Origin of the sequence: Pseudomonas sp. CNPSo 3701, from assembly GCF_028674975.1 — a bacterium.
Taxonomy (GTDB): Bacteria; Pseudomonadota; Gammaproteobacteria; order Pseudomonadales; family Pseudomonadaceae; genus Aquipseudomonas; species Aquipseudomonas straminea.
Genome location: NZ_JAQZSI010000001.1, coordinates 1,422,557 through 1,478,371, shown reverse-complemented (window position 1 = coordinate 1,478,371; position 55,815 = coordinate 1,422,557). Strand labels below are relative to the sequence as shown.

Genomic DNA, 55,815 nt, shown 5'->3' with positions numbered 1-55,815 from the left:
CAGTGCCAAGCGCGCCGCCCGCGAGCAAGCTGCCGAGCTGTTGAAAAAAGTCGGTCTCGGCCATGCCCTGGACAAATACCCCAGCCAGCTCTCCGGCGGCATGCAGCAGCGCCTGGCGATTGCCCAGGCACTGATCATGAAGCCGCGCGTGCTGTTGCTCGACGAGCCCTTCGGCGCGCTGGACCCCGGCATCCGCAAGGACATGCATGCCCTACTGCTCGAACTGTGGCGCGAGACCGGCCTGACCGTGTTCATGGTCACCCATGACCTGTCCGAAGGCTTCAGCCTCGGCACCCGTCTGATGGTGTTCGACAAGACCCGCGTCGACCCGCACGCGCCGAATGCCTTTGGGGCCCGCATCACCTACGACATTCCGCTCAACGAGGCCCGCAAGGCAGAGTCACCGCGACCCGGCGAGCTGACCGCGCGCATCGCCGCAGGCTGACCACAAGGTCAAAGCATCGAGGCTAAAGCCCCTCCCACGCATCGCGTAGGGCCACACGACTGTGGGAGGCGCTTCAGCGGCGAGCCTTTAAGCGGACGCGGCTAGCGGCCTAACTCAGCACCTGCAGATACCGCGACAGGGTTTCGCGCTCGGCGGCGAACCACCGCTGCGCATCCACGGTGGATGGTGTGGTGAGGTCAGCGCGCCAATCCGGCTCCAGGGTATCGATGACGAAGGTGCGCACCACCGCGCGGCCGTCCGCCCGCAGCAGATGCTGGCAGACACGCCCCGCCACCGGAATATCAAAGCCGTCCAGCGCAACGCTCTGCCCCACCCGCGCCGGCTGGGTGGACAGCGCCACCTTATAACGCCCCTGTTCGTCGGCATACGCTAGCGAGGTTTCGCAGCCCAATAGCAGCGCCAACGCCTCCCCATCACCTTGCGCTTGCTCAACCCGTTCGCGCAGTTGCAGCCCCGGTTCTAACGGCTCTACCGCCCGCCCCTGCACCCAGCCAAGCTGCTCGCCGCAGAGAATCAAGCCGCCACCGTGCTGCAGCACTTCGCCGGTTTCGGCGTCGCACTCCTCCAGCAAACGCAGGCCGATGAGTGGCCCGCTGCTGGCTTGCAGGCGCCAGTCCTCGACATAGGCGCCGCTGATACCGAACTCGATCATGCAGTTGCCGATGCGTTGCAACTGCGCCGGCTCCGGCCAGCGGTTGTGCAGTTGCAGGCTCACGCCGCCGTGCCAGCTCAGGTAGCCGTTCTCCCAGAGACTGTCGGCCACCCAGCCCTCGTGGTTGGCAAGTTGGCGCAGCTCGGCGACGGTGTAGTCCTGCCAGGCACGCATGGGCAGCGCGGGCGCGTCCGGCAGGCGCAGATCGATGGTGAAGGTGCGGCTTTGCAGCCAATGCACCTGGGTACGCTCATCGCTGCGGCCGTCGGCGAAACTGATGGTACGCCGGCGAAAGTGCCCGAGCATCCAGTCTGGCACGCCGCCCTCGGCACGCTGCGGGTAACGTGCAGTCAGTTCCAGCAGGTTCATGCCGTCACTTCCTGGCGGCCTTGGCCGAAGCTGGACAACCCCGCCGCACCATCCGGCAGTTGCAACGAACCGTCCTCCAGACGCTCACGCAGATAGCGGAAGGTCTGCGCCGTCTGCGCGAACAGGTGATCACCACAGCTCACAGGCGTGTACACACGCTCGCCGCGCGGCGGCAGGCCGGCAATCGGCGCGATGCGGGTCGGATAGTCGCAGGCACAGAACAACGGGAAGGCGAAGCGCTCCTCGCTGACCTTGCGCACGCGGTGCGAGGTGGCGACGAAATGGCCGTTGCTGAGTACCTCGAGCATGTCGCCGATGTTGATCACGAAGGCGTCCTCCACCAGTGGCACGTCGATCCACTGGCCGTCGCCATTGAGTACCTGCAGGCCCTCGGCGGTGGGCAGCAGAATGGTGAAACACTCGTAGTCGGTGTGCGCACCGATACCGGGGCGGTCGGCCACCGGATCCGGGTCGAGCGGGTAATGAATCATCCGTAACTGGCTGGTGGGCTGCCGGGTGATGCCGGCGAAGGTGTCTTCGGCAAGCCCCAACGCCAGGGCGAAGCCGCGAAACAGCGTGTCACCCAGGGCCAGCGCCGCCCGATAGTAGGCGCCGACCTCGCGTTTGAAGTCCGCCGAGTCCGGCCACTGCGTTGGTCCCAGCAGCGGATAGACCTGAGGCGCCTCGGTGTAATCGTAATTGACGTCGTAGGCTTCCTTGAGATCCTTGCTGCCGCCGGCGAACTGCTCCTCGCCCTCCGGCACGTAGCCGCTGTGGTTGCTCGACTGGCCGATATAAAAACGCATCTTCTGGTTCAGCGGGCGGGCGAAGAAGCGGCGGGCCTGGCGGATCAGCCCGTCGCGCAGCTCAGCGGAAATACCGTGCCCGGTGATCTGCAAAAAACCGACGTCACGCGCCGCTCGCCCCAGCTCGTCAGCGACACGCTGGCGTTCGGCCAGATCCTCGGCGTAAAGCCTGGAAACGTCGATCACCGGAATGGAGGTGAAATGGGTATGCGCCATGGCAAGCTCCCTTGAACAAGTGAGTTACCTGGTCGTCCAGACGAGCAGCGGGTCGGGTCGTCCCGAGGGCAGCCGCAAGGCCACCCCTGCAAGCGGATCGGTAGCGATTTCCATGCCAGCGCCACGCCGCCAATCATCCAGCCGCGCCCCGTGATTCGCCCTCTTACGGTGCGACACCCACCCACCAAGCCCCATGAAGCAGCACAGCAACGGACAAAAACGGCGCCAATACCCGAGCACTGGGGCGCCAGCGGGCTGGCACGCAATTCGCTTTGCTACGGGTGTGCAGGTTCCAAGCGGGATGTCCCGCCGTTGCGGCACCACAATTTGCGAAATGGATGACTAGGGTTCCGATCCGCGTAAGCGGATGACTGGTCCGAGAGTTATCGACCTCCAGCGAGGTTACACGGCGGGATAAAAGCCCGGGAGAACGCGCCTTTCGAAGTGATTCGGAATGTGCTGCGACTCCTGCCCGCACCCAACCACGACTGGAGGTTCCAATGCGCAAGAACCGTCTGCTGATTCTCGCGACCGCAGGTCTCGCCGCCCTACTGAGCTTCTCCGCACACGCCGAGAAAAAAGACAGCTTCAGCGTCTGCTGGACGCTTTATGCCGGCTGGATGCCCTGGGGCTATGCCAGCACCTCCGGCATCATCGACAAGTGGGCCAAGAAGTACGGCATCAATATCGATGTGGTGCAGCTCAACGACTACGTCGAGTCGATCAACCAGTACAGCGCCGGCCAGTTCGACGGCTGCACCATGACCAACATGGACGCCCTGACCATTCCTGCCGCTGGCGGCGTGGATTCCACCGCGCTGATCGTCGGCGACTACTCCAACGGCAACGACGGCCTGCTGATCAAGGGCGAAGGCAAGACCCTGGCGGACATCAAAGGCATGCCAGTCAACCTGGTCGAGCTGTCGGTCTCCCACTACTTCCTCGCCCGCGCCCTGGAAACCGCCGGCATGAGCGAGCGCGACGTGACGGTGGTGAACACCTCCGACGCCGACATCATCAGCGCCTACGCCACGCCCAGTGTAGAAGCCGCGGCCACCTGGAACCCGATGCTCGCCGAGATCAAGGCCCAGCCGGGCAGCACCGAAGTATTCGACTCCTCGAAGATCCCCGGTGAGATCCTCGACATGATGGTCGTCAACACCCAGACCCTCAAAGACAACCCAGCCCTTGGCAAGGCCCTGGTCGGCGCCTGGTTCGAAATTCTCGAGCTGATGCAATCCGGCACGCCGGCAGCCACTGATGCCCTGACCGAGATGGCCAAGGCTTCCGGCACCAATCTGGCCGGCTACAAGTCGCAACTGGCGACCACCAAGCTGTTCTACACGCCGAAAGAGACCCTGGACTTCGTGACCAGCCCGGCCCTCCCGGAAACCATGGGCAAGGTCGCCAGCTTCAGCTTCGAGCACGGCATTCTCGGTGAAGGCGCCAGCAGCCCCGATGCCATCGGCATGACCTTCGCCCATGACGTGACCACCGGCGACAAGGCCAACATCAAGCTGCGCTTCGACCCCACCTACGTGCAGATGGCCGTCGACGGCAAGCTCTGAGCCCACGAGAAATCTCCATCGGGCTCCACGCAGAGCCCGACGCACACCTGTTTATCCGAGGTACCCATGACAACTGCCCTCACCCTGCGCCCCACCCTCTATGAGGAAACCGTCCCCGGCGGTGGCCACACCTCCTTCGTGCTCAAGCGCGGCCAGCTGCTGCGCCTCACCGATATCGAGGGCGGCGGCAACGTCAGCCTGCTGCTGTTCAACGCGGCCGAGAAAAGCGAGCGCCTGAACCTGCCCGATACTCTCAAGGGCCAGCACACCGCCAAGCTCACCGCCGGCCACTGCCTGTATTCGGACATGGGCAAGGTGCTGGCGGCGATCACTAGCGACACCTGCGGCTGGCACGACAGTTTCGGCGGCGTGCTGAACGCCGAGGAAGTCGCTGAGAAGTACGGCCAGGGCCGCTACCAGGAACTGCGCAACGGCTTCTTCCGCAACGGCACCGACAACCTGCTGGTGGAAATGGGCAAGTGGAATCTCAACCTGCAAGACCTGTTGATGAACCTCAATCTATTCAGCCGCGTGGACGTCGATGCCAATGGTGCCTTCCAGTTCCAGCTCGGCAACAGCCAGGCCGGTGACTACGTCGAGCTGTACGCACCGATGGACATCCTAGTGGTGCTCACCGCCCTGCAGCACCCGATGGACCCCAACCCGCAGTACGCGCCCAAGCCGGTGCAGCTCGCCTGGAGCAAGGTTGAGAGCGACGGCATCAGTGTGCTGTGCCGCACCTCGCGCCCGGAAAACGGCCGCGCCTTTCACAACACCGAACGCCAGTACATCTGAGGGTGCCGACATGAGCCTGACCGCAAGCAACCTGCATCCCGAAACCGCTGCCTTGCGCCACACCATCCCGGCGGGCGAGCCTTACCTGTTCGAGGTCAAGGCCGGACAAACCCTGCGCCTGCACGACCTGGAAGGCAACCAAGCCATCGACACGCTGTTCTTCGCCGCCAGAAACCCGCGCGAGCGCTTCGACCCGCAGCGCACCCTGCGCAAGCAGAACAACGTCTACCTGACCACCGGCACGGTGCTCTACTCCAACCTCGGCAAACCCCTGCTGACCATCGTCGCCGACACCTGCGGCCGCCACGACACCTTGGGCGGCGCCTGCGCCCAGGAAAGCAACACCGTCAGATATGCACTCGATAAGCGCTATATGCACAGCTGCCGCGACAACTTCCTGCGCGCCAGCCTGCACGACGGCCGCCTGGAAAAACGCGACATCGGCGCCAACATCAACTTCTTCATGAACGTGCCGGTCACACCGGAAGGCGGCCTGACCTTCGAGGACGGCATCTCCGCGCCAGGCAAGTACGTCGAACTGCGCGCCGAAACCGATGTGATCGTGCTGATCTCCAACTGCCCGCAACTCAACAACCCCTGCAACGGCTGGAACCCGACCCCTGCCGAGGTACTGGTATGGAACTGAGCCAGCGCCTGCGCCGCTTCCTGCTGCTGATCTGCCAGAGCCGCTCGGGGCAATGCCTGAGCACCGATCCCCGGCAAAACCGCGACACGTAGGGTGGGTCGGGCCGCGTAGGTGAAACCCATCAATGCACTCGCGGATTTCACCTACGCAACCCAACGAAAGACACCTCGTTACTCGAACAAAGCAACCACGGACGGCCGTGGTGCAGACCGAATACCGGCGGGACGGCCCGCCTCCTTCGAGGGTTCCTCGAATGTTTGAAAAACTGCTGATCGCCAACCGTGGCGCTATCGCCTGTCGCATCTTGCGTACCCTACGTGAGCTCGACGTCATGGGGGTTGCCGTTTACTCCGAAGCCGACGTGGCCAGCCTGCACATCCAACAGGCCGACGAGGCCTTCTCCCTCGGCGAAGGCCCGGCCGCGCAGACCTATCTGGTGGTCGACAAGATTCTCGCTGTCGCCCGGCAGACTGGCGCCAAAGCCATTCACCCCGGCTACGGCTTTCTTTCCGAAAACGCCGCCTTCGCCGAAGCCTGCGAAGCCGCTGGTATCGCCTTCGTCGGCCCGACACCCGAGCAACTGCGCGTGTTCGGCCTCAAGCACACCGCCCGCGCCCTGGCCAAACAGTACGGCGTGCCGATGCTCGAAGGCACCGAGTTGCTGGAAAACCTCGACGCCGCCCTGGTCGCCGGTGAGCAGGTCGGCTATCCGGTGATGCTCAAGAGCACCGCCGGCGGCGGCGGAATCGGCATGCGCGTCTGCCGTTCGGCGGCCGAGCTCTGCGACGCCTTCGAGGCGGTCAAGCGCCTGGGCCAGAACAACTTCAGCGACAGCGGCGTGTTCATCGAAAAGTACATCCAGCGCGCCCGCCACCTGGAAGTGCAGGTGTTCGGTGATGGCCAGGGCGAGGTGATCGCCCTCGGCGTGCGCGACTGCTCGGTGCAGCGCCGCAACCAGAAGGTGCTGGAAGAAACCCCGGCCCCCAACCTGCCCGTGGGCATGGCCAATGAGCTGTGCGCCGCGGCGATCAAGCTGGCCAAGGCGGTCAGCTACCGCAGTGCCGGCACCGTCGAATTCGTTTACGACAGCGAGGCGGAGCGCTTCTACTTCCTGGAAGTTAACACCCGCCTACAGGTCGAGCACGGTGTCACCGAACAGGTATGGGGCGTCGACCTGGTGCGCTGGATGATCGAGCTGGCGGCCGGCGATCTACCGCCGCTCGGCGAACTGGCCAAAGCACTCAAGCCATCCGGCCATGCCATCCAGGCACGCCTGTACGCTGAAGACCCGGGCCGCGATTTCCAGCCCAGCCCCGGCCTGCTCACCGCCGTGCAGTTTCCCGAAGCCGACGGCAAAGCCCTGCGCATCGATACCTGGGTCGAAGCCGGCTGCGAGATTCCACCCTACTTCGACCCGATGATCGCCAAGCTGATCACCTGGCAGCCAAGCCGTGAGCAGGCCAGCGCTGCCCTCGATAAAGCCCTGGCCGACTCGGTGCTCTATGGCGTGGAATGCAACCGCGACTACCTGCGCCAGATCCTCAGTGACGAGCCCTTCGCCAGCGGCTCGCCCTGGACACGCAGCCTGGAAAACCTGGTCTACCAGGCCACCACATTCGAGGTACTCAGCTCCGGCACCCAGACCACCGTGCAGGACTTCCCCGGCCGCATTGGCTACTGGGCCGTGGGCGTGCCACCGTCCGGGCCGATGGACAGCCGCGCACTGCGCCTGGGCAATCGTGTGCTCGGCAACGAAGAAGGCGCCGCCGCGCTGGAAATCACCATGAGCGGCCCACTACTGCGCTTCAACACCGACGCGGTGATCGCCGTGACCGGTGCCGAGATTCCCCTGAGCATCGATGGCATCGCCCAGCCGATGAACACCGCGCTGCTGATCGCAGCGGGCAGCACCCTCTCCCTCGGCACCATCGCCGGTAGCGGCGCGCGCAGCTATCTGAGCATTCGCGGCGGCATCCAGGTACCGGATTATCTGGGCAGCAAGAGCACCTTCACCCTCGGCCAGTTCGGTGGCCACGGCGGCCGCGCCCTGCGTGCCGGCGACGTGCTGCACATCCCGGCCTTGGTGGATCGTCAGGCAGGCACGCAACTGCCGGCCGAGCTGTGCCCCGCGCTGCCCGCCGTGCGCGAGATCCGCGTGATCTACGGGCCCCATGGCGCGCCGGAGTACTTCACGCCCGCCTATATCGACACCTTCTTCGCCACCGCCTGGGAGGTGCACTTCAACTCCAGCCGCACCGGCGTGCGCCTGATCGGGCCGAAACCCGAGTGGGTGCGCGAGAGCGGCGGCGAGGCCGGCCTGCATCCGTCCAATATTCACGACAACCCTTATGCCATCGGCGCGGTGGATTTCACCGGCGACATGCCGGTGATCCTCGGCCCGGACGGCCCGAGCCTGGGCGGCTTCGTGTGCCCGGTGACCATCATCGAGGCCGACCTGTGGCAGCTCGGCCAGCTCAAGGCTGGCGACAAGGTACGCTTCGTGGCGGTGGATATCGCCACGGCGCGGGAGTTGGCACAAGATAATGGTGGGAGCGGCCGGGCGGCGCTCCGCTTTAGCCGCGATGCAGGCGACACCCATATCGCGGATAAATCCGCTCCCACAAAGGCATCCGAACTACAAAGCCCCATCGTGCTGGATATCGGCCAGGACGACACCCGCCTGGTCGCGCGTCTCTCTGGCGACACCCACCTGCTGCTGGAAATCGGCCAGCCAGAGCTCGACCTGGTGCTGCGTTTCCGCGGCCATGCACTGATGCAGGCACTCGAAGCCAAGCGACTCGACGGCGTGATCGACCTGACGCCCGGCATCCGCTCGCTGCAAGTGCATTACCAACCGGAGACCCTGGCACTGGAAACGCTGCTGGCTATCGTCGCCGGCGAATGGGACGCGGTGTGCGCCGCACGCGACTTGAAAGTGCCGTCACGCATCGTCCACCTGCCGCTGTCCTGGGATGACCCGGCCTGCCAATTGGCGATCGACAAGTACATGACCACCGTGCGCAAGGACGCACCCTGGTGCCCGAGCAACCTGGAGTTCATCCGCCGCATCAACGATCTGGAAAACCTCGACGAGGTCTACCGCACCGTGTTTGACGCCAGCTACCTGGTGATGGGCCTGGGCGACGTCTACCTCGGCGCACCGGTGGCCACCCCGCTGGACCCGCGCCACCGCCTGGTCACCACCAAATACAACCCGGCGCGCACTTGGACCGCTGAAAACTCGGTGGGCATCGGGGGCGCCTACATGTGCGTGTACGGCATGGAAGGCCCCGGCGGTTACCAGTTCGTCGGCCGCACCCTGCAGATGTGGAACCGCTATCGCGCGGTCGAGGCTTTCGGCGGCAAGCCCTGGCTGCTGCGCTTCTTCGACCAGATTCGTTTCTACCCGGTCAGTGCCGACGAGCTGCTGCGCATCCGCCGCGACTTCCCCCTGGGCCGCTTCGAGCTGCGCATCGAGGAGAGCGAGCTGGCCCTGGCCGACTACCAGCAGTTCCTCGCCGACGAAGCCGACGGCATCGCCGCCTTCCGCGATCAGCAGCGCACCGCCTTCGCCGCCGAACGCCAACGCTGGATCGACTCCGGCCAGGCGCATTTCGAGAGCGACGAAGGCGTGGTCGAAGTCACCGAGGATGCACCGCTCGAAGCCGGTCAGTGCAGCGTCGACAGCCACATCGCCGGCAACCTCTGGCAGGTGCAGGTCGAGGCAGGCGCAGCGGTGGAAGCCGGCGACGTGCTGGTGATTCTGGAATCCATGAAGATGGAAATCCCGATCACCGCCCCGGTAGCCGGTATCGTGCGCGAGGTGCGCGTGCAACCAGGCGCCGCGGTGCGTGCCGGCCAACGCGTGGCGGTTATTGAACAGGCGTAAGCCCCTCGGCCACCGGCCGGGCCGTGTGAAGCAAGTGCTTCACACGGCCCGGCTTGCACACTGCCTTTTGCCCACCTAGCATTGCGGCCATCTATACAGAAGCCAGCACGATGCCATCACAATCCGCCAAAGCTGCCAGCCCTCGCTCGCTGGTGTTCATTCTGCTGGTCCTGCTCGCCTGCGGTTTTGTCGCCACCTCGCTGGCCAGCTATTACGCAGCGCTGGACTCCATCCGCGACAGCATCGTCAACACCGAACTACCGCTGACCTCGGACAACGTCTACTCGGAAATCCAGAAGGACCTGGTGCGCCCCATCCTCATCTCCTCGATGATGTCCCGCGACACCTTTCTGCGTGACTGGGTGATCGGCGGCGAGCAGAACACCGAACCCATGATCCGCTATCTGCAGGAAGTGCAGAGCCACTACGGTGCAGTCACCAGCTTCTTCGTCTCCGAGCAGAGCAAGACCTACTACCAGGCCAAAGGCGTGCTGAAAAAAATCGACCAGCAGGCCGAGCGCGACGTCTGGTACTACCGTCTGCGCGATCAGGAGGAGCCCTACGAGATCAATGTCGATATCGACATGGCCAACGGCGACCGGATGACAGTGTTCATCAACTACAAGGTGTTCGACTACGAGCACCGCTTCATCGGTGCCGCCGGCGTTGGCCTGACGGTGGACGCCGTGGTGCAGTTGATCGACCAATATCAGCGCCGCTACGACCGCAGCGTGTACTTCGTCGACACCACCGGACGCATCGTGCTCACCGGTGCCGGCGGCGGCCCCATGGGCGCACGCATTGGCGACCAGCTGAGCGACGTCGAGGGCCTCGAGGAGCTACACAGCAAACTGCCCCATCCCAAGAGCGGCAACTTCTTCTATCAAGAGCATGGCCGCGGCCACTTCCTCAACGTGCGCTTCATTCCCGAACTGGACTGGTACCTGTTAGTCGACAAGCACGAAACAGGCGCCGTGGCCGGCATCCGTCAGTCGCTGTACATCAATCTGTTGATCTGCGGCGTGGTCACCCTGCTCGTGCTGGTATTGGTCACCCTGGTATTGCGCCGCTATCAGGCGCGCATCACCGCACTGGCAACGACCGACTCGCTGACCGAGCTGCCCAACCGACGCGGCTTCGAGCTGCTGGCCAATCAAGCCATTCAGGAAGCGCGGCGCAGCCAGAGCACGCTGTGCGCTCTACTCTTCGACCTCGATGGTTTCAAGCTGCTCAATGACAGCCACGGCCACCTCGCCGGCGATGCGGTGCTGCGCGGCTTCGCCCGGCACCTTCAGCAGAACCTGCGCCAATCGGACATCATCTGCCGCTGGGGCGGCGAAGAGTTCATTCTGCTGCTCAAGGACACCCCGCTCGACGCCGCTCGCCAGCTCGGTGAGAAGATCCGCCAGCAGACCGCTACCAGCGCCTTCAACTTCGCCGATCAGACGCTGCACACTTCCACCAGCATCGGCCTGGCCACCCTGCAAGACGGCGACGACCTGCAGGCCTTGATCGCACGTGCCGACCGCGCCCTGTATCGCGCCAAGCAGGCCGGGCGCAACCGCCTGTGTGAAGAAAGCCAATGAACACCAACCTGTGCCCAGCCTGCGGCAAGCTCAACAACTGCGCCCAGGCCGCCAGCGGCAGCGAGGTGACGCACTGCTGGTGCTTCGAGGTCGAGGTCAAGCAGCAGGCGCTGCAGAATCTGCCGCCCGAAGCCTTGAACCGCGCCTGCCTCTGCCCCGCCTGCGCGGGCGCCGTGCGCGAAGCCGCCTCCAGCAAGCAAGACGGCGGGTCCGACTGAACCATGCGCCTGGATCGTTTCCTCAGCAATTTCCCCCGTTTCAGCCGCCAGGACAGCCGCCAGCTGATCAGCGCCGGTCGACTGCGTGTGGACGGCGAGGTCATCTCTGACCCGCGCTTCGACATCCGCGACTTCCAGCGTGTGGAGCTGGACGACGAACTGCTGCAGGCCGGGCGCAGCGCGCGCTACTGGATGCTGCACAAACCGGTCGGCGTGGTCAGCGCCACCGAACACGACGAACACCGCACCGTGATAGACCTGCTCGACGAGCCGGACAAGCACGAGCTGCACCTGGCCGGCCGCCTGGACCTCAATACCAGCGGCCTGCTGCTGATCACCAATGACGGGCGCTGGTCGCGGCGCATCACCCAGCCGCAAGAGCGCAAGCCCAAGGTCTATCACGTCACCACCGAACGTCCGATCACCGGCGAGTACGCCGAGGTCTTCGCCCGCGGCCTGTACTTCGCCTTCGAGAACCTCACCACCCTGCCCGCCGGGCTCGAGGTGCTGGATAGTCACCACGCCCGGCTGACCCTGTTCGAGGGGCGCTACCATCAGGTCAAGCGCATGTTCGGCCACTTTCGCAACCGCGTCGTCGCACTGCACCGCGAGAGCATGGGCGAGATAGTGCTCGACCCGCACCTGGCGCCCGGCCAGTACCGTGCCCTCACCGCCGCGGAAGTCGCCAGCGTCTGAGCCGACAGGCGGTCGTGCGCAATCCTTTCAGCTGCCTTGCCAGCCCTTTGAGCCACTGCTTAACTCGAGACAGGTAACGCCATGCCGCTCCATAGCAGCAGGCGCTACCGGGCCGCCACTGCGCGGCCGGGCAACACCCGCAAAAGGGGCTCCTGCCTGGTGAGAAGAACGTGCGCTCAAGCCGTTCCATTACAGCCCTGAAACCTGCGTTAACCCTCTAATCACAAGATCCTCCAGCCTGACATTGCTTTGTCATGTCCAGGCGTTTTCCTAGCTATCCGACTTGCCCGGTTTACGGTTCGCCGTCAGCCGCGTTCATCTTTTGCGCCAGGAGGAAATACATATGAAGCCAGCAATCGCTGTCATCGATGTGCACAGGACGTACAAGGTACACACGGAGTTTCACGCCAACCCCCAGGCCCAGAAGACCATCATCCTGGTCAACGGCTCGCTGGCGACCACCGCCTCGTTCGCGCAAACGGTCAAATACCTCGGCACCCGCTTCAACGTGGTGCTCTTCGACCAGCCCTATGCCGGCCAGTCGCGGGCGCACAATCGCAACGACCACTGCATCAGCAAGGAAGACGAAGCGGCGATCCTGCTCGACCTGATCGACCACTACCAGGCCCAGTACGTGATGTCGTTTTCCTGGGGCGGCGTGGCCACCATGCTCGCCCTCACCAAGCGCCCGCCTACCCTGGAAAAGGCCATCTTCGCCTCGTTCTCACCGATCCTCAACGAACCGATGCTCGACTACCTGGGCCGCGCCCTGGTGTGCCTCAATCAGGAGGACGGCGACAAGGTCGGCCACCTGGTCAACAACACCATCGGCAAGCACTTGCCGTCGCTGTTCAAACGCTACAACCACAAGCACATCAGCCGCCTGAGCAACCACGAATACCGGCAGATGAACGCTCACGTGCAGCAAGTGCTGCGTATGGAAGCTCACTGCCAACTCGATTGCCTGAGCGATATCGACATCCCATTGCTGTTCATCAATGGCGAGCATGACGAATACACCTCCGCCGCCGATGCCCGGCTGATGGCCCAGCACATCAACGACTGCCACTTCGCCACGGTCAGCAACGCCGGCCACTTCATCGACATGGAACACAAAGGCGCCTGGCTGCAGACCCAGAACGCCCTGCTGGGTTTTCTGCAACACAACACCACCAGCAAACGCTTCACCGTCCACCCCGGCCTGCACGCCATGGCCGTATGACGTGCAGAGAGCAGCCCACGTTGCCCAGCCGAACACCGGCAGGCAACGCGGACTTCATTTTGCGGAAGGATTCGGGTATAAAGGCGCCCTCAAGCGGGCTTCGTATAATGGCATTACCTGAGCTTCCCAAGCTCATGACGAGGGTTCGATTCCCTTAGCCCGCTCCAAATCAGAAACATTAAAGCCCTGTTTTTACAGGGCTTTTTTGTGGGCGGCGTTTTGGGGTGTCGATGAAGTGTCGAAACCTAGACGGACAGCGCCTGGATGACATGCTTGGGGTCGTTGTGGATAGCACGCAGCAACGCCTTGGCCGGGCCAGTCGGTTCGCGGCGGCCTTGTTCCCAATTACGCAGGGTGCCGAGCTGCACATCGATCATGGCCGCGAACTTGGCTTGCGTAAGGCCAGTGGCCTTGCGGATCTCTTTCACCTGCAGGGCGTCCACGGTGAACTCCCTGGATGGCTGGCGTTCGCCCCGGTGAATCTCGTCCATCTGCTGAACGCTTTCCAGCAGGTCGTCGAAGAACTTGCTCATGGTGATTACCTCCACCGCTCGATAATTTGCTTGAGCACTTTGCGCTCATCGGCTGACAGATCATCCTTCTCGTTCTTCGGGTAGATCAGCAACAGCGCAATCTGCGAAGCGGACGTGAAGTGATAGTAGATGACCCTGGAGCCGCCCCGTTTGCCATGGCCGCTTGAGGCCACCCGCACCTTGCGGATTCCGCCCGTGCCTTCGATCACATCGCCCATATCCGGCCGCTCTGCCAGGGCTCGTTGAAATGAGGCGTAGCTGTCGTCAGCCAGTAGCTCTTTCAAGCGTTTGGTGAAGACGGGAGTCTCGATAAAGATCATGCCGAAATAGTACGCCAGTGGCGCACCTCCATTCAATTGATTTCAGTGTGCGAAGTCAGCCATGGGGCCGAGCCTGATCGCGTCGTGCAGATGCTCAGGCGCCAAGTGCGAATAGCGCATGGTCATGGCCAACGAGGCATGACCCAGGATCTCTTTCAGCGTGACGATGTGTCCGCCGCCCATGATGAAGTGAGCTGCGAAGGTGTGGCGCAGTATGTGACTAGCCTGCCCTTTTGGTGGGTTGATGGTGGTCAGGTGCAGCACCTTGCGGAACACGCCCATGCAGTTGGTGAACGGCCCGTGCTGGGCCCAATGTTCCTGGATGGCTTGCACCAGGGACGGTGACACCGGTACGGCCCTTACCCGCTTCGACTTGGTATTGGCGAAGGTGATCACCCCAGCGCCGATCCTGTCAGGGGTCAACGCCTGAGCCTCACCCCATCGAGCGCCGGTAGACAGGCAGATCAGCGCCACCATGTAGGTATGCGGCCCGGTCGTGCGATCACGCAGAGCGTTGAGCAGCTCGGTTATCTGGGGCTTGGTCAGGTAGGCCAGCGGGCGTTCCTGCAGGCGGATCGGCTTGATACGGGTAAACGGGCACGGGTAGTCGATCACGTCGAGCTTGTGCAGCTCGTTGTAGACGGACTTGAGGTAGCCCAGGCGATTGTTCGCCGTCTTGCCGGTCACGCCCTTGGCGATCCAGCGGGCACGCGCAGAAGCGATCAACGCACCATCGACCTTATGGGCCACAGGGTCACCCATGAACGTGGCTGCAGCCTTGAGGATGGTGAAGCGGCGCAGGCCATCGGACAGGGCCACACCATGCAGGTCATACCAGAGCTGAACCAGCTCGGAGAGGCGGCGTTTGTCCTTGGGCCTGGGCGACCAGTCGCGGTTATCGACGACCTTGGTTCGGCAGGTGGCTTCAAACCGCTGTGCTTCGGTTTTGCTCTTGAAGGTCTTGCGGAAGCGCTTGCCCTTGATGGGTTCAACGTCGACCTTCCAACGGCCATCCGGCAATTGGAATATGGCCATCAGACGGCCCTGCCCCACCGCACATGCCGCTCTGTGAGCAGATCCCGGATGTGTTTGTAGAGATCGTCCTGGGTCATGTCCTTGGCGGCGTAGTGATCGCGGATGACCGGCCAGCAGTCCCATTGCTGAAGGGTCTTAAACGCCTTTTTTGCGCCCACCTGCTCCCTTGCCAGTAGGCTTACGAAGTTTCCCAGGAACAGCTCCACGTTCTTGCCGGAGAAGCCGCGCGAGGTCTTGTAGTAGCGCTTGTATTCGGTGTCATCGAGCAGCGAGTCCACCGGCAGATCCACGCGGATGTCGTCACGGATCAGCGTCCAGATGGGCTCAAAATACCCAGGGCGGGCCAGCAGCTTGAATTGCCTCAAGCCATAGCGCCACAGGCCGTCCAGATGCCCGGCGAAGGCAGCAAAGGAGCTGGTATCGATCACCTCATTGGTTTTCAGGTCGACCGAGCCGCTGGCGAACTGCTGGATGACCGAATGGTGATAGCGCAGCTCTACGCGCCATACGTCCGCGTCAGGGTCGTAGTTGTCCGGGTCCTGGGCGTCGAAGCTGTCGCGGCGCTTCCACACGCTTTCCCAGTAGTCGAGTTTGTCGGTGGCGCGGGCTTGTTCGGTCTTGTTGTAGATCGCCAGCTGTACGCCACTGGCAGAGCCGAACATGAAGGTTTCGCCGCGGCCGTAGGTGCTGGATTTGGTCGTCCAGTTGATCTCGTTGATACCGGAGATATCGCGCTGGTTGCGTGCCCGGCAATGCATACGGGCCACCAGATCCACAGGCGGTTTCCAGCCCTGCAGGTCTAGCGCGAGGTGGACGGCGCACTGGTTGATTTCCAAGTGGCTCAGCACTTCGGCGGCGTACAGATCCAGGCGCTGCTGCAGGCGTTCAGGCGACAGGGCGTCGATGGCATGGGGCGACACTTCGATTTTCAGGTGCGGGCCGATGCTGTCGATCTTGGCGTTGAAGTTCTTCACCAGCAGGATGATGCCCAGGTCGGCGTTCTGCAGCTTGTACTGGTAACCGGAGTCCTTGCTGACGCGCCCGGAGTGCCAGGTGCTGCCCGCGAACTGCACCATGGTGCCCGGCTTCTCGAACAGCGCCATGATTTCCGGGCGGATCATGCCCCGGTAGAGCTGGCGAACCGTGTCCACCCCGCAACGCAGTAAACGAACGCGGGACAGGTCGACCATGGCCGTGGTGCCCGGGTCGATGAACAGACGCCCACTGGCATCCTCGCGAGCGAGCATGTCCAGACGCATGAAGTCTTTTGCTTTGGCCATTTCTATCTACCTAATGCTGATTAATGCGGAATGTTCACTGTGTTTATCTGACGTGTTACAGGGACGTCAGCGCCTGCGCGGCGGCGCACCCGCGCGCTCGTGCCTCGCACGCAACCACACCGCCGCGCTCGGCTTGACGTACGCCGCTCCATCCTCAGAAGCCCTCATAACTACCCACTCCCATCAGCCAGTTACCATGGGGCCGCTGACAAGGCTCATTGGTGGCGAGGCGAACGAGCGCACTACCCTCCCGCTTCATCGGGCAGCGTTGTTCCTGGGTGTACAGAGAGGATGGGGTGCGCCACTCGGGTGGCAGGTGGCTTACCCACACCACCAGCAGGATCAGCGGCAGGAGAAGCGCGACGGGGCCTTCGGGAAGGGAGAAGACGTGGGAGCGGGTGCGGGCCGGGGGGATGATTGACACCAAGGGCGCTGCCCTTGTCATCCCGCTCTTGCCGCCGAGGGCTCGGGAGCGCGGGGTGGTGAAGCTACCCCACTCTCCCGTTGATAGGCTGATCATGGGTGCAGGGCCTCAAGGGTGCGCTGCGCCCGTGCTTCCGTTCGACGGAACGGTGGAGCTGTTCCGACGAGCCGGGAGCGCGGCCCTTGACCCCTCTCCAATAGGTCGGGTCATACGGCCCAGTACGTTGCCGGAACCCTGCCGGTCGCGGTGCCGTATCGCCCGAATAGTGACCACATCCTGAAAGTAGATTTCCAGGGTGTGCTGCATGCCGCTCAGCGGCACGGTAATGAAATAGCCCTGATCGCAGATGCCTTCGACAGGCAGCACTACGCCAATCACGTGCAGGCAGTGCCAGTAGGTGCCGGGTTCATCGTCCCAAGCGAGTTCGACTAGTACGGTATTGCCAAGGAAGGCCATGGCCGTTTCGGCATCCAGGGCCAGCGAGTGCTTAGGCATGGCTGTAGTCCCCCGCGTTGAACTCCGTTTTGCCCTTGGTCAGATCCGCACGCAGGCGGGCAAGGTTGACCATGCGAAAGTCGGCCAGTCGCAGGCTGGGCACGGTGCCGTTGTTGACCCACTCGCAGGCTTCCTCAACGGACACACCGCTCATTTCAGCGAAGGTCTTGATGCTGCAGAGGTCGAGGCTGTCGTCTTTCTTCTTCATAGCGTCCATTCCTGTTCAAGAAGCTGCTGATGCAGCAGGGCCACGTTGACCATGGTGCGTTTGCCGACCTTCTGCGAAGGCAGGTAGCCGCGTTCGAGCCAGCTGCGCACTACCAAGGGTTCATCCGCCATGCCGATCCACTCGGCGAACTTCGGCCATGGCATCAAAGGCGGCGCGCCATGGAGCTTTTGGGAGTCGAGACCTTCCTTATCCATCTGCTTTGTTCCACTATGTTCAGCATTGATAACCAACCAGCGAAATGGGTAACTACTACCCATGGAGTGATTGTTACCCATCTTTTATGGTGGGGCAATAGCTACCCAGGAAAAAATATTCGATATGCCGAGCGCATCCGATAGAGCACGCGCACTGATCAAGCTGGTGGGGCCCAAGCGGGCTAGCGAGCAAGGTGGGGATTACGAGCGCTGGAGAAACGTCAGCAAGGGCGCTGTACGAGTAAGCGCAGACGAGATAGACGTACTGGTGAAAATCTACCCCCAATACGCCCTATGGCTGGCAAGCGGCCAGATCGCGCCCGAGGCTGGCCAAACCAGCCCGGACTACGACGAGGCAAACCGAAACTTGAGCCAACACGACGCGGGATAGCGATTACCCAAAAAGTAGCTAGTCGCTGGTATGCCCGTATTTAGTGGACATATGAACTTGAAAAAGGATTTCTCGTGAAGGGCAAATTCCCAGGGCACTTCCTAAATGCAGATCTCAATGAGAGCATCTGGAGTAGATGTATATTTGTATTCGACACAAATATACTTTTGAACCTTTACAGATACTCAGATGAGACACGCACCCTTTTCATTAAAACGCTCCAGAACTTTCAAGACAGAATTTGGATACCTCACAGGGTGGCAATTGAGTATCTAGAAAATAGACTGGACGTGATTTACGAACAACAAGAAGAGTACGAAAAAGCAATATCAGAAATTAAGAAACTAAAGACCAAGTTAGAAAACTCAAGACAGCATCCTTTCATCTCGAACGAATCAATGACAGAGGTGAGCTTAAGCTTAGACAAAGCTTGCGAAGAACTAGAGACAAATAAAGGCACACACAGCAACAGGATAAACTCCGACGATATCAAAACTCAAATATCAGAAATATTCGATGACGAGAAAATCGGAGAAGCATTTAGCAACGAAGAATTAGAAGAAATATTAAAGGAAGGCGCGGATAGGTATAAAGAAAAAGTACCACCAGGCTATTCTGACATTAAAAAACAAGGCACCGATGAGTCAATAAAAGCTAGATGCCGCCCCTATGGCGATCTGATTATTTGGAAAGCTATTATAAAGAAATCTATAGAAAGCGACCTACCTATAATATTCGTAACAGATGATGGAAAAGAAGACTGGTGGCATAGGTTCAAGGGGAAAACATTAGGCCCGAGACCAGAACTAATTGAAGAGTTCAAGGAGAAAACCCAGAAAGAATTTTATATGTACTTACCCGAGCGCTTTCTTTCTTTTGCAGCTGCAAAAATAGAAGAGCAGCCCTCGAAAGAAATTCTGGACGAAATTAGGGATATCCGATCTAAAGAATCAGATCAGGCGTCACTTTTCGACCCACCTAAAATAAGATTCAAGACCAGCAAGAAAAGCAAAAACTATTTTACCAATAAAAGCATAAGCATCTTAGAAAAAGGTCAACTAGCATATAATCTCCGCACAATTGAGAGAGAAGCCACCGATATCGAAAACTCGATTCAAGCGTTGGTAGAAGAAAGGAATGCACTGGCAAGATACCTAAATGACTATATTGATCAAAACTATGACGCAGACAATGATCCTTACAGCACCGAAGAATATCTAAGCCTGCAGGCTGAACATGGTTATACTGACGAAAGAATTGAAGCGCTTGATAGTCGACTGGAACACATAAGAAGTATACAAAATAAATTGCTTCACCTTAAAAACCAGGTGGACAAAGAGTCAATCCATAACAATCCAGAGAATAATTAAGATTAGTGCCTTGAAGCTATTCAAAGCGCTATCTGCAGGCACTATGCTGCCAGGTCAGCGTCGAAGAACTGTCGAAAACACTGCGGCGCAAAGCGGAGTAAAGCGTGTAAAATCAGCGCCCAAGCGAGCAATGCAGTGGCTTTGCGGAGAATTGCGGTAGCTGGAAAAGGGTTCGATTCCCTTAGCCCGCTCCAGATCAGAAATAAGAAGCCCTGCCCTTGCAGGGCTTTTTTGTATCCGCCTGGCGTACCGGCAGGACTGGGCCCAGCAGGGCCTACCACGATTGAACGGACAACAAGACGATGAGCAAGCAACGCGCTTACCCGCTAGTAGTAATGGTTATCGCTTTTCTTCTTTCTAGCCTTTGCCAGGCCGCGCAGGTGGTCGATGTGTTGGGCCGTAGCGTGGAGGTGGCGTTGCCGGCCAAGCGCGTGGTGCTGGGGTTCAACTTCGAGGATTACGCGGCCGTTGGCGGCGAGAAGGCGTTCGATTCGGTGGTGGGGATTTCCCGTGGCGCCTGGGAGCGCAAGGTGCCGACCATCTGGAAGCGCTATGTGGAGCACTACCCGCGGCTGGACACCCTGGCCGATGTCGGCGAAGTGGAAACCCAGAGTTTTTCGGTCGAGAAGGTGCTGAGCCTTGAGCCGGATCTGCTGGTGCTGACCGACTGGCAATTTCAGGCGCTATCGGACGAAGTGGCGCGGCTGGAGAAGGCCGGCGTGCCGGTGCTGGTGATCGACTACAACGCCCAGACCCTGGAGCGCCATGTGCAGTCCACCCTGATGCTCGGCGAAGTGACCGGCCAGCAGGCCCGCGCCCGTGAGCTGGCGGACCTGTACAGCGCGGCGGTCAAGGATATCGAGGCGCGTATCGCCAAGACCAACAAGCCCAAGCCGCGCATTTATATCGAGTTCGGCAACAAGGGCCCGGCCGAATACTCCTTCACCTACGGCAAGAACATGTGGGGCGCCATGGCCATCGCGGTCGGTGGCGACAATATCGCCGCGCCGTACGTGCGCGACTGGGGGCAGATCAACCCGGAGCAAGTGTTGGTCGCGCGCCCCGAGGTGATCATCATTTCCGGCCGTGAAGACAACACCAACCCCACCGCCCTGTCCATGGGCCCGGGCGTGGACGCAGCCACGGCGCGCAAGCAGCTGCAGGCCTTCGCCGCACGACCGGGCTGGTCGGAACTGCCGGCGATTCGTGACGGTCGGTTGTACGGTGTTTACCAGGGCGCCTCGCGCAGCCTGGGCGACTTCACCATGTTGCAGTTCATCGCCAAGCAGCTGTACCCGGATCTGTTCGCCGACCTGGACCCGATGGCCAACTACCAGAATTACTACCGCAAGTACCTGCCGATTCCGTTAGAGGGCACCTATGCCATCAGCGCCCATGAATAAGCCGGAAACCGCGCTGCCGACGGCGGTCGAGCGCGACGCCATTGCCGAGCACCGCCTGCGCGAGTGCAAGCGCTGGCGCAACTGCCTGCTGTTCACCCTGTTATGCGGCGCCTGCCTGGTGCTGGATATCGCCACCGGGCCGTCGATGCTCTCACCGTGGGACGTGCTGCGCTCGCTGCTGGATATCGGCGAGCACCCGGCGATGACCGACACCATCGTGCATGACCTGCGCCTGCCCGTGGCGCTGATGGCCCTGGCCGTCGGCGCCTCCCTGGGCGCCGGTGGCGCGCAGATGCAGACGCTGCTCAACAACCCCATGGCCAGCCCCTACACCCTGGGCATGGCCGCCGCGGCCGGCTTTGGCGCGGCGCTGAGCCTGGCCTTCGGCAGCTTCGGGCTGGGCCCGCTGATCGGCGTGCCACTGGGCGCCTTCGCCTGTTCGATGCTCGCGGTGGTGTTCCTGTTCGCCCTGGCGACGATGCGCCACGCCGGCAGCCACACCATCATCCTTGGCGGAATCGCCATGCTGTTCCTGTTTCAGTCGCTGCTGTCGCTGGTGCAGTTCCTGTCTTCGCCTGAGCTGTCGCAGCAGATCCTGTTCTGGCTATTCGGCAACCTCGGCAAGGCGACCTGGACGACCCTCGGCATCACCGCCGGCGTGACCCTCTTGTGCTGCGTGATCCTGATGGGCGATGCCTGGAAGCTGGCGGCCCTGAGCCTGGGCGAAACCCGCGCGGTGAGCCTGGGTGTGAACATCCGTGTGCTGCGCCTGAAGATCCTGATTCTGGTGGCCGTGATGACCGCCACGGCGACCAGCTTCGTCGGCGTGATCGGCTTCGTCGGCCTGGTGTCGCCGCATATCGCGCGGATGATGGTCGGCGAGGATCAGCGCTTTTTGCTACCGCTGTCGGCCATCTGCGGCGCCTTCATGCTCTCGGCAGCCTCGGTGCTGTCCAAATCCATCGTGCCGGGCGCGCTGTTTCCCATCGGCATCGTCACCGCCATCGTCGGCGTGCCGTTCCTGCTCTGGCTGATCTTCGCCCCGCAGCGAGGCCGCACATGATCCAGCTCGATAACCTCGCCCTCGCCCGCTCCGGGCGCACCATCCTGCATGGCCTGAGCACCACCTTGAAGCCGGGCGCCATCCATGTGGTGCTGGGCCCCAACGGCACCGGCAAGACCACCCTGCTGCGCGCCATGGCGGGCGACCTGCCGCTGGCCGGCGGCGCCATCACCTATGGCGAACATAGCCGCGGCGCTCAGGCGGCCAGTCGCCGCGTGCTGGAAGCATGGCGGCGCGACTTCGCCTATATGCCGCAGGACTGCAGCACCGAAGTGTCGCTGTCGGTGCTCGAAGTGGTGGTGCTGGGCAACCTCGGGCAGATCGGCTTGCGCTTGGACGATGAGCAATTGCAGCGCGCCATGGAAAAGCTCTCCCAGGTCGGCATCGCCCATTTAGCAGGGCGCAGCATCGGCTCGCTCAGCGGCGGGCAGCGGCAGATGGCGTTCTTCGCCCAGGTGCTGATGCGCGAACCCAAGGTGATGCTGCTCGACGAGCCCGTCAGCGCCCTGGACCTGCGCCACCAGATCGCCCTGCTCGACCGCGTGCGACAGGAGACCCGCAGCCGCAACCTGGTGACGGTGGTGGTGCTGCATGACCTGAACCTGGCCTGCCAGTACGCCGACAACCTGCTGGTGCTGGTCGAAGGCCAACTGGCCGCCAGCGGTCACCCAGGCGAGATCGTCACTGCAGCGTTGCTGCAGAGCACTTATGGCGTGGCGGTGGATATTCTGAAGGACCGTCAGGGCCGGCCGGTGGTGCAACCGCTAAGCGCTCAGGCTTTCGCCTGAGAAGCTGTCCACGATCTTTATGCGCTAAAGCTGCAACTGCAAGGCGGACATACAGCGATCTCGTAGGAGGGGGCTTCAGCCCCGAGCTTTTTATCAAGGCCGACAAAGAGCTCGCGGCTAAAGCCACTCCTACAAAAGCAGCAGCGATCTATGTCCGCTCCCGCCGCTTATCTACCAAAATCGAAGAATCAGGTCTGGACGATCATGAATAGGTTCTGAGCGCCACGGGTTATCAGAAGGTGTAGGTAAAGCCGGTCTGCACGGTGCGTGGCTCGCCCGGGTAGGCGTAGTTGTTCCACGAGCTTTCTTCGTAGCCCTTGTTGAACACGTTGCGCACATCCAGATTCAGCCGCAGCTGCTCGTTGACCTTGTAGAAGCTCAGCAGGTCGGTGACGGTGTAGTCGTCCATGGTGAAGGTCGGTACGGCCGTCTGCCCGGCACGCTCGCCCACGTATTTGATGTTGATGCCCAGGCCCAGACCGCGCCAGACGCCATCCTGGAACTCGTAGACGTTGAGCAGATTGAAGGCGTTGCGGGGGATATTGGCGAGGCGCGTGCCTTTGGGCAGCGTGCTGTCCTCTGTGACTTCGGCATCCACGTAGGCGTAGCCACCGATCACGCGCCACTCGGGCGTCAACTCGCCTGCCACGTTGACCTCGAAACCACGGCTACGCACTTCACCGGCGGCAATACGGAAGCTGGGATCGACCGGATCAAGGGTCTGCACGTTTTCCTTGATGGTATGGAAAACCGCCGCGTCGATATTCAGCAGACCGTCCAGCGCTGCCCACTTCATGCCGAGTTCATAGGCCTTGCCCTCTTCCGGGTCAAAACCGCCACCCAGGCGTGCGGCGCCGGAGTTGGGCTTGAAGGATTTGGAGGCGTTGGCATAGACGGCAACGCTGTCGGTCAGGTCATAGATGGCGCCGACACGCGGGGTCACGGCGTTGTCGGCCTTGCTCCAGTCGGCATTGACCGGGCGCAGGTCATCGTATTTATGCTCGAAACGCTCCAGGCGCACACCTCCCAGCACTTTGAAACGCTCGGTCAGCGCGACCTGGTCCTGCACGAAGGCAGCCCAGGTCTTCAGGGTTTCATGGTCGTGGGTTGGCGTGCGCGTCAGTGCAGGCCGTGGCTGGTTGAGTACCGGATCGAAGATATTCACCGGGTAGTCGTTAACGCCACCCGGCGAGCGACTGATGATCGAGCGGTAATCGTAATCCTCATACTCCACGCCGGTGATCAGCGTATGGGCAAAACCTGCTGTCTCGAAGTGACCGGTCAGGTTCAGCTGGTAGTTGTGGTCGGTCCATTCCAGCTTGCGGTAGTTGAAGTTACGGCCCAGGGTCACACCATCGGCGGCGATGCCATTGCCCTCGACCGCGTTGCCCTTGAGGGAGCCGTCCAGGTACTGATAACCGCCGGCCAGGGACCAGTCGTCATTGAGCTGATGCTCAAAACGCAGCTGCACCATATCGTTGTCGTTATGCAGCATGTTGTCGCTGCCCTTGCCCCAGTAATAGGTGGAATGGCTGGGCGTGCCGCGCTGGCCGGGGAAGTGCGTCAGGCCACGGTCGAGTGGGTGGTTGTTGCGCATGAAATCGCCTTCGAAGGTGATGCGCGTGGTATCCGACACCTGCCAGCTGAGCACCGGGGCGATGCCGTAGCGCTCGCTCTGCACATCATCACGAAAGCTGTCGCCGCCCTCGCCCACCACGTTCAGGCGATAGGCCAGGCGGCCTTCTTCGTCCAGCGGGCCACTGGTGTCCAGGGTGCCACGGCGCAGGCCCTGATCGGTGAACTGGCTGCCGATGGTGGTGCGCTGCTCGTCGAGCGGTTGTTTGGTGACCACGTTGAAGGTGCCGCCGGGGTCGCCACGGCCATACAGGGTCGCAGATGGACCGCGCAGCACTTCCACACGCTCCAGAGTGTTGGCATCCGGCGAATTGGGGTAGCCGCGGTTGATCGGGAAACCGTTGCGGTAGAACTCGGAAGAGGTGAAACCCCGCACCGTGAAGTTGGTCAGGCCCTGGCCACCGAAGTTGTTGGCGCGGCCAACACCGCCGGCCTGGTCCAGCGCCTGCTGTAGGCGGGTGGCGGAGATGTCGTCGATCACGTCGCGCGGCACCACGCTGACCGACTGGGGCGTTTCATGCAGGGCGGTATCGGTGCGCGTGGCGCTGGCCGAGCGAGTCGCCGCATAGCCTTGTACAGGGCCAGTTGCACTCTCTGCACTGCCAGTCACGACGGAGTCGGGCAACTCCAGCGTGCCATCTTCCGGCACTGTCAGCGAAGCGGCATGAACGCCGACGGAACACAGGGACAAAAGGCAGATTGAAGCACGACTCCAGCGCATGAAAAGACGGTCCAGATGGGAGGGGTCGCGATCATAATCCAACTGCGATTCGCTCACAATTGCATTAAATAATCACCTTCATCCCCTTTCATCAGGACCGCTTCAAGTGCCCTGACTACGGCGACAGGAAGTGGCGCCGTAGCGGGCCGAGACTTACTTGAGCTTTGCCAGCAGCGCTTCGGCAGCAGCCTCCGAGCTGGCCGGGTTCTGGCCGGTGACCAGCTTGCCGTCCTCGATCACGAACGAGCTCCAGTCCTCGCCTTTTTCATACTGGCCGCCGAGCTTCTGGAACTCATCTTCGATAAGAAACGGCACCACGTCGGTCAGCTGCACGCCGGCTTCTTCGCTGTTGCTGAAGCCGGTGACCCGACGGCCCTTGATCAGCGGGCTGCCATCGGCCGCCTTGACGTGGCGCAGTGCGCCCGGCGCGTGACAGACGAAACCGATGGGCTTGCCGGCGCGCTCGAAGGACTCGATCAGGGCGATGGATTCGCGGGACTCGGCCAGATCCCACAGCGGACCGTGGCCGCCCGGATAGAACACGGTGTCGAAATCCTGCTGGTTCACCGAGGCGAGTTTCACGGTGCTGGCCAGCTGACGCTGCGCCTCGACATCGGCCTTGAAGCGGCGGGTGGCGTCGGTCTGCGCGTCGGGCGCGTCACTCTTCGGGTCCAGCGGCGGCTGGCCACCGGCTGGCGAAGCCAGGGTGATCGTGGCACCGGCATCCTTGAACACGTAATAAGGAGCAGCAAACTCCTCGAGCCAAAAGCCGGTTTTCGCGCCAGTGTTGCCGAGCTGGTCGTGGGAAGTCAGCACCATCAGTACTTTCATCATGAACTCCTTGCTTGTGGCGATTAGGGTTCTGAGTTAGTCGACTAAAACGCCGCGGAGTGCCCGAAGCTTTTCACCCATTGCTGGCTGGCAACCACAGCTCGACAGCCAGGCCGACTCCAGCGCGATTTTCCAGACTGAGCGTACCACCGTGGGCCAGGGCGATACGGCTGGCGATGCTCAGACCGAGGCCATAGCCGCCGGAGCGCACATTGCGCGAGGCTTCCCCCCGTACGAAGGGCTCGGTGATGCGCTCCAGCAGCGCCGGTTCGATGCCTGGCCCGCGATCCTGGATGCGAATGGCGACGCCCTGCTCTTTCTCAATCACCACCACCTCGACCGCACGGGCATAACGCAGGGCATTCTCCAGCAGGTTCTGCAGGCAACGCTGCAGCAACAGCGGGTTGCCAGGTATCGGCGCTGCACTGCCGCTGACGGGCAAAGGTTCGTCGGAGCTGGCAAGCTCGTCACATAGTGCCGTGACCAGTTGCATGACATCCACGGGCTCCGCCACGCCAGGCTCGGTGGCGCGCTGAAAGTCGAGTACCTGGGCGATCATGGCGTCCATCTGATTGATGCTGTTTTTCAGGCGCTCGCGCTGCTCATCATCGGTCAGGCGCTCGATGCGCAGACGCATACGCGTCAGCGGCGTGCGCAGGTCGTGGGACACCGCGGCGAGAAAATGCGCCTGCTCGCGCAGCATGGCGATCAGCCGCTGCTGCATGACGTTAAAGGCCTGGGCTGCCTCGCGTACCTCCAACGGTCCGTTGAGCGGCAGCGGCGGCCGTTCGAGGTTGTCGCCCAGGCCGCGGGCCGCCTCGCCGAGGCGCTGCAGCGGGCGCAGGCACAGGCGCACCGCCAACCAGCAGATACCGAGTACTGCGAGGATGCGCAGCACGTAGACGCGCAGCACGTAATCGGCAATCAATGCCCAGGCCGACTCGCCGCTCCAGCCCTGCTGCTCGTGGCCGTCCACCTGCAGCCAACGTCCATCGGGCTGGGCGACAGCAAAGCGGAGATGGGCTTGAGCGGTATCCAGACCGAACAGGCTGCGCCAGACCAGAGGCTGGCCCTGGGTATCGGTCAGCCGTGCTTCCAGCAAGTGCACAGTTGGCTCATGGCCCAGTTCGTGGGCCATCGCCTGGCGCAGCAGCGGCTCGATGCGCCTGAGGCCGCGCTTGTCCGCGGCCTCGACATGGGGCTGTTGATCCATGCAGTTCAGTTGGTAACCGGTTGGCATGGTCTGCGTCTCCACGGCGTCACAGCCTTGGGCGACCAGAGTGGCGGTCCGGCTGGCAGCCAAACGCACCGGCGCTTCCAGCGCCTGGGCGAAACGCACGTCGAACCAGATGCTGCTCGACAACAGCTGAATGGCCAGTACGCCGCAGACCATGATCAATAGCAGTTGGGCAAACAGGGTTTGTGGCCAGAGGCGTTTGAGCCAGGCAGCGGCAAACGCGGGCACCTCAACTCACCGAATCATTGGCGGTGACGCTGAGCAGATAACCCTCGTTGCGAATGGTGAGGATCTGCACCCGCTCGGCGCTGCCCTTGAAACATTGGCGCAAGCGGCTGATGCACATGTCTACCGAGCGGTCATCGGGCAGATGGGGCCGGGAGAAGGCACAACGGGTCAAGTGATCGCGGCTCAGCACACGGTTTTGCGCGGCCAGCAGCTCGCTCAACACGCGGCAATCGGAACGTGGCAATAGCACCGCAGAGCCGTCGGGCTGGCTCAGTGTGCGTTTGACCGGATCGAGCCGGTAGCCGGCAAAGAACACCGGCGCCTCGAACGGGCTCACCGGTTCCGGACGCGATGGCACGGCAGCCGAACGGCGCAGCACCGACTTGGCCCGCGCCAGCAGCTCGCGTGGCTCGAAGGGTTTGCCCAGGTAATCGTCGGCGCCCACTTCCAGACCAACCACGCGATCCAGCGCCGAGCCCCGGGCCGACAGCATGATCACCGCCGGGCCACCTTGCGCCTGCACACGGCGGCACAGGCTGAGGCCGTCCTCGCCCGGCAGCATCAGGTCGAGAATCAGCAACTGCACACTGTGTTGTTCGAGCAGCGGCCACATCTGTCGACCGTCGGCAGCCGCCAGCACGTGGTAACCCGAGTCGCTCAGGTACTCGCAGAGCAGCTCGCGAATCTCGTCGTCATCGTCCACCACCAACACGGTTTCCTGCGTTGCCTGCGCCCCGTGCGAGAGCAGTGCGCGCCCCTGATTACATTCCATTACACGCCCGTACAAATCGAGAAATTAGCCAGCCTGCGCTGTATTTAGAATCGTAACAAAAATCTCATGCATATGAGAATGAATGCCAACCAATACGAGCCATCATGAACGCCATTTCTCATCGTCGTACTCTCGCCCGTTTTCCGTCGCTACACAGCCTGCTGGCGGTTGCCGTCAGCCTGAGCAGCCTGCTGTGCAGCCCGCTCGGCTACGCTGAAGAGCCCGCATCCGGGGGCGCCCTTGAGCTGGGCGCAATCAGTATCGAAGACAACGCCATCGACGACGTCACCGAACAGCTGGGCTACACGGTGCGCGGCACCACCAGCTCCACGGGTATGGCGCTGACGCCGCGACAGACGCCGCAGAGCGTCACCACCATCACCAACCAGCAGATGACCGACCGTGGCATCACCAACGTCGAGCAGGCCTTGGAAGTCACTCCGGGCGTGACGGCCAGCAAGTACGAAGTGGGCGGCCGCACCGACTTCCGCGCCCGCGGTTACAAGGTTACCAACTGGAAGGTCGACGGCCTGCAGTATCAGGGCGATTCGGGCTTCAGCGGCGCCGGCAACTCGCTGAACATGGACATGTACGAGCGCATTGATATCGTACGTGGCGCCAACGGCCTGCTCGGCGGCACTGGCGACCCGTCCGCGACCGTCAACCTGATCCGCAAGGCCCCGCGCAAGGACTTCGGCGGCAGCGCCTACATGACCTATGGCAGCTGGGACCGCACGCGCCTGGGCGCCGACCTCAACCTGCCGCTCAGTGAAGGCGGCCGCCTGCGCTCGCGCTTCGTGATCACTCAGGAAGACGCCAACTCCTTCCGCGACCATCAGTCCGAGCGCTCACGCGCTGCCCTGGCCAACTTCGAGTTTGATCTCACCGACGCCACCACCCTGGGCGCCGGCTATCAATACGAATACGACAAGACGGTCGGTGGTGGCTGGGGCGCCAACATCCCGATCTGGTACGCCGACGGCAGCAAGACCAAGTGGTCGCGCAGTACCAACCTGGTGCCGAGCTGGAGCCACGGCGAAAACGAAACGCGCACCACCTTCGGCTCCCTCAGCCACCGTTTCAACGAAGACTGGACGCTGGACGTGAAGGCCGCGCAAAGCGTCACCGAGGCGCTCAACCATTACGGTCTGGGCAAGGTCAACCAGTTCAGTCGTGGTCTCTACACCGGTTACCCGGAGCGCGATGGCAGCGGCATGATCCTCAACGGCCTGCACAGCTCCAGCGACACCACCCAGCAATCCGTGCAGTTCGACCTGAGCGGCGCCTTCGAGCTGTTCGGCCGCAGCCACCAGGCCATGTTCGGCTACAGCGACAGCCGTACCGTGGGCTGGACGCCTGAATACAGCTGCATCATGTCCAGCGCAAGCCGCCAGACTGTCCCGGTGGTGGGCTGCCAGTTCCGCAGCAACAACGGCCTGCCGATCACCAACTGGCACAACGGCGTGGATGACGACCTGTATATGACGGCCAGCAAGACCGGCCGCCACGGCAAGAGCGTCACCCGCCTGCAGGGCCTGTACGCGGCCACGCGCCTGAGCATCACCGACCCGCTGTCGGTCATCCTCGGCGCGCGGGTCAGCGACTACCACACCAAGAGCGCAACCGCCGCGGGCGTCAAGACCAGCCAGACCGAGTCAGGCATCGTCACGCCCTACGCGGGCGTGGTCTACGACCTCAACGACACCTACTCGCTGTACGCCAGTTACACCGATCTGTTCACCCCTCAGACAGAGGAAACCACCGGCGGCAGCCGAGTGGAACCCATCATCGGTCAGAGCTACGAAACCGGCATCAAGGGTGAGTGGTTCGACGGCAGCCTGAACGCCCAGGTCGCCTACTTCCGCACCAAGCAGGAGAACAAGGCGGTCACCGATCCCGGCAGCCTGACGCCATCCGGCGCCCAGGCTTACGTGTCGGGCAGCGGCACCGAAACCGACGGTATCGATATCGAGGTGGCCGGTGCACTGACCGAAAACTGGAACGTCTACGGCGGCTACACCTACCTGCACTTCCGCCGCCTGGACAGCGATGGCCGCAGCGACCCGTCGCACCTGTTCAAGGCCTCGACCACCTACCGCCTGAGCGGCATGCTGGATCGCGTAACCCTGGGCACCGGGGTCAGTGCGCAAAGCAATATCCGCGCATTGTCCAGCCCGGCCGGCATTCCAACCAATGGCCAGAGCCGCAGCGCCACCGAGGTCAACTGGTCCGGCTACGCAATCTGGAACGCCATGGCCAAGTACGACATCAACGATGACACCGACGTAACGCTGAACATCAACAACCTGTTCGACAAGACCTACTACACCCGCTATGGCTTCTATGCCGGCGCCATCTATGGCGACCCGCGCAGCATGTCAGTCACCCTGCGCACGCGGTTCTGACCCAGCAACAAGGCGGCGCCCCTCAATGGGTCGCTGCTTTCCGGAGGCTGAAACGAAACAGGGGTAGCTCCTTTCGAGAGCTACCCCTGTTGTTTTTTGCAGGCTATGAATCAGCGCTTGTCCTTGCGCTTCTTCTCGGCCTTCTTGTGGTGACTCATCAGGCGACGCTTCTTGTTCACCTGGCGATCGGTCAGGGTGTTCTTGTTGCCTTCATAGGGGTTCTCGCCGCCCTTGTACTCGATGCGGATCGGCGTACCGACCAGCTTGAGCACGCGACGGTAGGTGTTCTCCAGGTAGCGGGAATAGGCGCGCGGGACGGCGTCGACCTGGTTACCGTGGATCACGATCAGCGGCGGGTTGGCGCCACCGAGGTGGGCGTAACGCAGCTTGATGCGGCGACCGTTGACCAGCGGCGGCTGGTGTTCCTGCACGGCGTCTTCGAGAATCTGCGTCAGGCGGCTGGTCGGCCAGCGAGTGATCGCCGACTTGAACGAGGCCTGCACCGACTTGTACAGATGGCCAACGCCAGTGCCGTGCAAGGCGGAAATGAAGTGGATATCGGCGAAGTCGACGAAGAACAGCCGGCGCTGCAGTTCGGTCTTCACGTAATCGCGCTCGCTGGGCGCCATGCCATCCCACTTGTTGAGCGCGATGACCAGCGCACGGCCACTCTCGAGCACGAAGCCGAGCAGGTTGAGGTCGTGGTCGACCACCCCTTCGCGGGCGTCCATGACGAACACCACCACGTTGGAATCCTGAATGGCCTGCAGCGTCTTGACTACCGAGAACTTTTCCACCGCCTCGAAGATCTTGCCGCGGCGACGCACGCCGGCGGTGTCGATCAGCGTGTACTTCTCGTCGTCACGCTCGAACGGGATGTAGATGCTGTCGCGGGTGGTGCCAGCCTGGTCGTAGACGATGACCCGATCTTCGCCGAGAATACGGTTGACCAGGGTCGACTTGCCGACGTTGGGGCGGCCGATGATGGCCAGCTTGATGCCGTCCTTCTCGCTCGGGCCGGGAATCCGTTTGGCTTCCTCGCCCTCGGCGACCTCTTCGGCCTCCTCGCCTTCTTCCGGCTCACCGGCATCCTTGGGGAAACTGCCCAGGGCCGCTTCGAGCATCTGGGTGATGCCACGGCCGTGGGCACCGGCGATCGGCAGGGCTTCGCCCATGCCCAGCGGCGAGAACTCGGCGCGGGCCAGGTCCGGGTCGAGGTTATCGACCTTGTTGACCACCAGGAAGCTGCGCTTGTTGCGCTTGCGCAGGTGCTCGCCAATCATCTGGTCGGAGGCAGACAATCCGGCACGGGCATCGACCAGGAAAAGCACGGCGTCGGCTTCCTCGATGGCCTGCAGGGACTGCTCGGCCATCTTGGCGTCGATGCCTTCCTCGTCACCGGAGATACCGCCAGTGTCGATCACGATGTAGGTGCGCCCCTGCCACTTGGCCTCGCCGTACTGGCGGTCGCGGGTCAGACCCGAAAGGTCCCCGACGATCGCGTCGCGGGTGCGGGTCAGGCGGTTGAACAAGGTGGATTTGCCGACGTTCGGCCGGCCCACCAGGGCAATTACGGGAACCATTCGGCTCTCCACTTCGTTATTTCAAAAAATACAAAAGCCGCTGCACAGGCAGCGGCCGCAAATCTCGCACTATCTGCCCCGCTCGCCCGATGCTATCGGGCGAACAGAGCCGGGGCTCACTTGATGGTCAGGGCCACCAGTTTGCCGCCGTTGCCGAAGGCATACAGCCAGTCGCCTACCACCAGCGGACGGGCACGCAGGCCGTCGCTGTCGATACGGGTACGGCCGACGAAGCGACCGTCTACCTGGCTGACCAGGTGCAGGTAGCCTTCGAAATCACCGAACGCGACGTAGCTGGAGAACACCGCCGGCGAGGACAGCTGGCGACGTGCCAGAGCATCGTTGGTCCACAGCGCCGAGGCGGAGCGCTCGTCGATGCTTTCCACGGTGCCGTTGGCCAAGGTCACGTAGACGTTACCGAAGCCCTGGGCCACGCCCATGGAGCTGGAGGCTTCGCGCTGCCAGATCACCCGGCCGCTCTGCAGATCCAGCGCCGCAACGCGGCCCTGGTAGCTGACCACGTACAACTGGCCGCCGGAAAGCAGCAAGCCGCCGTCGATATCGACGATACGGTCGAGCTCGGAGCGACCTTGCGGGATGGCCACACGCTGTTCCCATACCGGGATGCCGCGCTGCGCATCCAGAGCAATCACCTTGCCGCTGGACAGGCCGGCGATGGCCAACTGGTTGGTCAGCAGCGGGCTGCCGGTGCCGCGTAGGGTCAGTACCGCCGGGGTATTCTCGAAGATCCAGCGCTGCTGGCCGCTGTAGGCGTCCAGCGCAACCAGGGTGTCGTCCTGGGTCTGCACCAGCACGGTGTCGCTGCTGATGGCCGGGGCAGAGAGCACTTCGCTCGGCACACGGGCGCGCCATTTCTCTTCACCGTTGGACGAATCCAGGGCGATCACCTCACCCTTGAGGGTGCCGACCACGACCATGCCATAGCTAGCCGCCACGGCGCCGGAAACCGGAACTTCCAGCTTCTTCTTCCAGGCGACCTTGCCGGTCATGCGGTCCATGGCCACGACCAGGCCTTCGACGTCGGCGGCGAAGATCTGCTCGCCATCGACTACCGGCTCGAGCATGTTGTAGATGTCGCCCTGACCATCACCGATCGAGCGGCTCCACTCTTTCTGCAGCTTCACTTCCTCGGTGAACTTGGGAAGCTCGGCAGGCGGCAGTTCTTTCTTGCTGTTGCTGCTGCAACCTACGGCCAGAACGGCCAGGGCCAGCATTGCGGCATTCTTCCAACGCATCACGTCATGCATCCCCTTTGGCCAGGTCGTCGATCTTCATCTGCAGACCACCGACGGCAGCTTCTTCGGCCAGCGCACCCTTGGCTTTCACATAGGCGACATGGGCGTCGTCGGTACGGCCCAGTTTCACCAGCAGGTCGCCCTTGAGTTCTTCACGGCTGGCCACGAACGCCTGGTCGGCGTCGCCGTCGAGCAGCTTGAGCGCTTCGTCGGCCTTGTCCTGGGCGGCCAACACGCGAGCCAGACGCTGACGGGCGAGCTCGCCCAGGGTGTCGTTGGCGGGCTTGTCGACCACGCTGCGCAGCTCGGCTGCCGCATCGTCCAGCTTGCCGGACTCGACCGCAACCTTGGCTACGAACAGGCTGCCGTACTGAGCGTACTGGGTGCCGCCGAAGTCTTTCTTCAGCTCACCGGCAAGCGAGGCCACCTTGGCGGCGTCTGGCTGACCGCTCGGGGTCATGGCCGACTCCAGCAGTTGCTGATAGATCACCGATGCGCCCTGGGCCTGGTTGGCCTGGTACTTCTGCCAGCCCTGCCAGCCGAATACCGCGATCAGCGCCAGGGCGCCGCCCGCCAGCAGTGGCTTGCCGTTACGATCCCACCAGTCTTTCAGGCCGGCCAGTTCATCATCATCGCTGTTCAACGCCACCCCAATACTCCTTAATCGCTAAATCGCTCAAGCCTGCTGGGTGCAGGATGCCAGATGGTCGGCAAGATCCGACCAGGCAATGCTTTGTTGTTCGCTGTCATCGCGCAAAGGTTTGCAACCTACCACGCGCTTGGCCAGTTCGTCCTCACCGAGGATCAGAGCATACAGGGCTCCGCTCTTGTCGGCCTTCTTGAACTGGCTCTTGAAGCTGCCACCGCCGGCATTGACCAGCAGACGCAGCCCCGGAACCTGGTTACGAATGTCTTCGGCCAGGGCCAGGGCTGCCAGCTCGGCCGCTTCGCCGAACGCGCAGATAAAGGCATCGGCCGGACGGTTCAGTTCGGCGGGCACGCATTCCAGCGTTTCAAGCAGCAGCACCAGGCGCTCTACGCCCATGGCGAAGCCCACACCCGGGGTCGGCTTGCCGCCGAACTGGGTGATCAGGCCATCGTAGCGGCCACCGGCACATACGGTGCCCTGGGAACCGAGTTTGTCAGTCACCCACTCGAATACGGTGCGGCCGTAGTAATCCAGGCCACGCACCAGCTTCGGATTGATTTCGTATTTGATGCCGACGGCATCCAGACGCGCCTTGAGGCCCTCGAAGTGAGCGCGGGACTCGTCGTCCAGATAGTCGTGCAGGGTCGGGGCATCGGCCAGCAGCGCCTGGGTCTGGGCATTCTTGCTGTCGAGGATGCGCAGCGGGTTGGTAGTCAGACGGCGCTGGCTGTCTTCGTCGAGCTGATCGAAGCGCTCGCGAAGATAGGCCACCAGCGCATCGCGATACACACCGCGGGCTTCGCTGGAACCCAGGCTGTTGAGCTGCAGGGTCACCGCATCGGCCAGGCCGAGCTGCTTCCACAGGCGCCAGGTCAGGGTGATCAGCTCGGCGTCAATGTCCGGCCCGGGCAGGTTGAACACTTCCACACCGATCTGGTGGAACTGGCGATAACGGCCCTTCTGCGGCTTTTCGTAGCGGAACATCGGGCCCGCGTACCACAGCTTCTGCACCTGACCGCCACCGGTCAGGCCATGCTCGAGCACGGCACGCACGCAGCCGGCGGTGCCTTCGGGGCGCAGGGTCAGGGATTCGTTGTTGCGGTCGAGGAAGGTGTACATCTCCTTGTCGACCACATCGGTGCCCTCGCCAATGCCACGGGCGAACAGGTCGGTGAACTCAAGGATCGGCAGACGGATTTCCTGATAGCCATAGCTATCCAGCAAGGTCGCCAACGTGCTTTCCAGATAGCGCCAGGCCGGGGTCTGCTGCGGCAGGATATCGTTCATGCCACGAATGGCTTGCAGGGACTTGCTCACTTGTTTTCCTTAAGCACGGATCAGCCGCGCACGATCACAGCCGCATCGGCTGCGGCCTTCTCGGCCGCCTTTTCGCGGATCAGCTTTTCCAGCTCATCCACCAGGTTGGTATTGGTCAGTTTGGAAGCCGGCTTGCCGTCGATGTACACCAGATTGTTCGGCGTACCACCGGTCAGGCCGATATGCGCTTCCTTGGCTTCGCCTGGGCCGTTGACTACGCAGCCGATCACCGCCACATCCAGCGGCACCAGCAGGTCCTCGACCCGGGTTTCCAGCTCGTTCATGGTCTTGACCACATCGAAGTTCTGGCGCGAGCAGCTCGGACAGGCGATGAAGTTGATGCCCCGCGAACGCAGGCGAAGCGACTTGAGGATATCGAAACCGACCTTGATCTCTTCCACCGGATCGGCAGCCAGGGAGATGCGGATGGTGTCGCCGATACCTTCGGCAAGCAGCATGCCCAGGCCCACTGAGGACTTCACCGTACCGGAGCGCAGGCCGCCGGCTTCGGTGATGCCCAAGTGCAGGGGTTGTTCGATCTGCTTGGCCAACAGGCGATAGGCTTCGACGGCCATGAACACGTCGGAGGCCTTCACGCTGACCTTGAAGTCCGGGAAGTTCAAACGGTCGAGGTGCTCGACGTGGCGCAGCGCGGACTCAACCAGCGCTTCGGGCGTCGGCTCGCCGTACTTCTTCTGCAGATCCTTTTCCAGGGAGCCGGCGTTGACGCCGATGCGAATCGGAATGCCCTTGTCGCGGGCAGCTTCGACCACCGCCTTGACGCGATCTTCGCGGCCGATGTTACCCGGATTGATACGCAGACAATCGACGCCCAGTTCGGCCACGCGCAGGGCGATCTGGTAATCGAAGTGAATGTCGGCCACCAACGGCAGGTTAACCTGCTGCTTGATGCGCCCGAAGGCTTCGGCGGCGTCCATGTCCGGCACCGAAACACGCACGATGTCGGCACCGGCCGCTTCGAGGCGACGGATCTGCTCGACGGTGGCGGCGACATCGTTGGTGTCGGTGTTGGTCATGCTCTGTACGGCAATCGGGGCATCGCCACCGACCGGCACCGAGCCCACCCAGATCTTGCGAGACAGACGACGTTTGATCGGCGATTCACCGTGCATATTACTGCCCACCTAACTTGATACGTGCGGTCTCGTTCGAGATATACGGCGTCACGTCGACGGCAGCGCCGTTGTAAGTCACCTGGGCGCCACGGGCAAAGCCCAGACGCAGTTCCATGGGGGCATGGCCACGAACATCGAGGCTGTCGCCACCGCGTTTCAGACCGCTGGCGATGACCTTGCCATTGGCGTCGGTTACCTGGATCCAGCAGTCAGCGGTGAATTTCAGGCTGATCAAACCTTCACCGGCAGCGACCGGCGCTTGCGGCTGAGCAGCGGCTGGCGGCTGAGCCGTGGTTGCAGCAGGTGCCTGAGCAGTCGGCGCGGCAGGTGCAGCAGCGTGGGATTCGGCAGGCGCCTGCTCAGCAGGTGCGGCTTGCTGCTGGGCGGGAGGATTCTGCTGCAGCAACTCGGTGGCGGTAGCCGGCGGTGTTTCGCTCGGCGCCTCTTCCTGGGCCTGCTCGGTCGGCACACCCGGCAGCGGCAGTGCGGTGCCCTGGCTCTGCGCCTCGGCAACGGCCTGATCTTCCGGCTCGTCGAGCTGATGAATCTGCGTGCTGCCGTCGGCGCCTTCGACCTCGACGTGGCCAAGGCCAACGTTCTTCAGGTCGTCGAGCTGCCAGCCTTGTTCCTGCCACCAGTAGAAACAGGCACTCCCCACGCCTAGCAGCAACAGGAAGCTGACCAGACGCAGGATGCTCTGCGAATAACGAGTCGGCTCCTCGATACGGCCCAACGCATGCACGCTGGCGCCGGTTGCGTTACTGCCGGTGAACTGGTCGAAGTCAGCCACCAGCGGCGCCTGCTCCAGCCCCAGTAATTTGGCGTAGGCGCGAATGTAACCACGAGAGAAGGTATTACCCGGCAGTTTCTCGAACTCGCCGGCCTCCAGTTGGCTCAGGCGCGTCGGGGTGAGGTTGAGCTGGGTGGCGACTTCGGCCACCGACCAGCCCCGGCTCTCGCGCGCTGCACGCAGGGCTTCTCCAGGATTGACGCGATGAGCTGCTGCAACTTCGGGTTGGGCCGCTTTCATCTTTGCTCCGACAGATATTGCTGATATTCCGGCGTACCGGGATAAAGACGTTTCAGCTGCAGGCCGAGGCTGGCAGCGCGGTCACGATCGTCGAAGATCGTCGCCAGGCGGGCGCCCAGCAGCAGGCTGCGGGCGTTCTGCTCGGAAATGGCGCTGAAACTTTCGTAATAGCTGCGCGCCGGCACGTACTCGCGATCTTCAAAGGACAAGTTGGCCATTTCCAGCAAGGCACGCGGCTGTCGACTGTTGAGACGCAACGAGCGCTCGAAATAGCCTTTGGCCTCCTGGCGCTGGTTGAGCATCATGGCGGTCATGCCCATGTTCTCGAAAACCCGAGCGCGCTCGGGATAGAGGCTGTCCTCGGCGGCCAGGCTGTAACGCTCCATGGCTTCCTTGTAGCGTTTCTGCTCGAACAGGAAGCCGCCGTAATTGTTCAGCAGGCGCGCGTCCTTGGGCTTCTTGGACAGCGACTTGCGAAAGTGCTCGTCGGCCAGCTTGGGCTCCATTTCACGCTGGAACACCAGGGCCAGCACCGCGTGGGCATCGGAGCCCGACGGGTCGATATCAAGCGCGTTCTTCAGCGGCACCTTGGCCGGCCCCGTCTCGCCCTGCTGCAGATACCCGATGCCCAGCTGCACGAACGAATCGTAGGCCTTCTTGCGCCCTTCAGAGGTTTTCATCGGGTCGACGTCACCGGTCGATACGCACGCAGTGAGCAGACTGACGCCGAACAGGAACAGCAGGGAACGCAGCACGGTCATGGAGATCCTCTCAGTTACGGCTGGCGGTGGGACGCGCCGCCTCGGCGTCGGCATTCAGCTGGCGCACGGCAATGTAGCGCTCGCTACGACGGGTGCGGTCCATGACCTGGCCGACCAGTTGCCCGCAGGCCGCATCGATGTCTTCGCCACGGGTGGTACGCACCGTGACGTTGTGCCCGGCCTTCTGCAGCAGCTCCTGGAAGCGGCGGATGGCATTGTTGCTCGGACGCTCGTAGCCGGAATGCGGAAACGGGTTGAACGGAATCAGGTTGATCTTGCAGGGCACATCGGCCAGCAAAGCGACCATCTGCTCGGCGTGCTCGAGCTTATCGTTCACGTCCTTGAGCAGGGTGTATTCGACCGTCAGCACACGTTTCTCGCCAAGGCGGGAAATGTAGCGTTTGCAGGCGGCCAACAGCATGTCCAGCGGGTATTTCTTGTTGATCGGTACCAGCTGGCTGCGCAGCTCGTCATTGGGCGCGTGCAGCGACAACGCCAGGGACACGTCGATGACCTCGGCGAGTTTGTCGATCATCGGCACCACGCCGGAGGTCGACAAGGTGACCTTGCGCTTGGAGATGCCGTAGCCCAGGTCGTCCATCATGATCTTCATGGCGGAGACGACGTTGTCGAAGTTCAGCAGCGGCTCGCCCATGCCCATCATCACCACGTTGGTGATGGCGCGGTCGATCTTGGCCGGCACGCTACCAAAGGATTTATTGGCGATCCACACCTGGCCGATGATCTCGGCACTGGTCAGGTCGCTGTTGAAACCTTGCTTGCCCGTGGAGCAGAAGCTGCAGTCCAGGGCACAGCCGGCTTGCGAGGAAACGCACAGGGTGCCACGCCCACCTTGGGGGATGTACACGGTTTCCACGCAGCTGCCCGACGCCACACGCACGACCCACTTGCGCGTGCCATCGGAAGAAATGTCTTCGCTGACCACTTCGGGCCCGCGAATGTAGGCAGCGGCCTCGAGCTTCTCGCGCAAGGCCTTGCCGACGTTGGTCATGGCGGCGAAATCGTCGACGCCGAAGTGGTGAATCCACTTCATGACCTGACCGGCACGAAAGCGCTTCTCCCCGAGGCTCTCGAAGAACTGCTCCATTTCCGGCTGGGTCAGGCCCAGCAGGTTGATTTTGCCATTCGTGTCGGTCATGACGTCACCTTCGCACGCTTCGCCTTAGCGAATGCGGGCGTTGATCTCGGTAGCGGAGAAGAAGTAAGCGATTTCGCGAGCAGCGGAAGCTTCGGAGTCGGAACCGTGAACGGCGTTCTCGTCGATGGAGACGGCGAAGTCAGCACGGATGGTGCCGGCAGCCGCTTCTTTCGGGTTGGTAGCGCCCATCAGCTCGCGGTTCTTGGCGATGGCATTCTCGCCTTCCAGAACCTGAACGATGACCGGACCGGAAGTCATGAAAGCAACCAGATCCTTGAAGAAGCCACGCTCGCTGTGCTCGGCGTAGAAGCCAGCAGCCTCGCGCTCGGACAGTTGCAGCTGCTTGGAAGCAACGATGCGCAGGCCGGCTTCTTCGAAGCGAGTGGTGATCTTGCCGATAACGTTTTTAGCAACGGCATCCGGCTTGATGATGGAGAAAGTACGTTGAACAGCCATGTGAAACTCCAGAAACGGTGGATTAAAGCCAAAAATTAAACCCGCGAATTATACGCGGGTTCCAGTCAAAAGCATAAGAGCGATGCCCCAAGGTGGCATCTGCTCGGCATAAAAGAGCCGGATATCGTCCGGCCCTGACTTACTGCGCTTCTTCGATCCAGGCAGCCTGAATGGCTTCGAGGACCTTCTCGCCACCGCGCTGCGGGTCGTCGGAAAACTCCGGCAGCTCGACAACCCAGCGGTGCAGCTGGACGAAATTGACATAACGGGGATCGACGTCCGGTTTGCTGTCGGCGAGCTGGATGGCGATTTCGAGCACATCAACCCATTTCAGGCTCATGTCGTGGCTTCCTGATCAGTGCGGCGCTTCAGCGGCGTGGTTGAGCGAGTACTTGGGAATCTCGACGGTAATGTCCTGCTCACCGACGATCGCCTGGCAGGCCAGGCGCGACTGCGCTTCCAGCCCCCAGGCCTTGTCCAGATAATCCTCTTCGAGTTCGTCGGCTTCGTTCAGCGAGTCGAACCCCTTGCGCACGATGCAATGACAGGTGGTGCAGGCACACACGCCGCCGCAGGCGCTTTCCATCTCGATATGGTGCTCGTGGGCCAGCTCCAGGATCGAGGTACCTGAGGGCGCCTCGACCACCAGCCCTTCGGGGCAGAATTTCTCGTGGGGCAAAAAAGTTACCACGGGCATCGCTTATTCCTCGATCTCATTCAGGCTGCGCCCGGCCAGCGCGGCTTTTACCGTCGAATCCATGCGCCGGGCGGCAAAGGCATCGGTCACCTGCGACAGACGCTTGGTCTGCTGCTCGATGGCCAGGCCATCGGTGCCCGTCAACAAATCTCGCAACTCCTGCATCTGCAGCTCAATGACCATGCGCTCTTCGGCATCCAGCAAGCGTTCGCCATCGGCCTGCAGCGCACCTTCGACCGCTTCGAGCAGACGCTGGGCATCGACCTGCTGCTCACGCAGCACACGGGCGGCCTTGTCGCCACCGGCATGCTGGAAGGAATCCTGCAGCATGCGCGCGATCTCGCCATCGGTCAGACCATAGGACGGCTTGACCTGGATGCTGGCTTCGACGCCCGAGGCGAGTTCGCGAGCACTGACACTGAGCAGACCGTCGGCATCGACCTGGAAGGTCACGCGGATCTTCGCAGCTCCCGCCACCATCGGCGGAATGCCGCGCAGCTCGAAACGCGCCAGAGAGCGGCAGTCGCTAACCAGCTCACGCTCGCCTTGCAGCACATGAATCATCATGGCGCTCTGGCCATCTTTGTAGGTGGTGAATTCCTGGGCGCGCGCCACCGGGATGGTGGTGTTGCGCGGAATCACCTTCTCCATCAGCCCACCCATGGTTTCCAGCCCCAGGGACAACGGGATGACGTCGAGCAGCAGCAACTCTTCACCATCGGCGCGGCGGTTGCCGGCCAGGGCATCGGCCTGGATCGCAGCCCCAATGGCGACCACCTGATCCGGGTCGATATCGGTCAGCGGCTGACGGCCGAACAGCTCGCCAACCGCCTCACGCACGCGCGGCACGCGGGTCGAACCACCGACCATGACCACAGCGCCGACGTCCTCGACCTCGATACCGGCATCACGCACCGCACGGCGACAGGACTTCAGGCTGCGCGCCACCATCGGCTCGATCAGCGCCTGGAAATGGCTGCGGGTCAACACACCGTTCCATTGCCCGTAACTCACCTCAACGCTGTCGGCAGCGGTCAGCGCTTCCTTGGCGGCGCAGGCCGCCTGCAGCAGGCTGCGCTGGACACCGGGCTCGATATCGGCGGAGAGGCCCGCCTGCTCGACGATCCAGCCGGCGATGGCGTGATCGAAATCGTCGCCGCCCAAGGCGCTGTCCCCACCGGTCGCCAGCACTTCAAACACGCCGCCAGTCAGGCGCAGGATGGAAATATCGAAGGTGCCGCCACCCAGGTCGTAGATCGCTACAACGCCTTCGGCCTTCTGGTCGAGACCGTAGGCCACGGCGGCGGCAGTCGGCTCGTTGAGCAGGCGCAGCACGTTCAGGCCGGCCAGACGTGCGGCATCCTTGGTGGCCTGGCGCTGGGAGTCGTCGAAGTAAGCGGGCACGGTGATGACCGCACCAACCAGATCGCCACCCAGGGTCGCTTCGGCACGCTGACGCAGCACCTTGAGGATGTCGGCGGACACTTCGACGGGGCTTTTCAGGCCCTGCACGGTGTCGATGAACGGCATGTGCGACTCGCCGGCGACGAAGCGGTAAGGCAGTTGCTCACCCAGTTGCTTCACATCGGCCAAGCCACGCCCCATCAGGCGCTTGACCGACAGGATACTGTTGTACGGGTCGCTGGAAGCCTGGGCGCGCGCGGCTTCGCCGACTTCGACGCGATCGGCGTGATAGCGCACAGCCGACGGCAGGATCAGGCGACCCTCGGCATCGGCCAGCGGCTCGCCGACGCCGCTGCGCACGGCTGCGACCAAGGAATTGGTGGTACCCAGATCGATCCCTACCGCCAGGCGACGCTGGTGGGGTTGGGGGCTCTGGCCGGGCTCAGCAATCTGCAATAAAGCCATAGGTAGTCGGTGCTTATCTGGGTATCAGGCACGGCCACGGCAGCCGCGCGAGCGTTAATCGTCGAGGCGCTCTTCCAGCTGGCGCACCTCGTGGGAAAGCTTGTCGAGAAACTGCATGCGGCGCATCAGGCGTTCGGCCTCTTCTCTGCGCGCATCGTCCTCCCAAACTTCGGCGAAGCGTTCGTTGAGTTCCTGCTGAGCGACTTTGAGGCGCCCCTTGAAAGCCGCCACGCCAGCCAGATCGGCTTCGTCTTGCAGGTCTTCGAGCTCTTCACGCCACTGCATCTGCTGCAGCAGGAAGTCGGGATCCTGCACGGTGACTTCCAGCGGCAGCTCGGGCCCGCGCATCGCTAGCAGGTAACGCGCACGCTGCGAATCGCTCTTCAATGTGCGGTATGCCTCGTTGAGGCTCGCCGAGCGCTCGAGCGCCACGCGCTGCTCACGCTTGGAGGCATCGGCGAAACGGTCCGGGTGCACGTTGCGCGCCAGCTCGCGGTAGCGAGCGGCGAGCTGATCGAGATCCAGGCGAAAGCTGGGCTGCAGCTCGAACAGGGCGAAGTGACAGGGGCCGGCGTTCTTCATCAGACGTTGAAGCTTTCGCCGCAGCCGCACTCGCCACGCACGTTCGGGTTGTTGAACTTGAAGCCTTCGTTCAACCCTTCCTTGACGAAATCGAGCTCGGTGCCGTCGAGGTAGACCAGGCTCTTGGGATCGATGATCACCTTGACACCATGGCTCTCGAAGATCTGATCTTCGCTGGCGGTTTCGTCGACGAACTCCAGCACGTAGGCCAGGCCGGAGCAGCCGGTAGTGCGGACGCCCAGACGGATACCCTCACCTTTTCCGCGCCCATCAAGGGAGCGCTGGATATGCTGGGCGGCAGCCTGAGTCATGCTGATAGCCATCGACAAACCTCCTTAGAGCAAACCTTTCTTCTGCTTGTAATCGCGTACGGCCGCCTTGATGGCGTCCTCGGCAAGAACCGAACAGTGAATTTTCACGGGTGGCAGCGCCAGTTCTTCGGCGAGCTGGGTGTTGCTGATGGTGACAGCCTCATCCAGCGTCTTGCCTTTCATCCACTCGGTGGCCAGGGAGCTGGAAGCGATGGCCGAGCCGCAACCGTAGGTCTTGAACTTGGCGTCTTCGATAACACCAGCATCGCTGACCTTGATCTGCAAGCGCATCACGTCGCCGCAAGCCGGCGCACCGACCATGCCGGTGCCGACATCTGGATCTTCCGCGTTCATCTTGCCGACGTTACGCGGGTTCTCGTAGTGGTCGATGACCTTTTCGCTGTAAGCCATTTTTCAATCCTCTCTCATCAGGCGCCGCTCATCGGCAGCTTTTAGTGTGCTGCCCATTCCACCTTGGAAATGTCGACACCTTCTTTGAACATATCCCAGAGCGGCGACAATTCGCGCAGCTTGGTAACAGCCTCGCAGACCTTCTGTGCGGCGTAGTCGACTTCTTCTTCGGTGGTGAAGCGGCCGAAGGTGAAGCGAATCGAGCTGTGCGCCAGTTCGTCGTTACGACCCAGCGCACGCAGTACGTAGGAAGGCTCCAGCGACGCCGAGGTACAAGCCGAACCGGACGAAACCGCCAGGTCTTTGAGAGCCATGATCAGCGATTCGCCTTCGACGTAGTTGAAGCTCAGGTTCAGGTTGTGCGGCACGCGGGCAGTCATGCTGCCGTTGACGTACAGCTCTTCCAGATTCTCGACCTGCTTGAAGAAGCGGTCGCGCAGCGCCAACACCTTGGCGTTCTCAGCGGCCATCTCTTCTTTGGCGATGCGGAAGGCTTCACCCATGCCGACGCACTGATGGGTCGCCAGGGTACCGGAGCGCATGCCGCGCTCGTGGCCGCCACCGTGAGTCTGGGCTTCCAGACGGATACGCGGTTTGCGACGCACGTACAGGGCACCGACGCCTTTCGGGCCGTAGGTCTTGTGCGCCGAGAAGGACATCAGGTCGACCTTGAGCTTCTCCAGGTCGATCTCGACCTTGCCGGTCGACTGGGCAGCATCGACGTGGAAGAACACGCCACGGGCACGCAGCAGCTCGCCGATCGCGGCGATATCGTTGACGGTGCCGATCTCGTTGTTGACGTGCATGATCGACACCAGCGTGGTGTCCTCGCGCAGGGCCGCCTCGACCATGGCCGGGGTGATCAGGCCATCTTCACCGGGCTCGATGTAGGTGACTTCGAAACCTTCACGCTCGAGCTGGCGCATGGTGTCCAGCACCGCCTTGTGCTCAATCTTCGAGGTGATCAGGTGCTTGCCCTTGCTAGCGTAGAAGCTGGCGACACCCTTGATGGCGAGGTTGTCGGACTCGGTGGCACCGGAGGTCCAGACGATTTCGCGCGGGTCGGCATTGACCAGCTCGGCCACCTGACGACGGGCGTTCTCGACCGCTTCCTCGGCTTTCCAGCCAAAGACGTGGGAGCGCGAAGCCGGGTTGCCGAAGTTGCCTTCGTTGGTCAGGCATTCGATCATTTTCTGCGCAACGCGCGGGTCGACCGGCGTTGTCGCGGAGTAATCCATGTAGATTGGCAATTTCATTTTCGGTATCTCCTAATCAGGTATCAGGCCGGCGCCTTGCGTGCTCAATCGACGGTGGACGCTTCAATCTTATCCAGATGCTGCGCCCTGCCGTTGCTGGCACAGCGACGTTGATCCTGGCGCTGGGCGACTTCCTGCACTTCGCGGCGCGTGACCAGATCGGCCAGGCTGATGCCGCTGAGAAACTCGTGAATCTGCTGGCTCAGGTCGCACCACAGATGGTGGGTCAGACAGATGTCGCCGGAGTGGCAACCGCCCTGCCCCTGGCAGCGCGTGGCATCGACCGATTCGTTGACTGCGTCGATCACTTCAGCGACCTGGATGCCCTGCATGTTGCGCGACAGTTGATAACCACCACCTGGCCCGCGCACGCTGGAAACCAGACTGCCGCGACGCAGTTTGGCGAACAGCTGCTCGAGGTAGGAAAGGGAAATACCCTGACGCTCGGAGATATCGGCGAGGGATACCGGCCCATCCTGCGCATGCAGCGCCAGATCGAGCATGGCAGTCACGGCGTAGCGGCCTTTGGTAGTCAGTCGCATGAAGGGTTACCAAGGATTCACAATGTGGGGCGATTATCTGCTTTTCCGAGTATTTGAGTCAACTATAAGACCGACCAAATTACTCGGATTTAGATCCGCCGCCCGTCAAAACTGGCGGCGGATCATAGCAAAGCCAGGCCTGCCCCGCATCACGCAGCCGGCTTGTCGCCCTGATCTTTGCAGACGCCTGCGAAATCCTCATCACGCAATTGCGGCATGTCCTTGGCGCAGTAGTCGCTGCCCAGCTTGCCCAGGGCGCCGCAAATACCTTCGAGGCGGCTGTCGACCGCATGCAAATGATCGAGCAATTGACCGATCGCACGGGCCACCGGGTCGGGCATGTCCTGACTGACTCCATAGGCGTCGAAGCCCAGCTTGTCGGCGATGGCCTGGCGCTGCGCCTCGAGCCCGTCATCACCCTTGACGATGATCTTGGCCGGAATACCGACTGCGGTGGCACCCGCCGGCACCGCCTTGGTGACCACAGCATTGGAGCCGATCTTGGCGCCCGCTCCCACGGTGAACGGGCCGAGCACCTTGGCGCCGGCACCGACCACCACACCATCTTCGAGAGTCGGATGGCGCTTGCCCTTGTTCCAGCTGGTACCGCCCAGGGTCACGCCCTGATAGAGCGTGACGTCGTCACCGATCTCGGCGGTTTCGCCAATGACGATGCCCATGCCGTGGTCGATGAAGAAACGCCGGCCGATCACTGCGCCCGGATGAATCTCGATACCAGTCAGCCAGCGGCTGAAGTTGGACACGCCCCGTGCCAGCCACTTCCAGCCGGAAGTCCACAGCGCATGAGCGGCGCGATGCAGCCACACGGCATGCAGCCCGGGATAGCAGGTGACCACCTCGAAGGCGTTGCGCGCCGCCGGATCACGATGGAATACGCCCTGGATATCTTCCCGCATGCGCTCAAACATCAGTCTTTCCCCGTTTGTGGTGCTCACCGCGCGCCGCCTTGAGAGTCTCGGTCAGGATGCCGCGCAAGATATTCATTTCCAGCCGGGTCACCTCAGCGCGCCCGTACAGACGGCGCAGGCGACTCATCAGATGTCGAGGGCTGGCGGGATCGAGAAAGCCGATTTCCACCAGCGATTTTTCCAAATGCCCGTAAAAGGATTCCATCTCGTCTGCCGTCACCGGTAGATCGCCCTCCTCGACAGCTGCTTCCTGGCGAGGCGCGACCGGCACGCTTTCAAGAGCCAGGGCCGCCATGCGCACTTCGTAGGTCAGCACCTGCACGGCAGCCGCAAGATTCAGCGAGCTGAACGCCGGGTCGGAGGGAATATGCACGTGAAAATGACAGCGCTGCAGCTCTTCATTGGTCAGGCCTGCATGCTCACGACCGAACACCAGCGCCACCTCACCGCCTTCAACCGACTTCTGCACCGCAGCCACGCCGCACTCGCGCGGATCGATCAGTGGCCAGGGAATGCGCCGCTCCCGCGCACTGGTGCCGAAGGCCAGACTGCAACCGACCAGAGCATCCTCGAGACAGGACACCACCTGAGCAGAATCGAGGATATCGGTAGCGCCAGAGGCCCGTGCTACGGCTTCCTCACTGGGAAACTGGCGCGGATCGACCAGTACCAGCCGCGACAGCCCCATGTTTTTCATGGCCCTGGCCACCCCGCCGATATTGCCGGGATGACTGGTATTGACCAGTACCACTCGAATGTTCTGCAGCAAGGTAGACGCTCGCATCGGATAAATGAGGTGACAAATCTTACAGAAGCACCCTCCTTTGTGTCATGCAGGACACCGACGGCACTTCATGCCACGGGCTTTTCTGCTAGAATGGCCGGCTTTATTACGACCCCAGGTGAACTTCCATGCAGCCCATGCTGAACATCGCGCTGCGCGCAGCCCGTAGCGCCGGTGAAATGATCTTCCGCTCAATCGAACGCCTGGACGTCATCTCCGTAGATGAAAAGGACGCCAAGGACTACGTGACCGAGATTGACCGCTCGGCCGAGCTGATGATCGTCCAGGCCCTTCGCAAGGCCTACCCGACCCACAGCTTCCTCGGCGAGGAAGGCGGCCTGCTCGAAGGTAGCGGCGAGGGCGCCGACTATCAGTGGATCATCGACCCGCTCGACGGCACCACCAACTTCGTGCGCGGCGTTCCGCATTTCGCCGTCAGCCTGGCCTGCAAATACCGCGGCCGCCTGGAACACGCCGTGATCATCGATCCGGTTCGCCAGGAAGAATTCACCGCCAGCCGCGGCCGCGGCGCTGCTCTGAACGGCCGTCGCTTGCGCGTCAGCAACCGCAAGAGCCTGGACGGCGCCCTGCTCGGCACCGGCTTCCCGTTCCGCAACGACCAGCTCGATAACCTCGAAAACTACCTGGGCATGTTCCGCAGCCTGGTAGGCCAGACCGCCGGCGTACGCCGCGCCGGCGCCGCCAGCCTCGACCTGGCCTACGTTGCCGCCGGGCGTTTCGACGCATTCTGGGAATTCGGCCTGTCCGAGTGGGATATGGCAGCCGGCGCATTGCTGATTCAGGAAGCGGGCGGCCTGGTCAGCGACTTCAGCGGCGGCCACGAATTCCTCGAGAAGGGCCAGATCGTTGCCGGCAACACCAAGTGCTTCAAGGCCGTACTGACCGCGATTCAGCCACACCTGTCGGCATCGCTCAAGCGCTAAGAATCAGCGAAAGTCTGCTGCGCGTCGGCACTGCGGCGTTAAAAGCAGGCTCGGAATGCTCATGTACAAAAGTACACTCCGCTTCCTCGCCTGCTTTTGCCTTGCATTGCTCTAGCTCGCTAGACTTTAAAACCCGACTTACAAAAAACCGGCTTTGAGCCGGTTTTTTTATTGCCTATGAAAAAGGCGCTCCTGGGAGCGCCTTTTCTGCATCTCCGCAGACGGATCATTCATCCGAGTCGGAATCGGCCAGCACCAGCTTGCCGTCGCGAACCGGAATCTTGCTGCCCGGCTCTTCGTCCATGCGCACACGACCGATCTTGCCATCCAAGTCGTATTTCACGTCATAACCAACGACCTTCTCGCTGGTGTCGTTAACCGTTTTGCAGCGGGTTTCGGTGGTGGTGTAGGTATCACGCGCCTGCATGCCTTCCTGCACCTTGTTGCCGGCATAACCGCCGCCGACCGCACCTGCCACGGTGGCGATCTTCTTGCCGTTACCGCCACCTACCTGATTGCCCAGCAGGCCACCAACCACGGCGCCGATTGCGGTACCAGCGATCTGATGCTGATCCTGCACCGGACGCTGACGGGTCACGGCTACATCGCGGCATTCTTCACGCGGGGTCTTGATGGTCTCGGTGACCGGCTTGACTGCCAGCACCTCGGCGTACTTGGGCGCGCTCACCATGCTATAGGTCGCTACGGCGCCACCAGCAGTGACACCGACGGCACCCAGCACAGCACCAACCAACAATGACTTGTTCATGCGAATCTCCTGATCACAACTGCGGCGCCTATATGCGCCCTACTCCCAGCCTTGGAAATGCAAAACGGGCGACAAGTTCCCTTGTCGCCCGCCTTTAGTGCAGCGCAGATGATGAACGAGTCACGCTTTATGGGCGGTCGTCGACACCTTCGGCGTCAGCGGCTGGAGGAATCAGATCCTCGGAAGTCAGCTTCAGCCAGATAAGCACCGGCGCACTGATGTACACCGACGAGTAGGTACCTACCACCACACCGATCAGCAGGGTCAGCGCGAAGCCGCCCAGGCTGTCGCCACCGAACACCAGCAGCGCGATCAGTGCCAGGGCGGTCGACAGGGAGGTGGCGATGGTACGCAGCAAGGTCTGGGTCACCGAGACATCGATGTTCTCGATGATGTCGGCCTTGCGCATCATCCGGAAGTTCTCGCGGATGCGGTCGTAGATGATGATGGTGTCGTTCAGCGAGTAGCCGACCATCGCCAGCACCGCCGCCAGCACGGTCAGATCGAACGGCACCTTGAAGAAGGCCAGGATGCCGAGCGTGACGATGATGTCGTGGGCCAAGGAGCCGACTGCGCCGACGCCGAACTTCCACTGGAAGCGAAAGGCCAGGTACAGCAGGATGCCGCCCAGAGCCAGCAGCATGGCCAGGCCGCCCTGGTCACGCAGCTCCTCACCTACCTGCGGGCCGACGAACTCGACGCGCTTGACCTCGAACGAGGTATCGGTATCGATCTTGCGCAGCGCGCTGGCCACTTCGTTGCCGAGATCTGGCGAATCACCGGCCAGGCGCACCAGCACGTCGGTGGTAGAGCCGAAGCTCTGCACCACGGCGTCGGTGTAACCGGCCTGACCAAGCTCACGCTTGATCAATTCCAGATCGGCCGGCTTCTCGTAGGCCAGCTCGATCAGCGTACCGCCAGTGAAATCCAGGCCGAAATTGAGGCCATGCTTGAACAGGCTACCCAGGCCGATGAGGCTGATAACCACGGTAATGGCGAACGCGATGTTGCGTATCGCCATGAAGGGAATGCGGGTTGGCAACTTCATGACTTCACCTTAAATCCACAATTTCTTGAAGTTACGGCCACCGAAGATCAGGTTGACCATGCCGCGGGTGAACATGATCGCCGTGAACATCGAGGTGATGATGCCCAGCGACAGCGTTACCGCGAACCCTTTCACCGGACCGGTGCCCAGCGCGAACAGAATCGCGCCAACCAACAGGGTGGTCAGGTTACTGTCGAGAATTGCCGAATAGGCGCGATCGAAACCTTCATGGATCGCCCGCTGAACCGACAGCCCCCTGGCCAGCTCTTCGCGAATCCGCGAGAAGATCAGCACGTTGGCATCGACCGCCATGCCCAGTGTCAGCACGATACCGGCGATACCAGGCAGGGTCAGCGTCGCGCCGATCACCGACATCAGGCCGACCAGCAGCGTCAGGTTGAATGCCAGGGCGATGGTGGCCAGAACCCCGAAGAAGCGATAGATGGCGATGATGAACAGCGACACGAAGATCATCGCCCACTCGGTGGACTCGATACCCTTTACGATGTTCTCGGCGCCCAGGCTCGGGCCGATGGTGCGCTCTTCAGCGAAGTACATCGGCGCGGCCAGGCCACCGGCACGCAGCAACAGCGCCAGCTCGGAGGACTCGCCCTGGCCGTTCAGGCCGGTGATGCGGAACTGGCTACCCAGCGGCGACTGGATGGTCGCCAGGCTGATGATCTGCTTCTCCTCCTTGAAGGAGTCGACCTGCACTTCCTGCTCGACGCCGTCGACCATCTGCTTCACGTAGCGGGTCTGCGGACGCTGCTCGATGAAGATCACCGCCATGCTGCGCCCGACATTGCTGCGGGTAGCGCGGTTCATCAGGTCTCCACCATGGCCATCCAGACGGATATTGACCTGCGGTCGGCCGTTTTCGTCGAAGCTCGCCTGGGCATCGGTCACCTGGTCACCGGTGATGATCAGCTCACGCTCGAGCTGCACCGGCGGACGACCTTCCTCACGGAAGCCGAACTGCTCAGTGGTGCCGCGCGGTGCATTCGGATCGGCCGCCAGACGGAATTCCAGGTTGGCGGTCTTGCCGAGAATACGCTTGGCTTCGGCGGTGTCCTGCACACCCGGCAGCTCGACCACGATGCGGTTGGCGCCCTGACGCTGCACCAGCGGCTCGGCGACGCCGAGTTCATTGACCCGGTTACGCACGGTGGTCAGGTTCTGGCGAATCGAATATTCGCGTATTTCGGCGATCTTGGCCGGCGTCAGCGTCACACGCAGCACCTGCTGACCGGCACGCTCCTGCGCCTCGAGGTTGAAATCCTTGTAATCCTTGCGGATCAGCTGTTCGGCCTTGGCCAGGGTGTCGCTGTCGGCGAAGCCCAGCTGGATGGCGCCGCCTTGCTGCGGCATGCTGCGGTAACGCACGCGCTCCTTGCGCAGCAGGCTCTTGAGCTCGCCTTCGTAGACCTGGCGACGCACTTCCAAGGCCTTGTCCATGTCGACTTCGAGCAGGAAGTGCACACCGCCGGAGAGGTCGAGACCGAGCTTCATGGGGCTCGCGCCAACGCTGCGCAGCCAATCCGGCGTGGTCTGGGCCAGGTTCAGGGCCACTACGTAGTTGTCGCCCAGGGTCTTGCGCACGACATCCTTGGCCGGCAGCTGGTCGCCCTGGTCTTCCAGACGAATCAGGCCGCTGCGGCCGTGCTCGCCAACGTTCGATGCCTTGACCTCGATACCCGCCTCGGCCAGCGCCTTGCTGACGCGGTCGAGATCGGCTTGCGCGATGGTCTGCGCCGAACTGGCCCCGCTGATCTGGATTGCCGGATCATCGGGGTAAAGATTGGGTGCGGAATAAATCAGACTGACGATCAGCACAACTGCGATCAGCAGGTACTTCCACAAAGGGTATTTGTTGAGCATGAATGACGCCGCCCGCTTATGACGCGGGGCGCAATATGCGCCCCGCGGGATGGATGAAACTGGAACAGAGAAATCAGATGGCTTTCAGCGTGCCCTTGGGCAGGGTTGCCGCAACGGCGCCTTTCTGGATCTTCAGCTCGACGGTGTCGGACACCTCGATGACCACGAAGTCGTCGCTGACCTTGGAAACCTTGCCGGCGATGCCGCCGCTGGTTACCACTTCGTCACCCTTCTGCAGGTTGCCGAGCAGGTTCTTGTGCTCCTTGGCGCGCTTGGCCTGGGGACGCCAGATCATCAGGTAGAAGATGACCAGGAAGCCGATCAGGAAGATCCACTCGAAACCGGTACCAGCTGGGCCGGCAGCAGGGCCAGCGGCATCAGCGTAGGCAGCGGGAATAAAAAAGCTCATTTGACACTCCTGTTGAAAGATCTTTTGGCCATCGAAAGTCAGTCCAGCGGCGGCGTTGGCAGGCCGCGCCGGGCGTAGAAGGCATCGACAAAGGCGGCCAATGTACCCTGTTGAATTGCCTCGCGCAAACCAGCCATGAGGCGCTGGTAATGGCGCAAGTTATGGATTGTATTCAACATGCTGCCGAGCATTTCGCCGCACTTATCCAAATGGTGCAGGTAGGCGCGCGAGAAGTGTTTGCAGGTGTAACAGTCGCAGGTCGGATCCAGCGGCGAGTCGTCATGCCGATGGAACGCGTTGCGGATCTTCAGCACGCCGGTGTCGACGAACAGGTGGCCATTGCGCGCATTGCGGGTCGGCATCACGCAGTCGAACATGTCCACACCACGGCGTACGCCTTCGACCAGGTCTTCGGGCTTACCAACACCCATCAGATAACGCGGCTTGTCGCTGGGCATCTGCCCAGGCAGGTAGTCGAGCACCTTGATCATTTCTTCCTTGGGCTCACCCACCGACAGCCCGCCAATAGCCAGGCCGTCGAACTCCAGCTCACTCAAGCCTTCCAGCGAGCGCATACGCAGCGATTCGTGCATGCCGCCTTGAACGATACCGAACAGCGCCGCCGTGCTCTCGCCATGGGCGATCTTGGAACGCTTGGCCCAGCGCAGCGACAGCTCCATGGAAGTCTTGGCCACGTCAAACTCGGCCGGGTACGGCGTGCACTCGTCGAAGATCATCACGATGTCCGAGCCCAGGTCACGCTGCACCTCCATGGACTCTTCCGGCCCCATGAACACCTTGGAGCCATCGACCGGCGAGGCGAAGGTCACGCCCTCCTCCTTGATCTTGCGCATCGCCCCCAGACTGAACACCTGGAAGCCGCCGGAATCGGTGAGGATCGGCCCCTGCCACTGCATGAAATCGTGCAGGTCGCCGTGGCGCTTGATTACTTCGGCGCCCGGGCGCAGCCACAGGTGGAAGGTGTTGCCGAGAATGATCTGCGCGCCGATGGCCTCGATATCCCGCGGCAGCATGCCCTTGACCGTGCCATAGGTGCCCACCGGCATGAACGCCGGGGTTTCCACCACCCCGCGCGGGAACGTCAGGCGGCCGCGACGGGCCTTGCCGTCGGTGGCGAGCAGTTCGAAGGACATGCGGCAGCTGCGCGTCATACTGAAACCTCGGGCCCGCGCGCGGCGGGATTGCGGGTGATGAACATGGCATCACCGTAACTGAAGAAGCGATAACCCTCGGCCACGGCCTCGGCATAGGCCGCCATGGTTTCGGGGTAGCCGGCGAATGCGGACACCAGCATCAGCAGGGTCGATTCCGGCAGGTGAAAATTGGTGACCAGGGCGTCGACCACATGGAAGGGCCGACCCGGGTAGATGAAGATGTCGGTATCGCCACTGAAGGGCTTGAGCTCGCCATCGCGGGCAGCGCTTTCCAGGGAGCGGACGCTGGTGGTACCCACCGCAACCACCCTACCGCCACGGGCGCGACAGGCCTCAACGGCGTCGACCACGTCCTGGCTAACCTCCAGCCACTCGCTGTGCATATGATGATCTTCGATACGCTCCACGCGCACCGGCTGGAAGGTACCCGCGCCCACATGCAGGGTGACGAAGGCGCTCTCGACGCCTTTCTCGCGCAGCGCAGCCAGCAGCTCGTCATCGAAATGCAGCCCCGCCGTGGGCGCTGCGACGGCACCGGCTTTCTGCGCGTAGACGGTCTGATAGCGCTCGCGGTCGGCGGCGTCATCCGGCCTGTCTATATAAGGAGGCAACGGCATGTGCCCGACACGCTCGAGCAGCGGCAGCACCGGCTCCTCGAAACACAGCTCGAACAACGCATCGTGACGGGCCAGCATCTGCGCCTGGGCGCCGCCATCGATATCGATCAGCGAACCCGGCTTCGGCGACTTGCTCGAACGGATATGGGCCAGTACGCGGTGCTCGTCGAGCACGCGCTCGACCAGGATCTCCAGCTTGCCGCCAGTAGCCTTCTGCCCGAACAGACGTGCCGGGATCACCCGGGTGTTGTTGAACACCATCAGGTCGCCGGGTCGCAGGTATTCGAGCAGGTCGGCGAACTGCCGGTGAGCCAGCGCACCACTGGCGCCATCGAGGATCAGCAGTCGGCTGGCACGACGCTCGGCAAGGGGGTGACGGGCGATCTGCTCGTCAGGCAGGTCGAAATGAAAGTCGGCAACGCGCATGATCGGAAGTGTGTCGTACTGCAGGGCGGAGCAGCTTACCGGAATTCCCTGCAAGTGACCACGCGAGCGCATTGACCAATGGCATCTTGCTCCCTATACTGCGCCGCCATTGTGCCCCGGTGGCGGAACCGGTAGACGCGGCGGATTCAAAATCCGTTTTCGAAAGAAGTGGGAGTTCGAGTCTCCCCCGGGGCACCATATATCCTTCAACTGTTGCCAATTTGTGACAGTTCGCACTGAAACAGTGCCGAGTGTCGCCTCGACGCACTTGCTTGAGCCATTATAAAAACCCATCTGAATCTGCACCAAACACTCACGTAAATTACGTGGGTTTTCGCGTGCCCGAAGGGTTGGCATTTGCGCAAAAGTTAGCGTAGAGTTCAGCCACTGTGTTTGCATGGGTCGCCGAGAATCGTGACCTGATGCAGTAGATCGCCCTAGATCCGCTACATCCCGTTCGACTTCCATCACTCCTTGCAACCAGTCTTCAGTCCTCTACACATGGAGGCTGTCATCAACTCAAGTTCCAAGGATAAGAGACATGTCGAATCGTCAGAACGGTACCGTCAAGTGGTTTAACGACGAGAAAGGTTTTGGTTTTATCACTCCAGAAAGCGGTCCGGATCTGTTCGTACATTTCCGCGCTATCGAAGGTAACGGCTTCAAGAGCCTGAAAGAAGGCCAGAAAGTTAGCTTCGTTGCTGTACAAGGTCAAAAAGGCATGCAGGCTGACCAGGTTCAAATCCAGGAATAAGCCGCCGCTCTAAAAAACCCCTGACTCACGTCAGGGGTTTTTTTATGTCTGCAACTTAGCATCCGTGCTTTAACCGTCATCCACGCGAATCCCGACAATGCCCAACCACGCACTGCGCCCCCAGGGCGATTTTCCTCCGGCAAGCCTCGGCCGGCGCCTGGCCGCCATGCTGTATGACAGCTTTCTGTGCATCGCCCTGCTGATCGTCGTGGGTTTTGTCTACAAGCTGATCCAGATGGCCATCTATGGCGAAGCGCAGTTGCGGCAATGGGCCGACGCCGGCGCCCTGGATCATGACCCGCTGCTTTCCAGCCTGCTATTGCTGAGCCTGTTCGGCTTCTTCGCCAAGTTCTGGACCCACGGCGGTCAGACCCTGGGCATGCAGGTGTGGGGCATTCGCGTCCAGAACGCGGACGGCACAGCGATCAGTCTCTGGCAGGCGCTGCTGCGTTTTCTGATCGCGATGGCGTCCTGGCTGGCGCTGGGACTGGGCTTTCTATGGGTGCTGATCGACAAGCGCAAACGCAGCTGGCACGACCTGTACTCGAACAGCATCATCGTGCGCCTGCCCAAGCAGGCGCATC

55 protein-coding genes, 2 tRNA genes and 1 riboswitch (2 of these 58 only partly in view) are annotated in these 55,815 nt (G+C 62.0%); of the genes, 19 read left to right on the top strand and 38 right to left on the bottom strand.

Features of this window, described 5'->3' with window-relative positions; all coding sequences use genetic code 11:
- Positions 1 to 445, top strand: partial view of an ABC transporter ATP-binding protein gene (locus PVA39_RS06765; protein ID WP_274123378.1) — the 3' portion only. 359 nt of this gene lie to the left of the window's left edge; only the last 445 of its 804 coding nucleotides appear in the window; the start codon falls outside the window, past its left edge; its stop codon occupies positions 443 to 445.
- Positions 446 to 554: 109 nt separating this feature from the next.
- Here the strand turns inward: PVA39_RS06765 and PVA39_RS06760 are convergent, their stop codons facing one another.
- Together PVA39_RS06760 and PVA39_RS06755 are read right to left on the bottom strand one after the other, a co-directional pair.
- Positions 555 to 1,487 (bottom strand): hypothetical protein, encoded by a 933-nt coding sequence (locus PVA39_RS06760; protein WP_274123377.1) that lies wholly within the window; start codon positions 1,485 to 1,487, stop codon positions 555 to 557.
- Positions 1,484 to 2,509: an isopenicillin N synthase family dioxygenase gene (locus tag PVA39_RS06755; RefSeq protein WP_274123376.1), complete on the bottom strand. Its 1,026-nt coding sequence runs from the start codon at positions 2,507 to 2,509 to the stop codon at positions 1,484 to 1,486. Before PVA39_RS06755 ends, PVA39_RS06760 begins: the two co-directional genes overlap by 4 nt.
- A 331-nt stretch (positions 2,510 to 2,840) precedes the next feature.
- A riboswitch (guanidine-I (ykkC/yxkD leader) is annotated at positions 2,841 to 2,940 on the top strand.
- Between the two features lie 69 nt (positions 2,941 to 3,009).
- On the opposite strand from PVA39_RS06755, the gene PVA39_RS06750 reads away from it, so the two are divergent.
- From PVA39_RS06750 to PVA39_RS06710, 9 genes are all read left to right on the top strand, one after another.
- Complete coding sequence (locus PVA39_RS06750; RefSeq protein ID WP_274123375.1) at positions 3,010 to 4,077, top strand: putative urea ABC transporter substrate-binding protein; 1,068 nt, start codon at positions 3,010 to 3,012, stop codon at positions 4,075 to 4,077.
- Between the two features lie 66 nt (positions 4,078 to 4,143).
- Entirely contained in the window at positions 4,144 to 4,872 is a 729-nt protein-coding gene (locus PVA39_RS06745) for an urea amidolyase associated protein UAAP1 (RefSeq protein ID WP_274123374.1), read from the top strand.
- 10 nt (positions 4,873 to 4,882) lie between these two features.
- On the top strand, positions 4,883 to 5,518 hold the full coding sequence (locus PVA39_RS06740; protein WP_274123373.1) for an urea amidolyase associated protein UAAP2: 636 nt from the start codon (positions 4,883 to 4,885) through the stop codon (positions 5,516 to 5,518).
- Between the two features lie 253 nt (positions 5,519 to 5,771).
- Positions 5,772 to 9,407: an urea carboxylase gene (uca, locus tag PVA39_RS06735; protein ID WP_274123372.1), complete on the top strand. Its 3,636-nt coding sequence runs from the start codon at positions 5,772 to 5,774 to the stop codon at positions 9,405 to 9,407.
- 110 nt (positions 9,408 to 9,517) lie between these two features.
- Positions 9,518 to 10,993 (top strand): sensor domain-containing diguanylate cyclase, encoded by a 1,476-nt coding sequence (locus PVA39_RS06730; RefSeq protein WP_274123371.1) that lies wholly within the window; start codon positions 9,518 to 9,520, stop codon positions 10,991 to 10,993.
- On the top strand, positions 10,990 to 11,211 hold the full coding sequence (locus PVA39_RS06725) for a cysteine-rich CWC family protein (RefSeq protein WP_274123370.1): 222 nt from the start codon (positions 10,990 to 10,992) through the stop codon (positions 11,209 to 11,211). Before PVA39_RS06730 ends, PVA39_RS06725 begins: the two co-directional genes overlap by 4 nt.
- Positions 11,212 to 11,214: 3 nt before the next feature.
- The gene (locus tag PVA39_RS06720) at positions 11,215 to 11,907 is read left to right on the top strand and encodes a pseudouridine synthase (protein ID WP_274123369.1); all 693 of its coding nucleotides are present in this window, start codon (positions 11,215 to 11,217) and stop codon (positions 11,905 to 11,907) included.
- Positions 11,908 to 12,250: 343 nt separating this feature from the next.
- Positions 12,251 to 13,129 (top strand): alpha/beta fold hydrolase, encoded by an 879-nt coding sequence (locus tag PVA39_RS06715; RefSeq protein ID WP_274123367.1) that lies wholly within the window; start codon positions 12,251 to 12,253, stop codon positions 13,127 to 13,129.
- Between the two features lie 93 nt (positions 13,130 to 13,222).
- Positions 13,223 to 13,296 (top strand) — tRNA-Gly (locus PVA39_RS06710).
- Between the two features lie 78 nt (positions 13,297 to 13,374).
- Here PVA39_RS06710 and nadS read toward each other — a convergent pair.
- The 7 genes from nadS to PVA39_RS06675 all read right to left on the bottom strand — a co-directional run bounded on the left by nadS (position 13,375) and on the right by PVA39_RS06675 (position 17,639).
- Entirely contained in the window at positions 13,375 to 13,662 is a 288-nt protein-coding gene (nadS, locus tag PVA39_RS06705) for a NadS family protein (RefSeq protein ID WP_274123366.1), read from the bottom strand.
- Between the two features lie 5 nt (positions 13,663 to 13,667).
- A complete protein-coding gene (locus tag PVA39_RS06700) occupies positions 13,668 to 13,982 on the bottom strand; it encodes a type II toxin-antitoxin system RelE/ParE family toxin (protein WP_274123365.1) in 315 nt (104 codons plus the stop codon).
- 42 nt (positions 13,983 to 14,024) lie between these two features.
- Complete coding sequence (locus tag PVA39_RS06695; protein ID WP_274123364.1) at positions 14,025 to 15,017, bottom strand: phage integrase; 993 nt, start codon at positions 15,015 to 15,017, stop codon at positions 14,025 to 14,027.
- Positions 15,017 to 16,297 (bottom strand): hypothetical protein, encoded by a 1,281-nt coding sequence (locus tag PVA39_RS06690; RefSeq protein ID WP_274123363.1) that lies wholly within the window; start codon positions 16,295 to 16,297, stop codon positions 15,017 to 15,019. The genes PVA39_RS06695 and PVA39_RS06690 overlap by 1 nt, the downstream gene beginning before the upstream one ends.
- Positions 16,298 to 16,829: 532 nt before the next feature.
- Positions 16,830 to 17,216: a hypothetical protein gene (locus PVA39_RS06685; protein WP_274123362.1), complete on the bottom strand. Its 387-nt coding sequence runs from the start codon at positions 17,214 to 17,216 to the stop codon at positions 16,830 to 16,832.
- Complete coding sequence (locus tag PVA39_RS06680; RefSeq protein WP_274123361.1) at positions 17,209 to 17,424, bottom strand: hypothetical protein; 216 nt, start codon at positions 17,422 to 17,424, stop codon at positions 17,209 to 17,211. Before PVA39_RS06680 ends, PVA39_RS06685 begins: the two co-directional genes overlap by 8 nt.
- The gene (locus PVA39_RS06675) at positions 17,421 to 17,639 is read right to left on the bottom strand and encodes a hypothetical protein (RefSeq protein WP_084308924.1); all 219 of its coding nucleotides are present in this window, start codon (positions 17,637 to 17,639) and stop codon (positions 17,421 to 17,423) included. Before PVA39_RS06675 ends, PVA39_RS06680 begins: the two co-directional genes overlap by 4 nt.
- Positions 17,640 to 18,104: 465 nt before the next feature.
- Here PVA39_RS06675 and PVA39_RS06665 point away from each other — a divergent pair, with 465 nt between their 5' ends.
- The 4 genes from PVA39_RS06665 to PVA39_RS06650 all read left to right on the top strand — a co-directional run bounded on the left by PVA39_RS06665 (position 18,105) and on the right by PVA39_RS06650 (position 22,654).
- Positions 18,105 to 19,400 carry a PIN-like domain-containing protein gene (locus tag PVA39_RS06665; RefSeq protein WP_274123359.1) on the top strand — a complete coding sequence of 432 codons (1,296 nt, stop codon included), beginning with the start codon at positions 18,105 to 18,107 and terminating at the stop codon, positions 19,398 to 19,400.
- A 389-nt stretch (positions 19,401 to 19,789) separates the two neighbouring features.
- On the top strand, positions 19,790 to 20,803 hold the full coding sequence (locus PVA39_RS06660) for an ABC transporter substrate-binding protein (RefSeq protein ID WP_274123358.1): 1,014 nt from the start codon (positions 19,790 to 19,792) through the stop codon (positions 20,801 to 20,803).
- On the top strand, positions 20,796 to 21,866 hold the full coding sequence (locus tag PVA39_RS06655) for a FecCD family ABC transporter permease (protein WP_274123357.1): 1,071 nt from the start codon (positions 20,796 to 20,798) through the stop codon (positions 21,864 to 21,866). The genes PVA39_RS06660 and PVA39_RS06655 overlap by 8 nt, the downstream gene beginning before the upstream one ends.
- Positions 21,863 to 22,654 carry an ABC transporter ATP-binding protein gene (locus PVA39_RS06650; RefSeq protein ID WP_274123356.1) on the top strand — a complete coding sequence of 264 codons (792 nt, stop codon included), beginning with the start codon at positions 21,863 to 21,865 and terminating at the stop codon, positions 22,652 to 22,654. The genes PVA39_RS06655 and PVA39_RS06650 overlap by 4 nt, the downstream gene beginning before the upstream one ends.
- A 232-nt stretch (positions 22,655 to 22,886) precedes the next feature.
- Here PVA39_RS06650 and PVA39_RS06645 read toward each other — a convergent pair whose 3' ends face one another.
- The 4 genes from PVA39_RS06645 to PVA39_RS06630 form a co-directional block, all read right to left on the bottom strand.
- Positions 22,887 to 25,010, bottom strand: coding sequence for a TonB-dependent siderophore receptor (locus PVA39_RS06645; protein ID WP_274123355.1), 2,124 nt, complete (start codon positions 25,008 to 25,010; stop codon positions 22,887 to 22,889).
- Between the two features lie 153 nt (positions 25,011 to 25,163).
- Positions 25,164 to 25,841, bottom strand: coding sequence for a type 1 glutamine amidotransferase domain-containing protein (locus PVA39_RS06640; protein WP_274123354.1), 678 nt, complete (start codon positions 25,839 to 25,841; stop codon positions 25,164 to 25,166).
- 73 nt (positions 25,842 to 25,914) lie between these two features.
- A complete protein-coding gene (locus PVA39_RS06635) occupies positions 25,915 to 27,234 on the bottom strand; it encodes an ATP-binding protein (protein ID WP_274123443.1) in 1,320 nt (439 codons plus the stop codon).
- 73 nt (positions 27,235 to 27,307) lie between these two features.
- Positions 27,308 to 28,078, bottom strand: coding sequence for a response regulator (locus PVA39_RS06630; RefSeq protein ID WP_274123353.1), 771 nt, complete (start codon positions 28,076 to 28,078; stop codon positions 27,308 to 27,310).
- A gap of 104 nt (positions 28,079 to 28,182) precedes the next feature.
- Between PVA39_RS06630 and PVA39_RS06625 the strand changes: the two genes are divergently transcribed.
- Positions 28,183 to 30,483: a TonB-dependent siderophore receptor gene (locus tag PVA39_RS06625; protein WP_274123352.1), complete on the top strand. Its 2,301-nt coding sequence runs from the start codon at positions 28,183 to 28,185 to the stop codon at positions 30,481 to 30,483.
- 110 nt (positions 30,484 to 30,593) lie between these two features.
- Here the strand turns inward: PVA39_RS06625 and der are convergent, their stop codons facing one another.
- From der to trmJ, 19 genes are all read right to left on the bottom strand, one after another.
- Positions 30,594 to 32,066, bottom strand: coding sequence for a ribosome biogenesis GTPase Der (gene der / locus PVA39_RS06620; protein ID WP_274123350.1), 1,473 nt, complete (start codon positions 32,064 to 32,066; stop codon positions 30,594 to 30,596).
- 116 nt (positions 32,067 to 32,182) lie between these two features.
- Positions 32,183 to 33,334 (bottom strand): outer membrane protein assembly factor BamB, encoded by a 1,152-nt coding sequence (gene bamB / locus PVA39_RS06615; protein WP_093503598.1) that lies wholly within the window; start codon positions 33,332 to 33,334, stop codon positions 32,183 to 32,185.
- Entirely contained in the window at positions 33,327 to 33,965 is a 639-nt protein-coding gene (locus tag PVA39_RS06610; RefSeq protein ID WP_093504254.1) for a tetratricopeptide repeat protein, read from the bottom strand. Before PVA39_RS06610 ends, bamB begins: the two co-directional genes overlap by 8 nt.
- A 33-nt stretch (positions 33,966 to 33,998) precedes the next feature.
- Positions 33,999 to 35,288, bottom strand: coding sequence for a histidine--tRNA ligase (hisS, locus tag PVA39_RS06605; protein ID WP_274123349.1), 1,290 nt, complete (start codon positions 35,286 to 35,288; stop codon positions 33,999 to 34,001).
- A 20-nt stretch (positions 35,289 to 35,308) separates the two neighbouring features.
- Positions 35,309 to 36,421, bottom strand: coding sequence for a flavodoxin-dependent (E)-4-hydroxy-3-methylbut-2-enyl-diphosphate synthase (gene ispG / locus PVA39_RS06600; RefSeq protein ID WP_013792381.1), 1,113 nt, complete (start codon positions 36,419 to 36,421; stop codon positions 35,309 to 35,311).
- A gap of 1 nt (position 36,422) precedes the next feature.
- Positions 36,423 to 37,454, bottom strand: a complete 1,032-nt coding sequence (locus PVA39_RS06595; protein ID WP_274123347.1) for a RodZ domain-containing protein — start codon at positions 37,452 to 37,454, stop codon at positions 36,423 to 36,425.
- Entirely contained in the window at positions 37,451 to 38,215 is a 765-nt protein-coding gene (gene pilW, locus PVA39_RS06590) for a type IV pilus biogenesis/stability protein PilW (RefSeq protein ID WP_274123345.1), read from the bottom strand. The genes PVA39_RS06595 and pilW overlap by 4 nt, the downstream gene beginning before the upstream one ends.
- Before the next feature lie 10 nt (positions 38,216 to 38,225).
- The gene (gene rlmN / locus PVA39_RS06585; RefSeq protein ID WP_013792384.1) at positions 38,226 to 39,374 is read right to left on the bottom strand and encodes a 23S rRNA (adenine(2503)-C(2))-methyltransferase RlmN; all 1,149 of its coding nucleotides are present in this window, start codon (positions 39,372 to 39,374) and stop codon (positions 38,226 to 38,228) included.
- A 24-nt stretch (positions 39,375 to 39,398) separates the two neighbouring features.
- Positions 39,399 to 39,830 carry a nucleoside-diphosphate kinase gene (gene ndk / locus PVA39_RS06580; RefSeq protein WP_013792385.1) on the bottom strand — a complete coding sequence of 144 codons (432 nt, stop codon included), beginning with the start codon at positions 39,828 to 39,830 and terminating at the stop codon, positions 39,399 to 39,401.
- 139 nt (positions 39,831 to 39,969) lie between these two features.
- Complete coding sequence (iscX, locus tag PVA39_RS06575) at positions 39,970 to 40,170, bottom strand: Fe-S cluster assembly protein IscX (RefSeq protein ID WP_013792386.1); 201 nt, start codon at positions 40,168 to 40,170, stop codon at positions 39,970 to 39,972.
- A 15-nt stretch (positions 40,171 to 40,185) separates the two neighbouring features.
- On the bottom strand, positions 40,186 to 40,527 hold the full coding sequence (fdx, locus tag PVA39_RS06570) for an ISC system 2Fe-2S type ferredoxin (RefSeq protein ID WP_070887881.1): 342 nt from the start codon (positions 40,525 to 40,527) through the stop codon (positions 40,186 to 40,188).
- Between the two features lie 3 nt (positions 40,528 to 40,530).
- Positions 40,531 to 42,396 carry a Fe-S protein assembly chaperone HscA gene (gene hscA / locus PVA39_RS06565; protein WP_274123344.1) on the bottom strand — a complete coding sequence of 622 codons (1,866 nt, stop codon included), beginning with the start codon at positions 42,394 to 42,396 and terminating at the stop codon, positions 40,531 to 40,533.
- Between the two features lie 54 nt (positions 42,397 to 42,450).
- Positions 42,451 to 42,978 (bottom strand): co-chaperone HscB, encoded by a 528-nt coding sequence (gene hscB, locus PVA39_RS06560; protein WP_274123342.1) that lies wholly within the window; start codon positions 42,976 to 42,978, stop codon positions 42,451 to 42,453.
- Positions 42,978 to 43,301, bottom strand: coding sequence for an iron-sulfur cluster assembly protein IscA (gene iscA, locus PVA39_RS06555; protein WP_274123341.1), 324 nt, complete (start codon positions 43,299 to 43,301; stop codon positions 42,978 to 42,980). The genes hscB and iscA overlap by 1 nt, the downstream gene beginning before the upstream one ends.
- A gap of 12 nt (positions 43,302 to 43,313) precedes the next feature.
- Complete coding sequence (gene iscU, locus PVA39_RS06550; protein WP_070883324.1) at positions 43,314 to 43,700, bottom strand: Fe-S cluster assembly scaffold IscU; 387 nt, start codon at positions 43,698 to 43,700, stop codon at positions 43,314 to 43,316.
- 41 nt (positions 43,701 to 43,741) lie between these two features.
- Positions 43,742 to 44,956: an IscS subfamily cysteine desulfurase gene (locus PVA39_RS06545; protein ID WP_274123340.1), complete on the bottom strand. Its 1,215-nt coding sequence runs from the start codon at positions 44,954 to 44,956 to the stop codon at positions 43,742 to 43,744.
- 44 nt (positions 44,957 to 45,000) lie between these two features.
- A complete protein-coding gene (iscR, locus tag PVA39_RS06540; protein WP_013792392.1) occupies positions 45,001 to 45,498 on the bottom strand; it encodes a Fe-S cluster assembly transcriptional regulator IscR in 498 nt (165 codons plus the stop codon).
- A gap of 149 nt (positions 45,499 to 45,647) precedes the next feature.
- On the bottom strand, positions 45,648 to 46,427 hold the full coding sequence (gene cysE / locus PVA39_RS06535) for a serine O-acetyltransferase (protein WP_274123338.1): 780 nt from the start codon (positions 46,425 to 46,427) through the stop codon (positions 45,648 to 45,650).
- Positions 46,420 to 47,211, bottom strand: coding sequence for a tRNA (cytosine(32)/uridine(32)-2'-O)-methyltransferase TrmJ (gene trmJ, locus PVA39_RS06530; RefSeq protein WP_274123337.1), 792 nt, complete (start codon positions 47,209 to 47,211; stop codon positions 46,420 to 46,422). The genes cysE and trmJ overlap by 8 nt, the downstream gene beginning before the upstream one ends.
- A gap of 128 nt (positions 47,212 to 47,339) precedes the next feature.
- On the opposite strand from trmJ, the gene suhB reads away from it, so the two are divergent.
- The gene (gene suhB, locus PVA39_RS06525) at positions 47,340 to 48,155 is read left to right on the top strand and encodes a type III secretion system regulator SuhB (RefSeq protein ID WP_013792395.1); all 816 of its coding nucleotides are present in this window, start codon (positions 47,340 to 47,342) and stop codon (positions 48,153 to 48,155) included.
- Between the two features lie 226 nt (positions 48,156 to 48,381).
- Here suhB and PVA39_RS06520 read toward each other — a convergent pair whose 3' ends face one another.
- The 6 genes from PVA39_RS06520 to queA form a co-directional block, all read right to left on the bottom strand.
- Positions 48,382 to 48,924 (bottom strand): glycine zipper 2TM domain-containing protein, encoded by a 543-nt coding sequence (locus tag PVA39_RS06520; protein ID WP_027903421.1) that lies wholly within the window; start codon positions 48,922 to 48,924, stop codon positions 48,382 to 48,384.
- A 127-nt stretch (positions 48,925 to 49,051) separates the two neighbouring features.
- Positions 49,052 to 49,972: a protein translocase subunit SecF gene (gene secF, locus PVA39_RS06515; protein WP_274123336.1), complete on the bottom strand. Its 921-nt coding sequence runs from the start codon at positions 49,970 to 49,972 to the stop codon at positions 49,052 to 49,054.
- Between the two features lie 9 nt (positions 49,973 to 49,981).
- Positions 49,982 to 51,850 carry a protein translocase subunit SecD gene (secD, locus tag PVA39_RS06510; protein WP_274123335.1) on the bottom strand — a complete coding sequence of 623 codons (1,869 nt, stop codon included), beginning with the start codon at positions 51,848 to 51,850 and terminating at the stop codon, positions 49,982 to 49,984.
- 73 nt (positions 51,851 to 51,923) lie between these two features.
- Positions 51,924 to 52,259 (bottom strand): preprotein translocase subunit YajC, encoded by a 336-nt coding sequence (yajC, locus tag PVA39_RS06505; protein WP_013792399.1) that lies wholly within the window; start codon positions 52,257 to 52,259, stop codon positions 51,924 to 51,926.
- Between the two features lie 38 nt (positions 52,260 to 52,297).
- Positions 52,298 to 53,413, bottom strand: a complete 1,116-nt coding sequence (gene tgt, locus PVA39_RS06500) for a tRNA guanosine(34) transglycosylase Tgt (RefSeq protein ID WP_274123441.1) — start codon at positions 53,411 to 53,413, stop codon at positions 52,298 to 52,300.
- A 14-nt stretch (positions 53,414 to 53,427) separates the two neighbouring features.
- Positions 53,428 to 54,477 carry a tRNA preQ1(34) S-adenosylmethionine ribosyltransferase-isomerase QueA gene (queA, locus tag PVA39_RS06495; protein WP_274123440.1) on the bottom strand — a complete coding sequence of 350 codons (1,050 nt, stop codon included), beginning with the start codon at positions 54,475 to 54,477 and terminating at the stop codon, positions 53,428 to 53,430.
- 113 nt (positions 54,478 to 54,590) lie between these two features.
- On the opposite strand from queA, the gene PVA39_RS06490 reads away from it, so the two are divergent.
- The 3 genes from PVA39_RS06490 to PVA39_RS06480 all read left to right on the top strand — a co-directional run.
- Positions 54,591 to 54,675 (top strand) — tRNA-Leu (locus PVA39_RS06490).
- A gap of 343 nt (positions 54,676 to 55,018) precedes the next feature.
- On the top strand, positions 55,019 to 55,231 hold the full coding sequence (locus tag PVA39_RS06485) for a cold-shock protein (protein ID WP_003284681.1): 213 nt from the start codon (positions 55,019 to 55,021) through the stop codon (positions 55,229 to 55,231).
- A 97-nt stretch (positions 55,232 to 55,328) separates the two neighbouring features.
- On the top strand, positions 55,329 to 55,815 hold the 5' portion of the coding sequence (locus tag PVA39_RS06480) for an RDD family protein (protein ID WP_274123334.1). It continues 8 nt past the right edge of the window; only the first 487 of its 495 coding nucleotides appear in the window; it begins with the start codon at positions 55,329 to 55,331; its stop codon lies off the right edge, out of view.

What these genes read in the sequence shown, in the direction of transcription:
- PVA39_RS06545 (WP_274123340.1), bottom strand. Translation starts at nt 44,956, where the DNA reads ATGAAATTGCCAATCTACATGGATTACTCCGCGACAACGCCGGTCGAC.
- queA (WP_274123440.1), bottom strand. Translation starts at nt 54,477, where the DNA reads ATGCGCGTTGCCGACTTTCATTTCGACCTGCCTGACGAGCAGATCGCC.
- pilW (WP_274123345.1), bottom strand. Translation starts at nt 38,215, where the DNA reads ATGACCGTGCTGCGTTCCCTGCTGTTCCTGTTCGGCGTCAGTCTGCTC.
- PVA39_RS06595 (WP_274123347.1), bottom strand. Translation starts at nt 37,454, where the DNA reads ATGAAAGCGGCCCAACCCGAAGTTGCAGCAGCTCATCGCGTCAATCCT.
- uca (WP_274123372.1), top strand. Translation starts at nt 5,772, where the DNA reads ATGTTTGAAAAACTGCTGATCGCCAACCGTGGCGCTATCGCCTGTCGC.
- PVA39_RS06715 (WP_274123367.1), top strand. Translation starts at nt 12,251, where the DNA reads ATGAAGCCAGCAATCGCTGTCATCGATGTGCACAGGACGTACAAGGTA.
- suhB (WP_013792395.1), top strand. Translation starts at nt 47,340, where the DNA reads ATGCAGCCCATGCTGAACATCGCGCTGCGCGCAGCCCGTAGCGCCGGT.
- PVA39_RS06650 (WP_274123356.1), top strand. Translation starts at nt 21,863, where the DNA reads ATGATCCAGCTCGATAACCTCGCCCTCGCCCGCTCCGGGCGCACCATC.
- der (WP_274123350.1), bottom strand. Translation starts at nt 32,066, where the DNA reads ATGGTTCCCGTAATTGCCCTGGTGGGCCGGCCGAACGTCGGCAAATCC.
- PVA39_RS06730 (WP_274123371.1), top strand. Translation starts at nt 9,518, where the DNA reads ATGCCATCACAATCCGCCAAAGCTGCCAGCCCTCGCTCGCTGGTGTTC.
- iscX (WP_013792386.1), bottom strand. Translation starts at nt 40,170, where the DNA reads ATGAGCCTGAAATGGGTTGATGTGCTCGAAATCGCCATCCAGCTCGCC.
- PVA39_RS06625 (WP_274123352.1), top strand. Translation starts at nt 28,183, where the DNA reads ATGAACGCCATTTCTCATCGTCGTACTCTCGCCCGTTTTCCGTCGCTA.
- PVA39_RS06700 (WP_274123365.1), bottom strand. Translation starts at nt 13,982, where the DNA reads ATGATCTTTATCGAGACTCCCGTCTTCACCAAACGCTTGAAAGAGCTA.
- PVA39_RS06760 (WP_274123377.1), bottom strand. Translation starts at nt 1,487, where the DNA reads ATGAACCTGCTGGAACTGACTGCACGTTACCCGCAGCGTGCCGAGGGC.
- fdx (WP_070887881.1), bottom strand. Translation starts at nt 40,527, where the DNA reads ATGCCCGTGGTAACTTTTTTGCCCCACGAGAAATTCTGCCCCGAAGGG.
- PVA39_RS06675 (WP_084308924.1), bottom strand. Translation starts at nt 17,639, where the DNA reads ATGGATAAGGAAGGTCTCGACTCCCAAAAGCTCCATGGCGCGCCGCCT.
- PVA39_RS06645 (WP_274123355.1), bottom strand. Translation starts at nt 25,010, where the DNA reads ATGCGCTGGAGTCGTGCTTCAATCTGCCTTTTGTCCCTGTGTTCCGTC.
- PVA39_RS06690 (WP_274123363.1), bottom strand. Translation starts at nt 16,297, where the DNA reads ATGGCCAAAGCAAAAGACTTCATGCGTCTGGACATGCTCGCTCGCGAG.
- cysE (WP_274123338.1), bottom strand. Translation starts at nt 46,427, where the DNA reads ATGTTTGAGCGCATGCGGGAAGATATCCAGGGCGTATTCCATCGTGAT.
- ispG (WP_013792381.1), bottom strand. Translation starts at nt 36,421, where the DNA reads ATGCACGGTGAATCGCCGATCAAACGTCGTCTGTCTCGCAAGATCTGG.
- PVA39_RS06725 (WP_274123370.1), top strand. Translation starts at nt 10,990, where the DNA reads ATGAACACCAACCTGTGCCCAGCCTGCGGCAAGCTCAACAACTGCGCC.
- PVA39_RS06640 (WP_274123354.1), bottom strand. Translation starts at nt 25,841, where the DNA reads ATGAAAGTACTGATGGTGCTGACTTCCCACGACCAGCTCGGCAACACT.
- trmJ (WP_274123337.1), bottom strand. Translation starts at nt 47,211, where the DNA reads ATGCGAGCGTCTACCTTGCTGCAGAACATTCGAGTGGTACTGGTCAAT.
- hscB (WP_274123342.1), bottom strand. Translation starts at nt 42,978, where the DNA reads ATGAAGAACGCCGGCCCCTGTCACTTCGCCCTGTTCGAGCTGCAGCCC.
- PVA39_RS06680 (WP_274123361.1), bottom strand. Translation starts at nt 17,424, where the DNA reads ATGAAGAAGAAAGACGACAGCCTCGACCTCTGCAGCATCAAGACCTTC.
- PVA39_RS06685 (WP_274123362.1), bottom strand. Translation starts at nt 17,216, where the DNA reads ATGCCTAAGCACTCGCTGGCCCTGGATGCCGAAACGGCCATGGCCTTC.
- PVA39_RS06520 (WP_027903421.1), bottom strand. Translation starts at nt 48,924, where the DNA reads ATGAACAAGTCATTGTTGGTTGGTGCTGTGCTGGGTGCCGTCGGTGTC.
- PVA39_RS06630 (WP_274123353.1), bottom strand. Translation starts at nt 28,078, where the DNA reads ATGGAATGTAATCAGGGGCGCGCACTGCTCTCGCACGGGGCGCAGGCA.
- PVA39_RS06745 (WP_274123374.1), top strand. Translation starts at nt 4,144, where the DNA reads ATGACAACTGCCCTCACCCTGCGCCCCACCCTCTATGAGGAAACCGTC.
- hscA (WP_274123344.1), bottom strand. Translation starts at nt 42,396, where the DNA reads ATGGCTTTATTGCAGATTGCTGAGCCCGGCCAGAGCCCCCAACCCCAC.
- PVA39_RS06750 (WP_274123375.1), top strand. Translation starts at nt 3,010, where the DNA reads ATGCGCAAGAACCGTCTGCTGATTCTCGCGACCGCAGGTCTCGCCGCC.
- PVA39_RS06485 (WP_003284681.1), top strand. Translation starts at nt 55,019, where the DNA reads ATGTCGAATCGTCAGAACGGTACCGTCAAGTGGTTTAACGACGAGAAA.
- iscU (WP_070883324.1), bottom strand. Translation starts at nt 43,700, where the DNA reads ATGGCTTACAGCGAAAAGGTCATCGACCACTACGAGAACCCGCGTAAC.
- PVA39_RS06655 (WP_274123357.1), top strand. Translation starts at nt 20,796, where the DNA reads ATGAATAAGCCGGAAACCGCGCTGCCGACGGCGGTCGAGCGCGACGCC.
- iscA (WP_274123341.1), bottom strand. Translation starts at nt 43,301, where the DNA reads ATGGCTATCAGCATGACTCAGGCTGCCGCCCAGCATATCCAGCGCTCC.
- nadS (WP_274123366.1), bottom strand. Translation starts at nt 13,662, where the DNA reads ATGAGCAAGTTCTTCGACGACCTGCTGGAAAGCGTTCAGCAGATGGAC.
- secF (WP_274123336.1), bottom strand. Translation starts at nt 49,972, where the DNA reads ATGAAGTTGCCAACCCGCATTCCCTTCATGGCGATACGCAACATCGCG.
- bamB (WP_093503598.1), bottom strand. Translation starts at nt 33,334, where the DNA reads ATGCATGACGTGATGCGTTGGAAGAATGCCGCAATGCTGGCCCTGGCC.
- ndk (WP_013792385.1), bottom strand. Translation starts at nt 39,830, where the DNA reads ATGGCTGTTCAACGTACTTTCTCCATCATCAAGCCGGATGCCGTTGCT.
- rlmN (WP_013792384.1), bottom strand. Translation starts at nt 39,374, where the DNA reads ATGACCGACACGAATGGCAAAATCAACCTGCTGGGCCTGACCCAGCCG.
- tgt (WP_274123441.1), bottom strand. Translation starts at nt 53,413, where the DNA reads ATGTCCTTCGAACTGCTCGCCACCGACGGCAAGGCCCGTCGCGGCCGC.
- secD (WP_274123335.1), bottom strand. Translation starts at nt 51,850, where the DNA reads ATGCTCAACAAATACCCTTTGTGGAAGTACCTGCTGATCGCAGTTGTG.
- PVA39_RS06635 (WP_274123443.1), bottom strand. Translation starts at nt 27,234, where the DNA reads ATGGTCTGCGGCGTACTGGCCATTCAGCTGTTGTCGAGCAGCATCTGG.
- PVA39_RS06755 (WP_274123376.1), bottom strand. Translation starts at nt 2,509, where the DNA reads ATGGCGCATACCCATTTCACCTCCATTCCGGTGATCGACGTTTCCAGG.
- yajC (WP_013792399.1), bottom strand. Translation starts at nt 52,259, where the DNA reads ATGAGCTTTTTTATTCCCGCTGCCTACGCTGATGCCGCTGGCCCTGCT.
- PVA39_RS06720 (WP_274123369.1), top strand. Translation starts at nt 11,215, where the DNA reads ATGCGCCTGGATCGTTTCCTCAGCAATTTCCCCCGTTTCAGCCGCCAG.
- PVA39_RS06740 (WP_274123373.1), top strand. Translation starts at nt 4,883, where the DNA reads ATGAGCCTGACCGCAAGCAACCTGCATCCCGAAACCGCTGCCTTGCGC.
- PVA39_RS06695 (WP_274123364.1), bottom strand. Translation starts at nt 15,017, where the DNA reads ATGGCCATATTCCAATTGCCGGATGGCCGTTGGAAGGTCGACGTTGAA.
- iscR (WP_013792392.1), bottom strand. Translation starts at nt 45,498, where the DNA reads ATGCGACTGACTACCAAAGGCCGCTACGCCGTGACTGCCATGCTCGAT.